The 57,671-nt window shown below is 59.7% G+C and carries 48 protein-coding genes and 4 pseudogenes (1 of these 52 running past the window's edge); 36 read left to right on the forward strand and 16 right to left on the reverse strand.

The genetic code is table 11. From position 1 onward, the window contains the following. Both AC1DZU_RS26225 and AC1DZU_RS26230 read left to right on the forward strand, forming a co-directional pair. Nucleotides 1–5,079: Ulp1 family isopeptidase (locus AC1DZU_RS26225; protein WP_477289596.1), on the forward strand; the 5,079-nt coding region annotated here is incomplete at its 5' end. A gap of 121 nt (nt 5,080–5,200) precedes the next feature. Continuing rightward, nucleotides 5,201–5,564 (forward strand): annotated as a pseudogene (locus AC1DZU_RS26230) (IS66 family transposase); the annotation flags it as partial. Nucleotides 5,565–5,704: 140 nt separating this feature from the next. On the opposite strand, the gene AC1DZU_RS26235 reads toward AC1DZU_RS26230, so the two are convergent. From AC1DZU_RS26235 to AC1DZU_RS26245, 3 genes are read right to left on the reverse strand one after another with little or no spacing between them, the layout of a single operon-like run. Further along, nucleotides 5,705–6,706, reverse strand: coding sequence for a tyrosine-type recombinase/integrase (locus AC1DZU_RS26235; RefSeq protein ID WP_477289597.1), 1,002 nt, complete (start codon nt 6,704–6,706; stop codon nt 5,705–5,707). Then, the gene (locus tag AC1DZU_RS26240) at nt 6,703–7,626 is read right to left on the reverse strand and encodes a tyrosine-type recombinase/integrase (RefSeq protein ID WP_477289598.1); all 924 of its coding nucleotides are present in this window, start codon (nt 7,624–7,626) and stop codon (nt 6,703–6,705) included. Before AC1DZU_RS26240 ends, AC1DZU_RS26235 begins: the two co-directional genes overlap by 4 nt. Further along, a complete protein-coding gene (locus AC1DZU_RS26245) occupies nt 7,623–8,864 on the reverse strand; it encodes a site-specific integrase (RefSeq protein WP_292386896.1) in 1,242 nt (413 codons plus the stop codon). Before AC1DZU_RS26245 ends, AC1DZU_RS26240 begins: the two co-directional genes overlap by 4 nt. A 124-nt stretch (nt 8,865–8,988) precedes the next feature. Here AC1DZU_RS26245 and AC1DZU_RS26250 point away from each other — a divergent pair. Then, nucleotides 8,989–9,093: pseudogene (locus AC1DZU_RS26250) on the forward strand (transposase domain-containing protein); the annotation flags it as partial. A gap of 110 nt (nt 9,094–9,203) precedes the next feature. Here AC1DZU_RS26250 and virG read toward each other — a convergent pair. Beyond that, entirely contained in the window at nt 9,204–9,908 is a 705-nt protein-coding gene (gene virG, locus AC1DZU_RS26255; RefSeq protein WP_477289599.1) for a two-component system response regulator VirG, read from the reverse strand. Between the two features lie 1,305 nt (nt 9,909–11,213). On the opposite strand from virG, the gene AC1DZU_RS26260 reads away from it, so the two are divergent. Genes AC1DZU_RS26260 through virB11 form a run of 11 tightly spaced genes read left to right on the forward strand, consistent with a single transcriptional unit; the run spans nt 11,214 to nt 20,638 of the window. Then, the gene (locus AC1DZU_RS26260; RefSeq protein WP_477289600.1) at nt 11,214–11,996 is read left to right on the forward strand and encodes a type IV secretion system lytic transglycosylase VirB1; all 783 of its coding nucleotides are present in this window, start codon (nt 11,214–11,216) and stop codon (nt 11,994–11,996) included. A gap of 14 nt (nt 11,997–12,010) precedes the next feature. Then, nucleotides 12,011–12,376 (forward strand): pilin major subunit VirB2, encoded by a 366-nt coding sequence (gene virB2 / locus AC1DZU_RS26265; RefSeq protein WP_032925931.1) that lies wholly within the window; start codon nt 12,011–12,013, stop codon nt 12,374–12,376. Continuing rightward, complete coding sequence (locus tag AC1DZU_RS26270) at nt 12,376–12,702, forward strand: type IV secretion system protein VirB3 (protein WP_006329140.1); 327 nt, start codon at nt 12,376–12,378, stop codon at nt 12,700–12,702. The genes virB2 and AC1DZU_RS26270 overlap by 1 nt, the downstream gene beginning before the upstream one ends. After that, a complete protein-coding gene (gene virB4, locus AC1DZU_RS26275; RefSeq protein WP_027033430.1) occupies nt 12,702–15,071 on the forward strand; it encodes a type IV secretion/conjugal transfer ATPase VirB4 in 2,370 nt (789 codons plus the stop codon). The genes AC1DZU_RS26270 and virB4 overlap by 1 nt, the downstream gene beginning before the upstream one ends. Nucleotides 15,072–15,084: 13 nt before the next feature. Next, complete coding sequence (locus AC1DZU_RS26280) at nt 15,085–15,759, forward strand: TrbJ/VirB5 family protein (RefSeq protein ID WP_136621951.1); 675 nt, start codon at nt 15,085–15,087, stop codon at nt 15,757–15,759. Between the two features lie 57 nt (nt 15,760–15,816). Next, nucleotides 15,817–16,704 (forward strand): type IV secretion system protein, encoded by an 888-nt coding sequence (locus AC1DZU_RS26285; protein ID WP_027033432.1) that lies wholly within the window; start codon nt 15,817–15,819, stop codon nt 16,702–16,704. A 27-nt stretch (nt 16,705–16,731) separates the two neighbouring features. After that, on the forward strand, nt 16,732–16,890 hold the full coding sequence (locus AC1DZU_RS26290; protein WP_080680416.1) for a type IV secretion system lipoprotein VirB7: 159 nt from the start codon (nt 16,732–16,734) through the stop codon (nt 16,888–16,890). Then, nucleotides 16,887–17,600, forward strand: coding sequence for a type IV secretion system protein VirB8 (locus tag AC1DZU_RS26295; RefSeq protein WP_477289601.1), 714 nt, complete (start codon nt 16,887–16,889; stop codon nt 17,598–17,600). Before AC1DZU_RS26290 ends, AC1DZU_RS26295 begins: the two co-directional genes overlap by 4 nt. Next, a complete protein-coding gene (locus AC1DZU_RS26300) occupies nt 17,597–18,478 on the forward strand; it encodes a TrbG/VirB9 family P-type conjugative transfer protein (RefSeq protein ID WP_477289602.1) in 882 nt (293 codons plus the stop codon). Before AC1DZU_RS26295 ends, AC1DZU_RS26300 begins: the two co-directional genes overlap by 4 nt. After that, nucleotides 18,475–19,614 carry a type IV secretion system protein VirB10 gene (virB10, locus tag AC1DZU_RS26305; protein WP_136621949.1) on the forward strand — a complete coding sequence of 380 codons (1,140 nt, stop codon included), beginning with the start codon at nt 18,475–18,477 and terminating at the stop codon, nt 19,612–19,614. Before AC1DZU_RS26300 ends, virB10 begins: the two co-directional genes overlap by 4 nt. Beyond that, nucleotides 19,598–20,638 (forward strand): P-type DNA transfer ATPase VirB11, encoded by a 1,041-nt coding sequence (gene virB11, locus AC1DZU_RS26310; RefSeq protein WP_069091240.1) that lies wholly within the window; start codon nt 19,598–19,600, stop codon nt 20,636–20,638. The genes virB10 and virB11 overlap by 17 nt, the downstream gene beginning before the upstream one ends. Nucleotides 20,639–20,760: 122 nt before the next feature. Here virB11 and AC1DZU_RS26315 read toward each other — a convergent pair whose 3' ends face one another. The 7 genes and pseudogenes from AC1DZU_RS26315 to AC1DZU_RS26345 all read right to left on the reverse strand — a co-directional run bounded on the left by AC1DZU_RS26315 (nt 20,761) and on the right by AC1DZU_RS26345 (nt 28,601). After that, entirely contained in the window at nt 20,761–23,280 is a 2,520-nt protein-coding gene (locus AC1DZU_RS26315; RefSeq protein ID WP_477289603.1) for an ATP-binding protein, read from the reverse strand. A gap of 984 nt (nt 23,281–24,264) precedes the next feature. Continuing rightward, a pseudogene (locus AC1DZU_RS26320) lies at nt 24,265–24,876 on the reverse strand (ISKra4 family transposase); the annotation flags it as partial. Nucleotides 24,877–24,890: 14 nt separating this feature from the next. Next, nucleotides 24,891–25,018, reverse strand: a pseudogene (locus AC1DZU_RS26325) (IS630 family transposase); the annotation flags it as partial. 112 nt (nt 25,019–25,130) lie between these two features. Then, on the reverse strand, nt 25,131–26,018 hold the full coding sequence (locus AC1DZU_RS26330; RefSeq protein WP_069093303.1) for a dihydrodipicolinate synthase family protein: 888 nt from the start codon (nt 26,016–26,018) through the stop codon (nt 25,131–25,133). 18 nt (nt 26,019–26,036) lie between these two features. Continuing rightward, entirely contained in the window at nt 26,037–26,675 is a 639-nt protein-coding gene (locus tag AC1DZU_RS26335; RefSeq protein WP_010914002.1) for a LysE family translocator, read from the reverse strand. 84 nt (nt 26,676–26,759) lie between these two features. Beyond that, complete coding sequence (locus AC1DZU_RS26340; RefSeq protein ID WP_477289604.1) at nt 26,760–27,449, reverse strand: B3/B4 domain-containing protein; 690 nt, start codon at nt 27,447–27,449, stop codon at nt 26,760–26,762. 399 nt (nt 27,450–27,848) lie between these two features. After that, nucleotides 27,849–28,601, reverse strand: coding sequence for a carbonic anhydrase (locus tag AC1DZU_RS26345; protein ID WP_069091243.1), 753 nt, complete (start codon nt 28,599–28,601; stop codon nt 27,849–27,851). A 681-nt stretch (nt 28,602–29,282) separates the two neighbouring features. Between AC1DZU_RS26345 and AC1DZU_RS26350 the strand changes: the two genes are divergently transcribed. Together AC1DZU_RS26350 and glmS are read left to right on the forward strand one after the other, a co-directional pair. Continuing rightward, nucleotides 29,283–29,927, forward strand: coding sequence for an acyl-homoserine-lactone synthase (locus AC1DZU_RS26350; RefSeq protein WP_069091244.1), 645 nt, complete (start codon nt 29,283–29,285; stop codon nt 29,925–29,927). 452 nt (nt 29,928–30,379) lie between these two features. Then, a complete protein-coding gene (gene glmS / locus AC1DZU_RS26355) occupies nt 30,380–32,203 on the forward strand; it encodes a glutamine--fructose-6-phosphate transaminase (isomerizing) (protein WP_477289605.1) in 1,824 nt (607 codons plus the stop codon). Nucleotides 32,204–32,468: 265 nt separating this feature from the next. Here glmS and AC1DZU_RS26360 read toward each other — a convergent pair whose 3' ends face one another. Next, nucleotides 32,469–32,861, reverse strand: a complete 393-nt coding sequence (locus tag AC1DZU_RS26360) for a hypothetical protein (protein WP_477289606.1) — start codon at nt 32,859–32,861, stop codon at nt 32,469–32,471. A gap of 331 nt (nt 32,862–33,192) precedes the next feature. Further along, complete coding sequence (locus AC1DZU_RS26365) at nt 33,193–34,356, reverse strand: porin (protein WP_477289607.1); 1,164 nt, start codon at nt 34,354–34,356, stop codon at nt 33,193–33,195. A 1,364-nt stretch (nt 34,357–35,720) separates the two neighbouring features. Here AC1DZU_RS26365 and hemN (AC1DZU_RS26370) point away from each other — a divergent pair. After that, complete coding sequence (gene hemN / locus AC1DZU_RS26370) at nt 35,721–37,046, forward strand: oxygen-independent coproporphyrinogen III oxidase (protein ID WP_477289608.1); 1,326 nt, start codon at nt 35,721–35,723, stop codon at nt 37,044–37,046. A 1-nt stretch (nt 37,047) separates the two neighbouring features. On the opposite strand, the gene AC1DZU_RS26375 is transcribed toward hemN (AC1DZU_RS26370), so the two are convergent. Next, complete coding sequence (locus tag AC1DZU_RS26375) at nt 37,048–37,668, reverse strand: ZinT/AdcA family metal-binding protein (RefSeq protein ID WP_477289609.1); 621 nt, start codon at nt 37,666–37,668, stop codon at nt 37,048–37,050. On the opposite strand from AC1DZU_RS26375, the gene AC1DZU_RS26380 reads away from it, so the two are divergent. The 14 genes from AC1DZU_RS26380 to AC1DZU_RS26445 all read left to right on the forward strand — a co-directional run bounded on the left by AC1DZU_RS26380 (nt 37,640) and on the right by AC1DZU_RS26445 (nt 50,975). Then, complete coding sequence (locus tag AC1DZU_RS26380) at nt 37,640–38,038, forward strand: hypothetical protein (RefSeq protein ID WP_477289740.1); 399 nt, start codon at nt 37,640–37,642, stop codon at nt 38,036–38,038. The genes AC1DZU_RS26375 and AC1DZU_RS26380 overlap by 29 nt on opposite strands. Further along, complete coding sequence (locus AC1DZU_RS26385) at nt 38,029–38,418, forward strand: hypothetical protein (protein WP_477289610.1); 390 nt, start codon at nt 38,029–38,031, stop codon at nt 38,416–38,418. The genes AC1DZU_RS26380 and AC1DZU_RS26385 overlap by 10 nt, the downstream gene beginning before the upstream one ends. A gap of 655 nt (nt 38,419–39,073) precedes the next feature. Continuing rightward, nucleotides 39,074–41,104 carry a conjugal transfer protein TraG gene (locus AC1DZU_RS26390; protein ID WP_477289611.1) on the forward strand — a complete coding sequence of 677 codons (2,031 nt, stop codon included), beginning with the start codon at nt 39,074–39,076 and terminating at the stop codon, nt 41,102–41,104. Nucleotides 41,105–41,222: 118 nt separating this feature from the next. Next, entirely contained in the window at nt 41,223–41,636 is a 414-nt protein-coding gene (locus AC1DZU_RS26395) for a CopG family transcriptional regulator (RefSeq protein WP_027033450.1), read from the forward strand. Further along, nucleotides 41,633–42,601, forward strand: a complete 969-nt coding sequence (gene trbB, locus AC1DZU_RS26400; RefSeq protein ID WP_477289612.1) for a P-type conjugative transfer ATPase TrbB — start codon at nt 41,633–41,635, stop codon at nt 42,599–42,601. The genes AC1DZU_RS26395 and trbB overlap by 4 nt, the downstream gene beginning before the upstream one ends. Before the next feature lie 11 nt (nt 42,602–42,612). Next, nucleotides 42,613–42,921, forward strand: a complete 309-nt coding sequence (locus AC1DZU_RS26405; RefSeq protein ID WP_010914020.1) for a TrbC/VirB2 family type IV secretion system protein — start codon at nt 42,613–42,615, stop codon at nt 42,919–42,921. Next, nucleotides 42,921–43,193, forward strand: coding sequence for a VirB3 family type IV secretion system protein (locus AC1DZU_RS26410; protein ID WP_006329217.1), 273 nt, complete (start codon nt 42,921–42,923; stop codon nt 43,191–43,193). Before AC1DZU_RS26405 ends, AC1DZU_RS26410 begins: the two co-directional genes overlap by 1 nt. Further along, nucleotides 43,187–45,637 (forward strand): conjugal transfer protein TrbE, encoded by a 2,451-nt coding sequence (gene trbE / locus AC1DZU_RS26415; RefSeq protein ID WP_477289613.1) that lies wholly within the window; start codon nt 43,187–43,189, stop codon nt 45,635–45,637. The genes AC1DZU_RS26410 and trbE overlap by 7 nt, the downstream gene beginning before the upstream one ends. Further along, nucleotides 45,634–46,359, forward strand: coding sequence for a P-type conjugative transfer protein TrbJ (gene trbJ, locus AC1DZU_RS26420; RefSeq protein WP_477289614.1), 726 nt, complete (start codon nt 45,634–45,636; stop codon nt 46,357–46,359). Before trbE ends, trbJ begins: the two co-directional genes overlap by 4 nt. A 31-nt stretch (nt 46,360–46,390) precedes the next feature. Beyond that, nucleotides 46,391–47,713: a P-type conjugative transfer protein TrbL gene (gene trbL, locus AC1DZU_RS26425; RefSeq protein WP_477289615.1), complete on the forward strand. Its 1,323-nt coding sequence runs from the start codon at nt 46,391–46,393 to the stop codon at nt 47,711–47,713. Further along, nucleotides 47,714–48,439, forward strand: coding sequence for a conjugal transfer protein TrbF (gene trbF / locus AC1DZU_RS26430; RefSeq protein WP_010914023.1), 726 nt, complete (start codon nt 47,714–47,716; stop codon nt 48,437–48,439). Continuing rightward, nucleotides 48,436–49,464 carry a P-type conjugative transfer protein TrbG gene (gene trbG / locus AC1DZU_RS26435; RefSeq protein ID WP_477289616.1) on the forward strand — a complete coding sequence of 343 codons (1,029 nt, stop codon included), beginning with the start codon at nt 48,436–48,438 and terminating at the stop codon, nt 49,462–49,464. Before trbF ends, trbG begins: the two co-directional genes overlap by 4 nt. Nucleotides 49,465–49,475: 11 nt before the next feature. Continuing rightward, nucleotides 49,476–50,690: a TraB/TrbI/VirB10 family type IV secretion system protein gene (locus AC1DZU_RS26440; protein WP_477289617.1), complete on the forward strand. Its 1,215-nt coding sequence runs from the start codon at nt 49,476–49,478 to the stop codon at nt 50,688–50,690. Between the two features lie 12 nt (nt 50,691–50,702). Beyond that, complete coding sequence (locus AC1DZU_RS26445) at nt 50,703–50,975, forward strand: DUF2274 domain-containing protein (protein WP_027033457.1); 273 nt, start codon at nt 50,703–50,705, stop codon at nt 50,973–50,975. Nucleotides 50,976–51,511: 536 nt separating this feature from the next. Here AC1DZU_RS26445 and hemN (AC1DZU_RS26450) read toward each other — a convergent pair. Further along, complete coding sequence (gene hemN / locus AC1DZU_RS26450) at nt 51,512–52,861, reverse strand: oxygen-independent coproporphyrinogen III oxidase (protein WP_477289618.1); 1,350 nt, start codon at nt 52,859–52,861, stop codon at nt 51,512–51,514. Nucleotides 52,862–53,018: 157 nt separating this feature from the next. On the opposite strand from hemN (AC1DZU_RS26450), the gene AC1DZU_RS26455 reads away from it, so the two are divergent. Then, entirely contained in the window at nt 53,019–53,774 is a 756-nt protein-coding gene (locus AC1DZU_RS26455; RefSeq protein WP_477289619.1) for a Crp/Fnr family transcriptional regulator, read from the forward strand. Between the two features lie 3 nt (nt 53,775–53,777). Here the strand turns inward: AC1DZU_RS26455 and AC1DZU_RS26460 are convergent, their stop codons facing one another. Next, complete coding sequence (locus AC1DZU_RS26460; RefSeq protein ID WP_477289737.1) at nt 53,778–54,317, reverse strand: hemerythrin domain-containing protein; 540 nt, start codon at nt 54,315–54,317, stop codon at nt 53,778–53,780. 129 nt (nt 54,318–54,446) lie between these two features. Here AC1DZU_RS26460 and ccoN point away from each other — a divergent pair, with 129 nt between their 5' ends. The 4 genes in view from ccoN to ccoP are tightly spaced (at most 11 nt apart) and all read left to right on the forward strand, a layout consistent with a single transcriptional unit that may run on beyond the window. After that, on the forward strand, nt 54,447–56,057 hold the full coding sequence (gene ccoN, locus AC1DZU_RS26465; protein WP_477289620.1) for a cytochrome-c oxidase, cbb3-type subunit I: 1,611 nt from the start codon (nt 54,447–54,449) through the stop codon (nt 56,055–56,057). Nucleotides 56,058–56,068: 11 nt separating this feature from the next. Next, complete coding sequence (gene ccoO, locus AC1DZU_RS26470; protein WP_477289621.1) at nt 56,069–56,800, forward strand: cytochrome-c oxidase, cbb3-type subunit II; 732 nt, start codon at nt 56,069–56,071, stop codon at nt 56,798–56,800. 10 nt (nt 56,801–56,810) lie between these two features. Then, nucleotides 56,811–56,960 carry a CcoQ/FixQ family Cbb3-type cytochrome c oxidase assembly chaperone gene (locus AC1DZU_RS26475; RefSeq protein ID WP_027033462.1) on the forward strand — a complete coding sequence of 50 codons (150 nt, stop codon included), beginning with the start codon at nt 56,811–56,813 and terminating at the stop codon, nt 56,958–56,960. A 2-nt stretch (nt 56,961–56,962) separates the two neighbouring features. Then, nucleotides 56,963–57,671, forward strand: the 5' portion of a protein-coding gene (gene ccoP, locus AC1DZU_RS26480) for a cytochrome-c oxidase, cbb3-type subunit III (RefSeq protein WP_477289622.1). Its footprint extends 155 nt past the window's final position; only the first 709 of its 864 coding nucleotides appear in the window; it begins with the start codon at nt 56,963–56,965; its stop codon lies beyond the right edge, outside the window.

The following is a 57,671-nucleotide window of genomic DNA, read 5'->3' on the forward strand; positions in this document are numbered from 1 at the left end:
GGGCCGGAGGACCCCAACAGAAGCGTGTCGGACGCTTTCGCAAGCTCTGGGCACGCCGGAGTTCAGGCCGCCGCCCCGCCAGTCTTGGCTGCCAGCCAACAGCAGATCCGGCCCTCGCCGGATGCGCTTGACCAAGGCAACCACCTGCCACCCCAGGGGGGCATCATCAACAACGAACATTCCACAGCGCTGTTCCCGCCGGCGAAGAGGCAGAGGGCCGTGGATAGGCCGCAAGCCGTCGCCATTCAGCAGCAGCCGAGCGAAATCGGCAATTCAGGCGGCCGCATGCCGATGCAGCCCCCCATGCAGCAATTGGGTGAATTGCCATTGCAAGGGGTACCGGTTCAAGGGACAGGGTCCGAACACATCGGAAGGCTGCATGCGGGAGCCGCGCCCTCAGCAAGGTCCGAGGCGCCCCCGGCTGCGATCGAGGACTCCATAAACGTTTCGTTCGCCGTCCCCCAAGGGTTCTCCCATGGGACCCAACGCGTCCCAGACGCGATGCTCTCTTCCTTGGACCGCCCTGGCCCCTTGCCGGATGCTGGCCAAGCGCGGCAAGCGGGCTTTGAGCAGCACGTGGCCGAGCCGCGCCGAGCCGACCCCGTTGCGAGTGGCGCCCGTGCTTCCCGCTATCACCATCTGTCCGGCGAACACCGGGACCTTATTGATAGAGCGATCGCCCACTCCCAGGAAAAATATAGCGAGACCACGGCCCGAAAATACACGTTTGCACTTCGCCGGTTGGCGAATGATCTCAGCGCTCGTGGCCAAGCGACCGATCTAAGAGATCACAAATCCCTGGTCGATCACGTCGGTGCTTTCTTTCCGAAAGACGTTGATATGAAGAGCGCGTTGAAGGCCCTGCGTGCGTATCATGAGCCGAGCTATTCAGCGACTGCTGGCGGCCCTGCTGCCAGCTATCCCCATCTGTCCGCCGAACACCGGGACGTTATTGATAAGGCGATCGACCGCGCTGCGGCTCAGCAAAACCAGAGCGCGGACACGCTGCGAATATACTCGAATGCGCTTCGCCGATTGGCGAATGATCTCGGCGCTCGTGGCCAAGCGACTGATCTAAAAAATCACCAATCCCTGGTCGATCACCTCGATACTTTCTTTCCGAATGACCAGAGCATTAAAACGGCGTTGAACGTCCTACGTGCGTATCATGATCCGGGCTATGCAGCGACCGGCTGGTGGCCAGCGGCGGTGCCTTCAAAGCCAGATGCGCGTATCTTGGAAAAATTAAGCAGTGACAGCGAGTTGGCCGTAAGCACCCGTGTCGTCTATGGTCGACTTCTTCGCAGATTTTCTGAGGAGCTTGAGAGTCGGGGCCAGACGATCTCTGGGCTGGATCACAATTCGCGGACCGAACTCGCCGAGGCGTTGTTTCCAGGCAACAAGAAACTCCGCTTGGCGCTGCAGCGGGTTCACAATGCGGAGGTTCCCGAGGCGTTGCGGCCGCTGTTCGATAATCGAGCTCACAAGCCGCCAACCAATCCAGAGGAGCTTCTGCGACTGGAACAGGGGTTCCGCGAAGTGCTTCAGCAGCGGCAGGATGATCAAGCCACCTCGTCTTCTTTCAGCGCGAAGGTTCCCGAGGCGCTCCGGCCGCTGGTCGATGATCGAGCTCACCAGCCGCCAACCAATGCAGAGGAGCTTCTGCGACTGGAACAGGGGCTCCGCGAAGTGCTTGAGCAGCGGCAGGGTGAGCAAGCCACCTCGTCTTCTTTCAGCGCTGAGGTTCCCCAGGCGCTCCGGCCGTTGTTCGATGATCGAGCTCACCAGCCGCCAACCAATGCAGAGGAGCTTCTGCGACTGGAACAGGGGTTCCGCGAAGTGCTTCAGCAGCGGCAGGGTGATCAAGCCGCCTCATCTTTGTTCAGCAATCCAGGGATGCGTGCTGGGCCGGAGGACCCCAACAGAAGCGTGTCGGACGCTTTCGCAAGCTCTGGGCACGCCGGAGTTCAGGCCGCCGCCCCGCCAGTCTTGGCTGCCAGCCAACAGCAGATCCGGCCCTCGCCGGATGCGCTTGACCAGGGCAACCACCTGCCACCCCAGGGGGGCATCATCAACAACGAACATTCCACAGCGCTGTTCCGGCCAGCGAAGAGGCAGAGGGCCGTGGATAGGCCGCAAGCCGTCGCCATTCAGCAGCAGCCGAGCGAAATCGGCAATTCAGGCGGCCGCGTGCCGATGCAGCCCCCCACGCAGCAGTTGGGTGAATTGCCATTGGAAGGGGTACCGGTTCAAGGGACGGGGTCCGAACACATCGGAAGGCTGCATGCGGAGGCCGCGCCCTCCGCAAGGGCTGAGGCACCCCCCGCTGCCATCGAGAACTCCATAAACGTCTCATTCGCCGTCCCCAAAGGCTTCTCCCATGGGACTCCGGATGCTGGCCAAGCGCGGCAAGCGGGCTTTGAGCAGCGCGTGGCCGAGCCGCGCCGAGCCGAACCTGTCGCGAGTGGCGCCCGTGCCACCGGCTATCGCCATTTGTCCGACGAACACCGCGACCTTATCGATAAGGCGATCGCCCACGCTGCGGCTCAGCAAAAATATAGCGAGAGCACGGTCCTAAAATACAGGTATGCACTTCGCCGATTGGCAAATGATCTCGGCGCTCGTGGCCAAGCGACTGATCTAAAAAATCACCAATCCCTGGTCGATCACCTCGATGCTTTCTTTCCGAAAAACGATGATATGAAGAGGGCGTTGAACGTCCTGCGTGCCTATCATGAGCCGGGCTATTCAGCGACTGTTGGTGCCCCGGCTAACCGCTATCCCCACTTGTCCGACGAACACCGGGACGTGATTGATAAGGCGATCGCCCATGCTGAGGCTCAGCAACGCCATAGCGCGCCGACGCTCCGAATATACTCGTATGCGCTTCGCCGATTGGCGAATGATCTCGGCGCTCGTGGCCAAGCGACTGATCTAAAAAATCACCAATCCCTGGTCGATCACCTCGATACCTTCTTTCCGAAAGACACTGACATAAGGGATATAAGGCCGGCGTTGAACGTCCTGCGTGCGTATCATGAGCCGGGCTATTCAGCGACTGGCCGGTGGCCAGTGACGGTGCCTTCAAAGGCAGATGCGCATGTCTTGGAACAAGTGACCAGTGACAGCAGCTTGGCCCCAAGCACCCGTGTTGTCTATGGTCATAGTCTTCGCAGATTTTCTGAGGCGCTTGAGAGGCGGGGCCGGACGATCTCTGGGCTGGATCATGATTCGCGGATCGAATTCGCCGAGGTGTTGTTTCCAGGCAACGATTATCTCCGCTTGGCGCTTGAACGGGTTCGCGATGCGAAGCCTGCGTCAGACAGGATCGTGGCGGACGCTTTGGCAGCGGCCGGCTCTGGGCACGCCGGAGTTGAGGCCGCCGCCCCGCCAGCGTTAGCTGTCAGCCAACACCGGCGCTGGCCGGATGCGCTTGACCAGGGCAACCTCCTGCCACCCGAGCGGTTCATCATCAACAATGAACATTCGACGGCGCCGTTGCGGCCGGCGGAGAGGCAGGGGACTGATAATCCGCAAAGCATCGCCATTCAGCAGCCGCCGAGCGAAGGCGGCCGCGTGCCGATGCAGCCCCCCATGCAGCAGTTGGGTGAATTGCCATTGGCAGGGGTACCCGTTCAAGGCCCAGGGTCCGAACACATTGGAAGCCTGCATGCGGGGGCCGCGCCCTCAGCAAGGTCCGAGGCGCCCCCGGCTGCGATCGAGGACTCCATAAATGTTTCGTTCGCCGTGCCCAAAGGCTTCTCCCATGGGACTCAACGCGTCCCAGAGGCGATGCTCTCTTCCTTGTACCATTATGGCCTCTTGCCGGACGCGGACAAGCCGGAATGGAACTACGAGATTAAAGGCCACGGCTACACCGCCCGGAGGCCAGAGGAGGGTAATGACGTTTGGCTCCTCCATCGCGGAGCGATAAGGGAAGCTGGAGCGGCAGCAGTACCGGCAAGGGCTCCGGGACCCGCCTTGCCAGCGACCGCCAGGCTCTCAGACACCCATCTCGGGGTTCCGTTGGTCGATCTGACCACCTCCTCCGATGCACACATCGAAGCCCTTCCGTCAGGCTCGTCCAATCTCCCCCGGGGGGCGGTGCTCGGGGCCACCCAACTGCTGGGCGACGAACATATCCAGAGGGATTACGAATTCCTCGAGCAGCAGCTGCAGCAGGCCGATCCAGCGCTCGCCGCCCGGACGCGGCTGGTCGATCCGTCGGTCTCCCATCTGCTGCGCCACATGGAGCAGCAAGACGCGCGAGGCACATTGCAGTCGATTTATGATCGAAACGCCGGCCCATCCGACTTCCTGTTCGTGCCAGTGAACGATGGGGTGGGTATTGACCACGGCACCCATTGGTCGCTGCTCCTCGTAGATCGCCGCGATCCGGAAAGAGCGGTCGCCTATCACTACGACTCCATCCAGCAAAATGAACAGCGATACAACGACGCGCCTGCACGAAAGCTCGCTACAAGACTGGACGCGACCCTGGTAACACCCGACATGGCGCAGCAGAAAAACGCTGTTGACTGCGGCGTCTTCGTGGTGGACGGCACGCGCGAGCTGGTTCGTCGATTGGCGAACGAAGAGCGGCCAGACCAGCAGCTGCCGCTGCACCTCAACTACCTCGTCGCCGATCGGCAGGCGCTGCAAAACCGACTGAGAGAGGGGCGCTTGCCGCACGAGCTTGCCGCAAGCCCCGCCGAAGCTTTGGCAGCAGCCGGGTCGCAGGTGCAACACGCCGCGTTGCAAGAACAGCAAGCCAGACAGGTCGCGCCAGCGCCGTTGGAACGGCACTTGGGCCAGACGCGCGAGGCCGAGGACAAGCTGACGAGTACACTGCACAGGAGCAACCGCGTGAACAGTGGGGCCGTCATCATCAACACTGAACGTTACACAGCGCCGTTGAGACCAGCGAAAAGGCAAAGGACTGACAATTCGCAAAGCCTCGCCATCGGGCGGCAGCCGAGCGACGCAAACACAACGTCCATCGGCCAAGCCTCCGATCAAGCCCGAGCGGACCTCATGGCTTCCTTCAGGAGCAGAGAGCGCTCCGACGCTGGACGTTGAGCTCGACGGCTAAGCAGAACAGCTCTTTTGGCGACGGAGAGGCTGATGCGATCTCCGGACCGGTAGCTCTCACCGTAATTGATCAGACTGGCACTGTTGGAAGGCGATGTAGGCCTGGAACTCGCCGATCGCCAGCGAGGCGCTGAGACGATCGCCCACCTCAATAAGATCGAGGACGATATCCGCGGCCGATCGGCCGATGAACGCCGTGCGACGCGTCGGGAAAATAGCCGCGCTATTGTCGCCATCTTGAACCTTGGCTGCGTGAAAGCTCGGCCTGATCGGTCAGAAGACCAAGGTCGCCGAGGCAATCCGCTACACGCTCTCACGCTGCGAAGGCCTCTCGCGCTTCGTTGACTACGGTCGCACCGAGATCGACAACAACACCGTCGAGCGCTCAATCCGTCCGCAAGTACGCGCTCTTCGCCGGCTTGAACGGCGGTGCCGAACACTGGGCAGTCATTGCGTCGCTGATCGAAAGCTGCTTATGCCGCGCGCGGCATAACGCGGTTTATGCCGACCGCCGAACTATGCCGAGCGCCTTTTCCGATCATGGCGGTGTGAAGCGCTTTGCCCGCCATTTCGACCAAGAACCGGTCGTTGACACTCGGCATAGTTCTCATGCTCAAAGGGCGTTCAGGAACTCAAGAAGCCGGTCGTTTGGTCGAAATCGTTCGGCCTTTGCGCGTTCGTATGGCTTCAGCTTGGCGAGTGCGGATTCCTTCAGCTCAAGATGTGCGTGAAGATAGGTCAGCGTCGTTTCCATCGCCTCATGGCCCAGCCATAGGGCGATGACCGAACAATCGACGCCCGCCTGCAGCAGCTCCATGGCAGCGCTGTGCCTCAAAACATGGGGCGACACCCGCTTCGAGCGGAGGGGGACGCAGTGTTCGCGAGCCTTGGCGACATATCTGTTCAGCAGCGCCTGCACGCCGTCGGCGCTCAGCTTGCCGCCGTGCGTGTTCGGAAAGAGAGCCGTTGCGCCCCGCTTCCTGGGCTCGTTGAGCCAGCCCCGAAGGGCTTGCTGTGCAACCTTGGTGAGCGGCGTACTTCGCTCCTTGCGGCCCTTGCCAACGCATCGCACGTGGGCACCGTGCCCCAGCATCACCGAGTCCCGGTCGAGATCGATGATCTCCGAGACTCTTAACCCCGTTTGCGCAGCCAGCAACAGCAGAGTGTGATCACGCCGTCCCAGCCATGTGCTGCGATCCGGACAGGCCAGGATCGCTTCAATCTCGGGCCTGGTGAGAAACTGAAGCTGTCGCTTGTCGCATCGCTTGCTTGGGATCGCGAGCACGCGTTGAATCTGGGCGCTATGGGCCGGCTCCTCGAACGACGCATATCTGAAGAAAGACCGAATGGCTGTGAGGCGGAGGTTCCGGGTCCTCACTGAGGCGGATCGCAGTGTCTCGAGGTCCTCCAGGAATGCGCCGATGAAAGGCGCGTCCAAATCCCGCAGTGTCAACTGCGACGGAGACCTGCCAAGGCGTGTCTGCGCGAATGCAAACAGGAGCCGGAAGGTGTCGCGATAGGAGGCGATGGTGTTGGAGCTTACGCCTCGATGTCGCATGAGCCGATCGGTGAACCACCGCTCGATCAGCACGGCCAGATCGTTCGAGGCACTCATAAGCGAACCTCCCACCGCTCATCCAACAGTCGCGCGGCATGGGTCATTAGCTCCGGCGCGGCGGATAGATACCAGTAGGTGTCGCGAACATTGGCGTGGCCAAGAAAGGTCGAGAGGACCGGCAGTTCCCGCTCGACATCTTCGCCCGCACGATACCAGTTGATCAGGGCCTGGACGGCGAAACGGTGACGAAGATCGTGAATCCGCGGACCATTGCGCTGCGCCCGCTGCCGCAGACCGATCTGTCGCGACAGCTGCCAGAACACCCGGTGCACGTATTGGTGCAGCAATCTGCCGCCCTGCTCGGCGACAAAGAAATAGGGGCTACGAGGCGCGACGAGATGCGCGTCGCGTCGCGCGGCGTAGTCCGACAGCACGGCGACCGTCGTGGCATGGAGCGGGACCAGCCGCGACTTGCCGAACTTCGTCTCCCGAATGGTGAGGATACCTTGGTCGAGATCGACGTCGTCTCGGCGCAGGTCGAGCGCTTCGGAATGGCGTAGCCCGGCGACCGCTATCAATCCGAACAGGCAATGATATGTCCAGCGACGGAGGGCGTTGGCCGGCGGCAGCGACAGTGCCGCCGCCAGAAGCGCCGTGATCTCAGCATCGGTATAGATGTAGGGCTTTGCCCGCCGCGCCGGCGGCACGGCGTCTTGAGGTGGCACTTCCGTCATGGGGTCGAAATGAGCGAGGTGTTGAGCGAAGCAGCGCACGTCGGTCAGGCGGATGGACCAACTTGGTTGTCGGCCGATCAACGTCACCCACTTCATTGCCAGCGCCGTGGTGATGGTCTCGGCACCGCGAGCCTCCATGAACGTGACGAAATCCGACAACCGTCGAGCGGGGCCATGATACTTGTATCCCAATCCCTGGCGCATACCCACATAGCGCTCAAGCGCTGTTCGAAGACGGCTCATTGGACACCTCCCGGCCAGGGCAGGCTCAGTTCACGCAGCTTCTCGATGTCGAGCTTGGCATAGATCCTCGTGCTGTCGATGCTCCGGTGACGAAGCAACTGGCCGATCTCGGCAAAGCTGGCCCCCGACCGCAGCAGGTCGGTCGCAAGGCTGTGGCGGAAGAGGTGCGCGCCGTGGTGCGCATAGCCGTGAATACCCGCCCGCTCGAGAGCCTCCTTCGCGATCATCGTGATGGCGCAGCCTGAGGCAAAGCCGATGTGCGGAGCAAGCATTCGCAGAAACAACCGGCGACACGGTGAAGCCGGTCGCCCATGCCGGATGTAGGCGACGATAGCTGCACCGACGTCGTGGCGTAGCGGCATCATCGCTTGCCGCCGTCCCTTGCCATGGACGAGGACACTGCCCGACTGCCAATCGATATCGTCAAGACTGAGCGCGGCAACCTCGCTGGCGCGCAAGCCCAGCTTGGCCAGCGCCATCAAAACCGCATAGTCGCGAAGTCCCATTGCCGTGGTCCGATCGCAGGCATCGAGAACCACCTGAACCTTCTGTGGTGGCAAGAAGGTTGGTAGGCCAGCAAGCCGCCAGCGACGGATCGACGGCACACAATCGGCCAAGGCCACCGAAATGAAGCCCTTCAGATGCAAATAGCGCAGGAAGGCGCGCACCACCCCGCACATCGCCTTGCCGCTGTCGGCGGAGCCATCGAGAGCATGTCGCTCGACATAACCGATGACGATCTCCGGGGTGAGCGCTGCAAACCCATCTGCGCCAGCCGGACAGACCTCCTGCAGAAATCGGCGTGAGAGCAGCTTGTGGCTTTCCACCGTCGAGGCGGCGAGCCCTCTCTCATTCGTGAGGTAAGCCGCGAACACATCAACAATCTGCTCGTACTCCGTGCGCTCAATCGGAAGGGCGGTTGGTATCAAACCTTCTTGCCGTAACGCCGCAAGCAAGCGCCGGAGCGCCGATCGGTCGCCCGAATCGATGCTCCAGTGTTTGGAACGGTGCTCAAGAAACCGCTCAACATGAACTTCGCTTAAATCCTGGAGATCGTGCCCGTTGCCGACATGCCAGTCTCTCAGCTCACGAAATAGGCTTAGCGATCGCCAGGTACATTGCCGACCGAAGCCTTCGTCCGACAATCTGCCCGCATAAACGCGTGCAAACTCGCCATATGGCCCGTGGATCAGCTTCCGATACAGTGTGCTGCGTTGCAGATAGTCACTTGCGTTCATGTGTCCTCTCCTTCGCGTCAATTGCGACGGAGAGAGCCTAAGCTATGCCGATCCAGCTACCGCTACGTTGAGGAAAGTGTTGGTAAAAACTTGCTCGCTCGGCATAGTTCGGCGGTCGGCATAAAGCTGCAGGCTCAATGGTGTCAAGTCACTCGGTTATCTCGCCGACGTCCTCACCACCAGGATCGTCAACAGCCATCCCAGCCAGATCGACGAGATGCTGCCTTGGGTCCGACATCCAGGCGCCGAGCTAAAGGCCGCCAGAAAACACCGCCACGCTTCATCAGCCTCGTCAGCCAATCTCCAGAATAGCTCCTGTCACGCGGCCAAGGTGCCTCCTTAGCTAACGTCTACGTCAGCGTTGAAAAAATACCCTGCACCACGGCATGTCTTGACTAGCCTTGGATTGGCCGCATCAGCCTCCAGCTTTCGGCGCAAGCGCAAGATTAGGACATCGATACTTCGATCGTAGACCTCTTCTCCACGCACACGGCTCGCGAGCAAAAGCCGTTCTCTGGATAGGACATTGCGGGGGTTCTCCAGGAACGCGATCAGTAGGTTGAACTCACATGCGGTAAGCTTGACTTCGCCACGCTCCGCACAGATCAGTCGCCGCTGCTTGACGCTGAGCTTCCAGGCTCCGAACCGAAATGAGCGATGATCTTTCGTTCGCGGACTGGAAATGCGCTGGCGTAGCCCTACTCGAATGCGGGCCAAGAACTCGCGCAGACCGAAAGGCTTGGGGATGAAATCGGTTGCGCCGAGCTCCAGCGCAACGACTTTTTCCGCCTCATCAAGCCGGTCGCCGCTGATCACTATGATGGGTAAATCCGATTTTGTCGCCAGGTTGCGGACGATGGCAAGCCCATCCTCCCGGCCTAGGTTGAGGTCAACAACCACGAGATCGACTGGCTCATGCGATAGAACGTAGTTAAACTGCTCGCTATCGTTGACTGCGGTCACCTTCAAGGCATGCATCATGAGATACTGGGAGATGAGGCGTCGCATTGCGGCATCATCGTCAATGACAAGAACATGTTTCAACGGCTCACCTTCAATCTTGAATCCCCTTGTCTAAAGCTGTTGCCGAGCAACCCTTGGGGCACCACGCAGAACAGCTGCCCCTTGCTACCACTCGCCGGTGCGTGCGGCCAATGTGAGGCCGTTGCTCGGCCTGGTATTTTCATCCACAGCGAATTGACCGCATCCAGGCAGCCGGTGGCCACCACACATCTGCAAGCGCCGGTATGACCCTGCCGTGTGGTCCTTCGCTTATTCGCGAGCTCCGCCGTTGGTGCAGGCCTGCCAACACCACTTGATTACGACGGCACGGACGCCCGGTCGCTTGCCATGTCCTTGCATCTTCTTCGCGTTTCTGGCGCTTGCGGACCTGGATCACCTCGAAATCCTCCCGCTCGTGCGTGCGGCTCGGACGCGGTGGAGCAGCGCGGCGTTTGATTGATCGCAAAGGCGGTTGGCCGAAGAACGACCGTGATTCGCTATAGTGGCCTTGTGCCAACGCTATGTCTCCTGCCCAAGGCAGGTCATTGGGCAGTGGCCGGGGGCGCCAATCCTGTTCCCGGCGATCGGCAGGTCCGATTGCGGTTACGGTTACCTTGCGAGCTAACATTTCTCGGTTGATGCAATACCTTCCTTTTGAGCCAGTCACTGTACTTGTCGAGAGCGCTGACGGACTGCGTCAATCCGCCTGCGGTTTCTGCCGATGGGACTGTGCGTGACCCACCAGTTCGCGGCGCGGCCGAACAGCTGAACCAGGTCTCGCACCAGGCCGGCTGCGCCGCCACGTCTTCCCAGTTGACCCTCGTCCCGCGTATTTGCGCCTCCGACGAGCTTCGCGGACGAACTCGCGGTTTCAACCAATGCCTGAGTATGCAGGGCGCATGGCTGTCTCTTGCAACAACGGCAGCATGCCGCAACATTGGGCAGCTCGGCGCCCTAGTCGGTTCTCGCGTTCGATCGACCCAAGCTTCCGCAGCCTGAGATGAACCCGCCAAGCTCCCCATTTTGTCCTTCGGCCAGGCGCTGACACAAGAGTCCATCACCGCCCATGCCAAGTCGCGGTTGACGCTGCAGGAGCAACGGACGGCCGGGACGGGCAATCCCGCGCTGGAATGATCCACCACGATGGTCGAGATGTGCCGGCTGATCGCGCCCGCGCAACCCGCGCATGCGCAAGGTGCCCATGCACCCGGACACGAACAAGCTCTTTGCTTCAGTTGAAACCGAAAAAGCTGAACTTGAACATCACGCAGTAACAAACCTGCCCCATAAGCGCGTGCCGGACAGGGCCAGAACCGGTCCGGACGCTTCGAAAGGTAGGTGATAGGAATGTTTATTGCAGCTTGGCCGCTGGCCATCGCCCTGTTGACATCCATGTCATTCCCAGCCGAGCCCGCGCCACTTTCGCCCCGTGAATTCCACCGCCTGTCGCGCAAATGCGCTCCCTGGGTTGCGCCGTCCACGCTCGCCGCGATTGCCAAAATTGAAAGTGGCTTTGAAACGCTGGTGGCTCATGACAACACCACAGGTGAGCAGCTTCGCTGGACAGACCACCTGAAAGCGATGCGGGGCATCAAGAACCGCCTCGAAGCACAACATTCTGTCGATGTCGGATTGATGCAGATAAACAGCAAGAACTTTTCCTTCCTCAATCTCACGCCGGAAAAGGCTTTCGAGCCCTGCGCCTCGCTATCGGCCGCCGCCCACTTGCTTGAAAGCCGATATGCCGGCGGCACGACTGCTCCGGCGCAGCAACTGGCGCTTCGCCGTGCCATCTCGGCCTACAACACGGGCGACGTCACGCGTGGCTTCACCAACGGTTATGTACGCAAGGTCGAGTCGGCTGCAAAGGACATCGCGAGTCATCTCGAGCGAACGCTGGAGCCGACCGCTCCAGATGCGCCACACCTTGAGGCATCCGGTAGGAAAGCCGTGCCGCCTCTGCTCCAACAGAGCCAACAGGCCAATGGAAAGCAGCCCAACCAAAATTCTTGGGACATCTGGGGCTCGTATGAGTCAAACCGCTCCGGGGCCGATCCCTCCGGCCCGACAGGCAGCCAGGCTGCGGAAGAGCGGGAACCCTCGAACCCGAACAAACTCGTATTCGATTGAACCATGGAGATACAATGATGAAGCCATTCAAAATACTTCGTGCGCTTAAAACGCGTGTTCCTTCGCCTTTTTCCATGCTGCGCACGACGGCTGAATATGTACCGGCCGCTGCTGCAGGCGCCGCGTGGACGGTCTTCTCCATCGGGCCAGCCTCGGCTCAGGTGACCGGAGGGACGGATCCCGCCAAGATGGTCCAGAATATCTGCACCTTCATACTTGGCCCCTTCGGACAATCACTGGCCGTGCTCGGACTCGTGGCCATCGGCATCTCTTGGATGTTCGGTCGTGCTTCACTTGGCTTGGTTGCGGGTGTCGTTGGAGGGATCGTCATCATGTTCGGCGCAAGCTTCCTGGGCAAGGCGCTCATAGGCGGTGGCTGATGAGCGACCGGTTGGAAGTGAGCACCCTCTATGTGGCGGCGACACGTCCCGCACTGTTTCTGGGGGTGCCGCTGACGCTGGCCGGATTGCTGATGATGTTGGCTGGTCTCGTCATCATTGTCCTTCAAAACCCACTTTATGAAATCGTGCTCGTGCCACTCTGGTTCGGGGCACGGCTGGTGGTTGAGCGTGACTATAACGCCGCAAGCGTCGCGCTCCTCTATTTGCAGACGGCCGGCAGAAGCGTGGACGGGCCGGTCTGGGGTGGCGCGAGCGTCAGCGTCAATCCGATCAGAGTGCCGAAACGCGGAAGAGGAATGGTGTAATGTTTGGCGCCAGTGGCCGGACCGAGAGATCTGGCGAGATCTATCTTCCGTATGTCGGTCATCTCAGCGACCAGGTTGTCCTGCTGGAAGACGGATCGATCATGGCCATGGCACACGTGAACGGCCTGCCCTTTGATTTGGAAGACGCAGAGATGCGCAATTCGCGCTGCCGCGCGTTCAACACTCTCTTGCGCAACATCGCGGATGACAATGTCACGCTATACGCTCATCTTGTGCGCAACAACGATGTGCCGGAGCCGGCATCGCGCCAGTTTCAAAGTGCATTTGCTGGCAGTCTGAGCGAGGCCTATGAGCGCCATGTGCTGTCGGGCAAGCTCTTTCGCAACGATCACTTCCTCACTATCGTCGTGTCCCCCCGCACCGCAATCGGTAAGATCGGCTGGCGCATTGCCAAATCCCCCAGACGGAATGACAACGATCTGGCCACACAACTGCGAAGCCTGGAGGACCTCTGGCAGATCATTGCTGGCTCACTCGGCGGTTACGGTCTGCGCCGGTTGGGTATTCGCGAGAAAGGCAACGTGCTCTTCACGGAAATTGGTGAGGCGCTTCGGCTGATAATGACTTGCCGGTTTCTTCCGGTTCCGATGGTTACCGGCTCGCTTGGCGCCTCGATCTACACTGATCGGGTCATCTGCGGGAAGCGGGCGCTTGAGATTCGAAGACCCGGGGATAGCTCCGTGGGATCATTGTTTTCGTTCCGTGAATATCCGGCGACGACGCGGCCAGGCATGCTAAATCCCTTACTGTCCGCCAACTTCCCGCTTGTCCTGAGCCAGAGCTTTTCCTTCCTCACTCGGCCACAAGCTCATGCGAAGCTTAGCCTTAAATCCAGCCAGATGACGAGCGCCGGCGACAAGGCTCTCACCCAGATCAATGAACTTGCCGAGGCAGAGGACGCACTGGCAAGCAACGAGTTCGTCATGGGTTCGCATCATCTGAGCCTGTGCGTCTATGGCGACAGCCTCAATAGCCTTGCAGATCGCGCAGCAAATGCGCGCGCAAGGCTGGCCGACACAGGCGCCGTTATCGTCCAAGAGGGTATCGGCATGGAGGCCGCGTACTGGTCCCAACTCCCGGGGAACAACAGGTGGCGCACGCGCCCCGGGGCGATCACCTCGTACAATTTTGCCGGGCTTGTCTCATTTGAGAACTTCCCCAGCGGTTCCAGCTCCGGCCACTGGGGCAAAGCTGTTGCGCGCTTTCGCACAAACGGTGGAACGTCTTTCGACTACATCCCCCATGAGAATGACGTCGGCATGACGGCGATATTCGGACCCGTCGGCAAAGGCAAGACGACGCTGATGACCTTTATCCTCGCGATGCTTGAGCAAAGCGTGGTCGATCGCAATGGCGCCATCGTCTTTTTCGATAAAGACCGGGGTGGTGAACTGCTGGTGCGAGCCACGGGAGGGACATACCTTGCGTTGCGCAGAGGCGCTCCGAGCGGCTTGGCCCCTCTGCGCGGACTGGACAACACCTCCGCCTCGTTGGATTTTCTGCGCGAATGGCTGATGGCCCTCATCGAGAGTGACGGCCGTGGTCCGATCTCGCCGGAGGAAAGCCGTCGACTGGAACGTGGCATTCTTCGTCAACTTTCGTTCGAACCCGCCATGCGCTCACTTGCGGGCCTGCGCGAATTCCTGCTGCACAGCCCCTCGGAGGGCGCGGGAGCACGGCTGCAGCGGTGGTGTAGGGGGAATGCGCTTGGATGGGCCTTTGACGGCGATGAGGACGAAGTCAGGCTGGATGCCTCCATTACCGGCTTCGACATGACGCAGCTCCTGGAATTTGAGGAGGTCTGTGCGCCGGCCGCCGCATATCTTCTGCACCGCGTGGGCGCTGTTGTCGATGGCCGTCGGTTCGTCATGAGCTGCGACGAATTTCGCTTCTATCTGCTCAACCCGCAGTTCTCGGCTGTTATCGACAAGTTCCTGCTCACCGTCCGCAAGAACAACGGCATGTTGATACTCGCAACGCAGCAGCCTGAACACGTGCTTGAATCGCCCCTCGGGGCCAGTCTCGTTGCACAATGCATGACCAAGATCTTCTACCCATCACCGACGGCCGACCGGGCGGCGTATGTCGATGGCTTGAAGTGCACCACGCAGGAGTTCGAGGCAATCCGCCAGGGAATGGCAATTGGCAGCCGCAAGTTTTTGCTCAAGCGCGAGAGCGGGAGTGTTGTTTGCGAATTCGATCTTGGCCAGATGCGCGAGTATGTAGCCGTACTCTCGGGGCGGGCCAACACCGTGCGCTTTGTCGACCAGCTTCGTGACCAGCACGGAGATGCCCCAAGTGCGTGGCTCGACAAGTTCATGGCTCGTTACAACGAAATTCAAGACTGACGGAGGAATATTCATGAGATTTCCCACGCTTGCAGCAACGACGCTTGCCGCTTCCTTTCTGTTTAGCGGACAGGCCCGGTCGCAATTTGTCGTCATCGACCCGGCGGTAGTAACACAAGCGGGCTTAACAGCGGTTTCCACTGCGCAGATCCTGATAAAGTCAGCCCAGACGCTCGCTTCCACGATGGAAATGGTGGAGATACTAAAGTCGTCATTCGGTGTCACGGGGCTGCTAAGTTCACTGAACCAAGGAAATCACTACCCGTCGGGCAATCAGCTTGAGAGGCAGATGTTTGAGGGTCAGGCGCCAACTTCGATTAAAGCGCGTGCAATTGCGGACAACCCAAACCGGAAAGTCGACGGCACGGATTCAGAAGCGAAACTGTTACAGGGACAAATCGCTGGTACCATCAATGCCGCAGCTCTTGCGGCCGACACTCTGGGCGTAATGGACAAGCGCCTTAAGGCCAACGACAATACGCTTGGTCAGCTTTCCCGCTCGGGAAATATTGTGCAGGCCACCGTCACCAACGGTCTGGTCCTCAAGCAGATTCATGATGCGATTATCCAAAATGTCCAGGCCACGAGTCTGCTGACGATGGCCACTGCACAAGCGAGCCTTCACGCCGCAGAGGAGGCCGCGATGCAGCGTCGCGAACGCCAGGACACCGCCAGAATGTTTGAGTAGCGACGCTTAGTTCATCCGGCTCATCTGCGCTGATCAGGGGCAAATAAGGTTCACGCAATGGTTTTCAGAATTCCTGCGCCATTCACGGCCATACACGCGATCTTTCATGTGGCCTTTACGGCGGGGCTGCACAAAGTGATTGGAAACGTCCAAGAGGCGGTCAGTGCGCCTCTGGTTGCGTGCGTCACGCTCTGGATCATAATCCAAGGCTTTCTGGTCATGCGCGGTCAAGTCGACGCGCGCGGAGGTATCTCGCGCGTAGTCACGGTATCGATTGTCGTCGCCCTCATCTTAGGGCAGGCCAACTATCAGCTGTACATTGAATCGGTCTTCGACGACACGATTCCAAAGCTTGCCCACCAGATCAGCGGAAGCACCTTGCCCTTCATCGGTATCCCCCAGAAGCTCGACGTAATGTTCGCTTCAAGTCAGAGTGCCTTTCAGCGGATTGCTTCCGAAATTGGGCCAATGAATCAGCAGGACATACTTGCCTTCCAGGGAGCGCAATGGATTTTGTACGGTTCGCTCTGGACAGCGTTCGAGATCTATGATGCCGTTGGAATTCTGACGAAGGTGCTCCTGGCGATCGGCCCCCTCGTTCTTGTAGGCTATCTTTTTGATCACACTCGAGACATGGCTACCAGATGGATCGGCCAACTGCTCTCATACGGGCTGCTGCTTGTCCTCCTCAACATCGTTGCAACGATAGTTATCGCGGCCGAATCAGTCGCGCTGGGAGTCATGCTTGCGGTGATCAAATACAAGGGTACGACAGCAGCCAAGATCATCGGGCTTTACGAGCTCGATATGCTTTTCCTAGCTGGTGACGCTTTGATCGTCGCGCTTCCGACGATCGCCAGCAGCATAGCCGGCGGTTCTTGGGCAGGTGCGAACCAATCTCTTAGCAGCCTCAATCGCCGCATTGCCAAAACGGCAGGTGGTTAATCAATCGACAAGCGCGGGTACCTCAACATGAAATACTATCTACTTTTGTCAATACTGGCTTTGGCGGCCTGCAAGACAACCGATAAGCTTGCGACCTGCACGGGTTCGCCATTCCAACTGAACGTGGGACAATGGGAAACCTCCCCTGAAGATCTTCAAGTCGAATGTGCGAAAGAGCCCAAGTGAAATTTCCTGAACATGCCCTTCTGGTGGAGAGAGAAACGCTAGCCGCCCACTATAAGAAGGTGGAAGCGTTTCAAACTTCACGAGCGAAGTCTGCGCGGCGCCTGTCAAAGGCCCTCATAGCCTTTGCGGCAGCGGCGGTCCTAGGAAATGTTGCGCAGGCATTTACCATCGCTGCCATGGTCCCGTTGGCCAAGCTCGTACCTGTGTTCCTCTGGGTACGCCCGGATGGAACAGTTGACAGCGAAGTGTCAGTCTCTCGACTGCCGGCAACCCAAGAGCGAGCCGTCATAAATGCTTCGCTGTGGGAATATGTACGCCTGCGCGAGAGCTACACAGCCGATTCCGCCCAATACGGCTATGACCTCGTATCCAGTTTCAGCGCACCGGCTGTGCGGCAGCAATATCAAGATTTCTTCAATTATCCGAATCCCACCTCGCCGCAAGTCACAATCGGCAAGCTCGGCAAGCTCGAAGTCGGGCATATTTCCTCAAACGACATCAGTCCGGACGTTCAACAGATCCGATACAAACGCACCCTTTCCATCGATGGGCAGATGCCGTTGGTGACCACCTGGACAGCAACCATCCGCTACGAGCGCCTGACAGATCTGCCTGCCCAATCAAGGCTCACCAATCCGGGAGGTCTACTCGTCACTTCCTATCAAACCTCGGAAGATAGCGTGTCGAACCTGGGTGACGTGCAGCCATGACAAAAAGAGTGTTTCTCGCACTGGCCTGTTCACTACTCTTAACGCTGGAGGCTTCCGCGGAAGACACCCCGCTTGCCGGCAAGCATGATGCACGGATGCGCTACTTGGCTTACCGTCCCGACGAAGTGGTGCGCCTGTCGACCGCGGTGGGGGCAACGCTGGTCGTCACATTCGCGGCCAACGAGACCGTCGCAGCCGTGGCCGTTTCCAATAGCAAAGACCTGGCTGCGCTCCCACGCGCCAACTACCTGTTCTTCAAGGCCAGCCGGATCCTGCCGCCGCAGCCGGTCGTCGTTCTGGCCGACAGTGAGTCCGGTACCCGCAGATATGTCTTCAGCATTTCAACGAGAGCGATGCCAAAATTAGATGAGCAGCAACCTGACTTATACTACAGTGTGCAGTTCACCTATCCCGGTGATGAGGCCGCTGCTTTGAGACAGGCAGCAGAAAAGCGCTCGATTCTTGGTCAGGCCCGGGCAAAGGTGCAGCAGGAACAGAGGGTTCAGGATTTATTGAATCGGCCCGGTACAACTGCCAGTTACGGCGAAAGCAATTTTCACTACGTCGCAAAGGGCGATCGATCGCTGGCGCCGCTGCAGGTTTTCGACAATGGCTTTACCACCGTATTTGGCTTCGCAAGCAATTCCCGTATACCCTCCCTCTACATCATCAATCCCGACGGCAAGGAAGCCGCTGCCAACTTCACAGTCAAAGGCGACTATGTTGAAGTATCCGCAGTCGCCCGGGAATGGCGTCTGAGAGATGGCAATACGGTATTGTCGATTTTCAACAGGGCATATGATCCTGTTGGACGAGCGCCGGGCACCGGTACAGTGAGACCCGACGTGTGGCGCGTTTTGAAAGGCTCGGGCCGATGAATGAAACCGGCCCACAGTCGGGACACGATGTAAATGCATCCGCATCGTTGGTCTCGGAGCCGGCCCGCCGGCATGTTTCGGGACCACAGAAATTGGCCGTAGCCGGTCTTGTTCTCATCTCATCTCTGTCGCTCATCTGGCTCGGAAGTCGTCCCAGCACACAAGACGAACCCTCTCAGCCAAACCCGCCAATTTCCCCCAACGCCGAGCCGTTCCGCCCCGTGCCTATTGAGCTTGCTCCCGAACCTCCAGCACCTGCAAAGGCGGCGCAGGCGGCAGATCCTGCGCCATCCACGCCGCAACCCGCGGCAGCTGAACCGCCGCCCGAGGAATCACCAATTTTCGCCTACAGCAGCGGCAGTCAAAAACCCGACGTGGCTCAGCGGAGCGAAGACGACCACAAGGATGCTCCCGCGACCGCGGATGAGATCTCGATCGGTGGCGATCTGTCAGGCCGATTGAAGCCAGATATACAGGAGCCGAGCCGGGCCACACTTTTGCCGCACCCTGATCTCGTGATTACTCAGGGAACGATCATTCCTTGCCTTTTGCAAACGGCGGTCGACACAAATTTACCCGGCTATGTGAAGTGCGTCTTACCTAAAGACGTCCGCGGCGCCACCAACAATGTCGTGCTCTTGGATCGTGGGACGACCGTGATTGGCGAGATCCAGCACGGTCTCGAACAGGGGGATGCGCGTGTCTTCGTGCTGTGGACGCGCATCGAAACACCTGACCATGCCCTCGTTTCGATAGCATCGCCGGGTGCTGACGAGCTCGGCCGCTCCGGAGTGCCTGGCACGGTGGATAATCACTTCCGGGAACGCTTTGGCGGAGCAATGCTGATGAGCGTCCTTCAAGGCGCGTTCCAGGCGGCCGGTCAATACGCGGCGAGCTCTGGCGGAGGAAGCGGCATCAACAGCTTCCAGAGCAATGGCGGACAAGCCGTCGAGACGACACTGAGAGCGACGGTCAACATTCCGCCAACCTTGAAGAAAAACCAGGGAGATGCTGTATCCATCTTTGTGGCTCGCGACCTCGATTTCTCGGATGTATACGGTCTCACGGCAACTGTCGTGGCGCCAGCCCCCCAACATCGCCAACGCCGGAGAGACAACAATGCGATCGGAGGCTGACCCTCAATTGCGTTTGCTTCTCGACCCCGTTCTGAAATGGCTTGAGGAGCCGAGGACCGAAGAGGTCGCTATCAACCGGCCTGGGGAAGCGTTTGTGCGACAAGCCGGCGTCTTCACGAAACATCCGCTACCGCTAGGTTATAACGATCTGGAGGACATCGCGATTCTCGCTGGAGCGCTGCGCAAGCAAGATGTCGGACCGCAAAGCCCCCTCTGTGCGACTGAGCTGCCGAACGGAGAGCGGCTGCAGATCTGTTTGCCGCCCGCTGTTCCCTCAGGAACAGTAAGCCTGACGATACGGCGTCCTTCAAGTCGTGTGACCGAACTGAAGGAAGTTTCTTCTCGCTACGAATACTCACGTTGGAATCAATGGCGGTCACGAAAACAGCGCCAAGAGCGGCAGGACGAAACTATTCTTCAGCAATACGACGATGGTGACTTGGAGAAGTTTTTGCAAGCGTGTGTTTCGGGACGGCTCACGATGCTGCTTTGCGGACCTACTGGAAGCGGCAAAACGACAATGAGCAAGACTTTGATCAACGCTATACCCCCGCAAGAGAGACTGATAAGTATCGAGGACACGCTGGAGCTTGTAATCCCGCACGAGAACCATGTCCGGTTACTCTATCCAAAGGACCGAGCCGGCGTAGGTGCGGTGACAGCCGAGCAACTGCTGCAAGCGAGCTTGCGCATGCGCCCTGATCGAATATTGCTCGGCGAGATGCGCGATGATGCTGCATGGGCCTACCTTAGCGAAGTCGTCTCCGGCCATGCGGGATCAATATCAACGATCCATGGGGCCGATCCGGTCCAGGGCTTCAAAAAGCTCTTTTCGCTCGTCAAGAGCAGCCCGCAAGGAGCCGCTGTGGAAGATCGAACGCTTCTTGACATGCTGTCGGCTGCCGTTGACGTCATTGTGCCGTTCCACACCCAAGGTGACCTGTACGAGGTGGGAGAGGTATGGCTTGCCGCCGATGCCCGGCGACGGGGAGAGACAGTAACCGACCTCCTTAACAAGCACTAAGGCTAGAACAACGTCTCTGCATCGATAAGTCCATTGTGATGCGACGCGTCGTTTTGTTCTGCTTCGATGTCTTTTGCCAGGCCTTCTCACATTATTTGCATAGAATGAGCGCGTCGGCGGCATCACGCCATCATCATTATACGAATCGCATGCTCTATTGTCCTGGACGAGACCGGTCTCGCTAGCCGAAGGACGAAGGCCTGATTGTCAGATGTGACCGGCATGGGGTCGATGTCACCGATGACTATGAAAGGCACCGCCATGATGGTGGGGCATACGGACTCGGCCCGTCCTCGCTCGAGGAAAGGCGTCTTCGCCAAAATCAGCAGGTCAGCTGCCTTCCCGCTCTCGATCCAGCCGCAAAGACTTTCGAAGGTCGCGAAGCCGATCGGCTCATAACCCAGCGCGGCGATATTGTCCTTGTGAATCTCCAACTCTGCTGGATCGGGCTCCACGACTGCAATGATTCCGCCGTTGGCCGGTAATCCGTTGTATGGGCCGAAAGTGACGTCAGCGCTGACTGGCTCCTCCTCGGAGGCTGGCAAGTAAATATCAAAGCGCGTACCTCGGCCAACAACCGAGCTGACGTCTAGGCATCCTGCGAGCGCGCACACCTGCCTGTCCACTGCAGCAAGACCCAGCCCGGTCCCGCCGACGCGAGAGCGTGTGGTAAAAAAAGGCTCAAAGACATGCGGAAGTACCGAACCTGCGATTCCTGGGCCATCGTCGCTGATGGAGAGCACAACGTAATCTCCAGGTCTCAAGGTGCCCTGAGCCAACCGCTTTGTTTCGCAGATGCGGGTCCGTGAAACGCCAACCTCGACACGGCCGTCGTTCAAGACAGCCTCCGATGCGTTCTTGCACAGATTCATAAGGATCTGCTGTATCTCGGTTGGGCTGCCCTCGACAACCGTTTGCCACTCGTTGATCTTGAAATGCAACTGAACATCTGCACGAACTGTAATGCGCAGCAGTGGCGCAAGGTCCATTACAATTTCGGAGATATTGAAAGGCACTGCCACGCGCTTGCGTTTTTGGCTGAGTGCCAAAATCTGGTCAACGATCAGCTTGGCTCGGTGTCCAGCTAAGAGGATTTGGTTGATGGAGTTTTGAATTCTCGAGGGCCGACGCACAAGACCTAGTGCGATCTCTGAAAATCCAATTATTGATCCTAAAATATTATTGAATTCATGTGTAGCGCCGCTTGCGATTGTGCCGACAGTCCTCAGCCTTTCCACATGCTCCCATCGATTCACCAGAAGGTTGCGTTCCGCATTTATACGCTGCATTTCAAGATGGTTGCTTAGACGCGCAATAGCACTGGCAAGAACCCGGAGGTCGTCGGCTGAAGGGAGTGAGCGATCTCCTTCAAAGACGAGGATGCAAACGGCAACCTGCTGACCGGAGGCGCTGCAACCGACAATTTGACAAACACCGGAAGAGCCTCTGGCGGTCCGAACCATTTCCGCCGCCGGGATGACGCGAAACAATGGCCGTCCGGCGCGGACAAGTGAAACGAGTTCATCAATAAGCGCGACGTTCCAGACGCGCATGCACGTGTTCGCCACAAAGTACTCGGTATGCCTGATGAGACTCGGATCCACCAGAGTAAGCGCGCATTGGTCCGCATCGAAAACGCGTTGAATGAGTCTAAGGGCTGCTTCGGTGGAACAGCGCGCCGAGGCATTCTTTGCTATACTATCGTTGAAGCGAGCTTCGATCGCGCTCAATTCCTCTTCAAGCTCCAACCTTTTTTCTAACCGGTTGGTCCGCAGATGCTGCCTGAACGCCCTAATGATCGCTGCCAAGCAAAGGCATATGGACACAGAGCCAAAGAAAAGCCACGTACGCTGCGCCTGTGCGCCGGCCAAACTGTAGCCTTTCAGATGCTCTCGCTCCAGTTCGGCAGCCTTGGAGAACGTGTCGAGGGATGCGATCTGATCGGCAGCTTGCTCCAACCTCCATAAAGAAGACAGGACAGGGCGGAACCTGGCCACGACATCCGCGACAGCTCGGGCCTGGCCCGGAGTATATCTTTCGAGAAGCTCCATCTGTGAGGCGAGGGTAAGCCCCGGTTCGACTGAAAACACGATCAGTTCGGAGAGTTCAAGCTTGCCGCCCTCAAGGCGGTCAATTGAACGAGCAAGATCTGCGAGAGAGCTTTGCATACGCTGATTATGCTTGACCAAGGCTGAGATGGCAGCCTGCGTGTTTTCGATCGAGTTTACGAGCTGCGCGAGCAATCTGGATTGCCCGGAGGCGTCATCGGGCGAAATCTCGAAATCGCGCTGCAAGTCTTCAAGATTCCTTTGCAATGCCTGTCCGGTAGAAGCAACCGAGTGGTCCACTTCCATGTCGGTCCGAGCACGGGCGACGTCGCGCTGGAGCAATGCATCGTTGATCTGAATCGTTCGCAGCTCGCTTATGACCGCGTCGTTGATCTTGGGGGCCTGCCTCTGCGTCCCGACCAAGAGCGCAATCGAGGCGGCTAAGGCGAGGACAAATGCTTTGTCGCCACTGAGCCATGTTTCCCAAGGGAACGGCGTTCGACCCGCAGCGCATGGGTTGCGAAAGTCTGACCTGAATTCTAGCTCCGCATCGGTTCGGTATGCGGCCGGATGCTGCTGGAACAGGAAAGCCATGTGTACCTCTCCCCTCATAAAGACGGCTTAGACACCGTCGCACTTTGCCCCCTTGGCCCCGCTGACCCTCCGTTGAATTTCGCGGCGATTAGACTTCGACCGTTCTGTTCCGAACTCTGGCCACTCGCGAGCTCGACGCGAACGTGGAAACTGAAGGCACGGCGTTACGGCACGTGAGAACGATAACTGGGCTATCGTGAATGCTGATTTGATAGTTGTTGAGAAGGGAAGGCACCAATGCCAGGCTGACACCGCGTGACGGATTCAATCGAGATTTGCCTGTTTTCGCGCGGCGAGTCGAACCACGCCGATGTTGAAGGTACCGTTGAGTCTCGTCATAATGACGGCAGGAACCGAATACTCGTGAGCCTTCGTTGCGTCAGTCCGCTCAAGCCATCACGCACGCGGCAGAGCTAACTTCCGGCAAGAGTTTCATAGCTGGGCCAACAAATTGCGCCCTATGCCTGACCAGAGTAAGCAGGACGTACGTACGATCGGCATGATCCCCGAGAGCGTTCGCACTTCATCTCTTATCCGGCGAAGGATAGCCCATTGAGCAGCTCACCATCGGTTATGAGATCGAGGCGACACACAAGGCGGGCAACCGGTCGCAGTATTCGGAACTGTCTTCCGAGAGATCATGGAGGGACAGACAAGCCGCACGCTGCGGCAGCCTGGGGATGACACCGGTCGGCCAGCCATTATGCCGCTAACCCGGTTGCGATCTCTGTGCATTGTATCTCCTGCGTGCAGCCCCTGCATTAAGCCAGCGTCGACGACCAGAGCCCATGTTCCACCAAACAAGGGTTAGCTTTCAAGAAGCTGATTGAACAAATTGATTGTTTGGATCGCACGCATCCGAACAATGGATGCAGCTAAATGCAGCGGCGGTTTTCGTTAGATGCGAGCGAGCGTCTCTTGGCAAGAACCACCGCGGGGCGCGGGCGAGGTGAGGGGCTGCACGCCAAGCGCGTCGGGACGGTCATCGAGGATCTGCGTGCGGGTTTGCAGCAGAAGATGTGCGCCGATCCTGCTCCACTGCATCTGCCATTTGTTGGCGACCCGCTTGGAACGGCGTTGACGGTGGCCTTGACGAGGGCCGAAGAGATGCGATCTCCGGACCGCTAACGCTCGCCGTAATTAATCAGGCTGGCACTGTTGGAGGCGATGTAGGCCTGGTGAGCTCGCCGATGGCGGTCAGGAACTTGCGCATGTTCGGCTAGCCTGTTTCGAGACCTTCCGCGTCGAATTGCAGGTCGGCGATTTCGTGACGGGCCCGATAGACGTCAACATGCCAGAGCTGCCATTTGATCCTGCGCAGAGTTTCGAGCAGGTCCTGTCCGGTCTGCTCGTCCTGGTTTTCGAGCCCTTGCACGAACTGCCGAAGGACCCTGATGCGCACGGTGATATGGAACCAGTCGGCGTTTCTTCCCCACCGTCGGTGATGAAGGTGATATCCTGATTGGCTTGGACGGGCTGCTTCTTGAGATGGTCGAGAATGCGCCGTTGCGGCTCGCGATCATAGCCATAGACGAAACCGATGTAGCGCGGAGCACCCTCTTCAGGCAGCGAGCGGCCTACGATCAGCTCGAAATTCTACTTCCGATCGTTTGGTCGCGGATGAAAGTTCGATGCGGCTGCAGAACGCGTTTGCGATGGCCGCCCATCTTCCCGGCGCTACCGGAGCACGATAACGTTGCGACCATTTCACCACCGAAGAGACCGCAAAGCCAAAGCGCGACCAACCCGATCCAATTCTGCGCCGCCCAACTTCCATCTCGAACGGTGCGCGGAACGCCCGCGCGCCGGGTGCCTAACTAGCAGTGGCACTGGGCATGCCCTGTGCTCGGCTATTCGAGCTTCTCCAATGCCTGCCTAATGTCATCTCCGGCGTCCTCCGGCAACGGCAAAATAGGGCGCGGTGGCTGGACGTGCGCCAGACCGAGGTAGTCGGCGATGACGAACATAACGCGGAAGCTGCCGTAGTGTTTGAACAAGGTCCAGAGCGGCCCGAAAGCGCGGTTCAACCGAGTGGACTCCACCGCGTCGCCGGACTGCGCTGCACGCGTCAGCGCAAGCGCCGGGACCGGCAGCAGACCTGCCGCAACGCTGTACCAGGTGTCACATCCGGCAAGCAGGGCATCCGCCGCGCCCCAATCGCCGCTGTATCCGATTGTGAACGTGTCAGGCGTCATCGACCGCAAACGTGCCAGTTCCCCCGCGTAATCGTCATTCGCCGCCAGAGGCATTTTCACCGCGACGATGTTGGACACCTCTGACAGCCGGGCGATCAATGCGTCGCTGAATGTGAAGCGCGTGGTGCTTGGATTGTTATATATGCACAAAGGCAATTCCCCCGCCTCGGCCACGGCGACGAAGTGCTGGAAGACTTCGTCCTCGTTCAGGGGAACGTAGGACATCGGTGCCAGGAGCAGGCCGTCAGCGCCAGCGGATTTGGCATCGCGCGCCAGAGCCTGAGCTTCATCGGTACGCAATGCACCCACACCCACGACAAGAGGCGTTTTGCCGCCGATGCATTCCACGGCAGCCTGAACGGCACGCTTGCGTTCTTCCCTGGTGAGGTAAGCATAACCGCCCGTGCTCCCCAGAAGGCCGATGGAGTCCGCTCCGGCGCGTTGAATACGCTCGAGAAAACGAGCCAGACCCTCGGTGTCGACATGCCCTTCCGCATCGGTTGGCGTAAGGGGGAACGCCGACAGGCCGCGAAACAAAGTCATCATCCATTCCTTTCGAAACTACATACGGGAAAGCAGCATACGCAGCCCGGCGAACGCGAAGAACATCGCCAACAGACTTTCGATCCAGCGGCGGCAGCGGCGATATAGAGCCACCATAGGCGGTGTGGAGAAGACAATGGCGTAGCCGCAGAATATCGTGACACTTAGGATGGCGCAGCCACCCAATATCGCCGCGATGCTTTGCCACGATGAATTCGGACCGATCCCCAGCGTGACGAGCGCGATCCATGCCAGCACGGATTTTGGGTTCGCCAAATGCATCAAGAGGCCCTTCCTATAGAGCTCACCCCGCGAAAGAGCGACTTGGTCGGTCGATGCGCGCACCGCCAGCTTCTCGTTCGACGTAAGCGCCGACCGTCCCGCCCTGAAGGCGAGGAATAGCAGGTAAAGCCCCCCGAAAACCTGCAGAACGAGCAGTGCCTGGGCGTACCTGGCCAACAGGGCGGAGATGCCGGTGGAGGCCATAAAACCCCAAAAGATCGAGCCGCTGACGACGCCGGAGGCAAGCATGAGCGCAGCACCTCTGCCGCGCGCCATCGCAACCCCCATAATGCGCATGTTGCTCGGGCCGGGGCTCCCCGCGGCAATGACATATGCAGCAAAGACGATGAGCAACTGATGGAGATCGACATTCATTCTCTCAGCCCTTGATAATCTCGATCGGATCGATCGCGCCGGATGCCCCGGGCGGCCATGGATCCACTCGCTCGACCGGAAACCTCATCCGGCGATGGCAATTTCTTGGCTCGCGATTTTGCAGCCAGGCATCAAGGCATTCAGCCCTCCGACCATGGCATCCGTCGCCTCTGCCAATGCATCGTCCGGCATGGTCTCCAACGCCTCCAGTACGAACCACATCCGGCCTGTTAGGGTCTTCAGGCGGGTTCGAGTGCCCTGTCGCCAGTTCCAGCGTCGGCAGGTGACGCCGATGTCGTCGCGCCAGATGACCTCACCGGGCAAGGGAGGATCGTTGACCGCCTCTCCATTCATCATGGTGTCGAACGTCTCACTCCCGTCAGCGATCGTCAGGTGGGGTCTTCCGACATAGGCGTCAAAATTCTCTCCACCCACCGGGACTGCGTATTTCAGGCTGATGGCGTTGTAGAGATCGACGATCGGGTTGATCGTCGAAAGAGTGCCGTCTTTCAGAACCCGCTTTCTGAGGGCCTGGGCTGAGCACGGCGTACGGTTAGGCTTCGCGCCAAAGACGACGTAGGCGTCGGACCAACTCGCCAGATGAGCTTCTGCCCAAGCCGGGCCATCCGCCAACGCGCAATCGCAGGCTTCACCAAGCAATCGGGTATCGAAACGTCCTTCTCCAGCTGAAGTGGCATCGACGTAGACGCTTACGGCTCTAAATCCCGATGCAATATTCTTAATTCGACCGTCGATGATGGGACCCTCAAACATCCAGGCAACTCCATCAGTTCGAGCGCAAACAATCCATGACCGGCGCGACCAGTCACGATCGCTTCCCTGACTGCAAGCCAATATTGCAGTTCACTGGTCCAAACTAAACTGCCACTTTTGGAGATTTTAATTGGTCCAGTATAAGGAGGGTTCTCGCAGCACGGGAGCGACGCGTCGAATTTATCAATCCCTGATGGAGCAGATCCAGGCCGGAGTGTACGGGTGTCGGTGACGCCACCCAGTTCTCCGAAAGCAAGCGGCCCACAAGTTCCCCATGATCCGGTCATGCTGTCGTGAACCCTAGGGCATTATGGTCGATGCCAGCGCCACCAGGGTGGCGTCGTACTGTTCGAAACCCCCCGATTGTTACCGCGGTTTTGCTTGACGCGCGCGATGACCTTAGCTGAGGCCTAGGATGAAGCGCCGATTGGAGGGACGGATCGACCGCGCGTTAGATGCGTAAAGCGTCGTAAACCGCTTGATGTCTGCGGTGTCGACCTCGACCGGTTCCATTGCAACCATCCACTCCACGTTTTCGGTGCAGGGCGGAGTCGTTAATGATCCCTCATAGGTCCAGTAGCCGAGCGAGGCCGGCAAAAGCCCGTTGGGATCGAACTCGTCAACTGCCATCTCCTCGCCGGGCCGGGCCGGAAAGACCTTGGCGAGACCGGCAAAGCTGTTATTTGTCGCGCCAGGCGTAAGAAGGGCGCTCAGCACACCCAGAGTATCGCTCTTTGTGTCTTTATGGACAAAATGCGCTTCCATCGGGAAGCTCATGCCCGCCACGTGATGCTCGCTCGGCGCGTGGAAATGCAACTGTGCCAGTTGGTAGACGCGATCCCCGCGGGTCAAGGTGCTGCCTTCCGGCATGTTGATTTGAATGGTGTGGCCGTTGTTCACCATCCTGCCGCCGCCCTTGAGCCAACTGATGTCGATGCGCGGTATATCCGCCTTTACCGTGCCGGCGATGTCGATGGGTGACTGCTGCCTGCCCGCCGAACAGGCGAAATTTCTCGTGTCCAGATCGGCCCAATGCTCCGGCCCGACCGAGCCGCCATATCCCCAATGGGCGCTGGCCGCACGCGCGGTCTGGGCGCAGATCGGGCACACGCCCAGCGCGATGAATGCTCTAATCAGGTTACGACGATGCATATTGCCTCGCTCCTTGATGCGAACCTTATGTCCTTGCTTCCAATTGGTGCAGTCAAGGCACAGCCGCAAGGACGGGCGTAGATTGAGCCGCGCCACCAGCGTACACGCCAGCCAGTCCTCGTCGAACTGGTAAACTGGAAGAAGCGTCGCCGCCGGCGATCGTTGGAGGCTACGCTCGCCGGTCCGTGGAAATGGCTGGCGACGTGGCTCAGATTCACCGTGCTGCCGCTGATCAGGCCAACAACCAGCACAGCCGGCGTCGCCGGTCCGGCTGTTACTCGGCGGTGTGTGGCGCGTAACGTTGAAGCGGGAGTGTCGGGCAGGCAGTGCATTGCAAAGGATCGCTCTTTGGCGAGACGAATTCCTCCATTCCAACTGATTCCCGACCTCTCGGCCACCCACTGTGTAGCCTGCCCGCCACGCTCTCCAAGACCATAAAAGGCATGGATAAAATTCGCGAATACGCCTTGGAAAGCAGGTCTCAAAGGCCAAGGGGACCTTCCATCTGGAAAATGCCAAGCAAAGCTCGCGTTCGGACGATCCATGCGGTTGCCAGGCTGGCTGCCTCCAGTCGGGCGAGATCCGGATCCTTCCGCGAGGATAGCTGTAAACGTCTACAGGCTGCATCGCTGTGCGCTTTGCCCTTCGATGGCGGGAACACAACCCGCACGGAGGCGACGAATGATTCAGCTGATCACACCTGGCCTCTACAGCGAATTCGCAGGCGAGCTCAAAGAGATGCACGGGCTCAGATATCGGGTTTTCAAGGAGAGGCTCGATTGGGAAGTTCAGACCGGAGGCGAAATGGAAACAGACACCTTTGACGACTTGAAGCCTGTCTATCTGCTGCTCAAGGGATCCGATTGGCGAATTCGTGGCTGCGTGCGCCTCTTGCCAACCACTGGGCCGACCATGTTGCGCGACACATTCCCGGCGCTGCTGGGTGAGGCTGTGGCGCCCGCGAGTCCTGACATATGGGAAAGCAGCCGTTTCGCGCTCGATTTGCCCCCATCAACGCCCAAGGCGGCAGGCGGCCTTGCCCAAGCAACCTACGAGCTCTTCGCCGGCATGATCGAATTCGGCTTGGCCAACAATCTCACCCGGATCGTGACGGTGACCGATACGCGTATGGAACGGATCCTTCGCCTCGCAACGTGGCCATTGTCGCGCATCGGAAAGCCGCAGCCCGTCGGCAAAACGGAGGCGGTGGCCGGGTTTCTCGAGATCTCTCACGCCAGCCTGTTGCGCATCCGCTGGAGGGGACGTCTGAATGGGCCGGTACTGTGGCAACCGATTCTCGGCATGCCGCACGGCCCATGCGGATAGCCAAGACGTGGTGCGTGGCCCCAGGGATCGGAAGAGGGTTTGCTTCTCGTCGCCGAAAGGAGTCATTGCGTCCGGCCTGGAGAAGCAAACCGAGGAATGATGCATGAAGCAGCGTCCGCACAATTGAACGGCGAGATCAAAGAGTGCGGGGCTACCCATTCGCACTCGGCCCAAGTATTCCCCGTCTCCTGCGGCCGGCTTGCATGCTATTAACGCAGGTGAGGGCGCCGGCCATGATATGCGCAGCCCGTTGAAGGCGGAAGCGTACGCCCCGGTTCACATCACCCGCATTGGACTGGGTTCAGTTCATCCATGGCGTGGATGACGGCTATCCCAACAATCAATTTTACCGAACCTACTGGATTCCATTAGAAGACTCTAACTGAGCGCATGCCGGGCGGCGTCCCTCGTCTGCGTCGGCTAAGGCTGCCGGGAAGAATTCGGAGAAGAACATGTGCGGAATTGTTGGCATCGTTGGGCAACAGCCGGTGTCGGAACGCCTGGTCGACGCATTGAAGCGTCTGGAATATCGCGGCTATGATTCGGCCGGCATTGCGACGATCACCGAGGGCACCTTGCACCGCCGGCGCGCAGAGGGCAAGCTCGTCAATCTCGAGAGGAGACTCAAGGAAGAGCCGCTGGGTGGTACCATCGGCATCGCCCACACCCGCTGGGCAACCCATGGGCCACCGACGGAACGCAATGCACACCCGCACTTCACGGATGGTGTGGCCGTCGTCCATAACGGCATCATCGAGAATTTCGCCGAACTGAAGGACGAATTGGCGGCGACGGGAGCCGAGTTCCAGACCGACACCGACACTGAGGTCCTTGCGCATCTCTTGGCAAGGCACCGCCGGGAGGGCATGAGGCGTGGTGAGGCGGTGCATGCCATGCTGAAAAGCGTCAGGGGTGCCTACGCGCTTGCCATCCTCTTTGAGGATGATCCGTCGACCATCATTGCGGCGCGCAATGGACCACCGCTGGCGATCGGTCACGGCGACGGCGAGATGTTCCTGGGCTCCGACGCGATCGCGCTTGCTCCATTCACGAATGAAATCACCTATCTCATGGACGGTGACTGGGCCGTTGTCGGCAGGACGGGCGCTGATATCTTTGATTACGACGGCCACCCCGTCGCGCGTCCGCGCCAAACCTCCGTGGCCGTGGCCGCTCTGGCCAACAAGGGCAACCATCGCCACTTCATGGAGAAGGAAATCCTCGAGCAGCCCGAGGTCATCGCCGATGCGCTCGGTCATTATATCAATTTCATCGAAAATGGTGCCGATGCGGTTTTTGGCATCGACTTCGCCAAGATCCCGAGCTTGGCGATCTCTGCCTGCGGCACCGCATATCTCGCCGGGCTGATCGGAAAATACTGGTTCGAGCGCTATGCGCGCCTGCCGGTCGAAACAGATGTTGCATCCGAATTCCGCTATCGCGAGATTCCGTTGTCGCCGCAGTCTGCGGCTCTGTTCATTTCACAGTCGGGCGAAACCGCCGATACGCTGGCATCGCTGAGGTACTGCAAGCAGCTTGGGCTGAAAATTGGCGCTGTCGTCAATGCGCGCGAATCGACCATCGCTCGGGAGGCCGATGTGGTCTTCCCGATCCTTGCCGGCCCAGAGATCGGCGTCGCCTCCACCAAGGCCTTCACCTGCCAGCTAGCCGCTCTTGCCGCACTCGCCATCCACGCAGCCAAGGCCCGCGGAACCGTGACCGAAGATGAGGTGCAGGCGCTCGTCGAGAGCCTCACCGAAATGCCGGGCCTCATGAGGCAGGTACTGGACAGCATCCAGCCGGAGATTGAGCTTCTGTCGCGCGAACTGTCAAAGTGTCATCATGTCCTTTATCTCGGCCGTGGCACAAATTTCCCACTGGCGATGGAGGGTGCGCTGAAGCTCAAGGAGATTTCCTACATCCACGCCGAAGGCTATGCGGCGGGTGAATTGAAGCACGGTCCTATCGCATTGATAGACGAGAACATGCCAGTGATCGTCATCGCGCCACATGATCGCTTTTTCGACAAGACCCTCTCCAACATGCAGGAAGTGGCCGCCCGCGGAGGGCGCATTATCCTCATCACCGATGGAAAAGGGGCAGCCGCATCGAAACTCGATACGATGCACACGATCGTGCTGCCGGCCACCGACGAGATTATCGCGCCGATGATCTTCTCGCTGCCGATACAGCTTCTTGCGTACCACACGGCGCTCTTCATGGGCACAGATCTCGACCAGCCACGCAACCTGGCAAAATCAGTCACCGTCGAATGATGTGACGCCTTCATTAGTCGCAACGCTCGCCCATTCGGAAAAACTCCAAGCACTTCAACCGGGGCTCAAGCGCGCCGCTACCGCCTTGCCGTTATTTGCTGGGGCATGCCGTTTAGCGACGATTGGTTATCCCTTTGGCCTCCCCTCACGCTGCTTGGCTGTGCCTACGGGCAAACCCGGCCGAGAAAAGCATCGAATACGCAGCAATAGCGCTAACCACAAAGCGATCCTCCTGCCGCATGCGGATAAAACCCTTCGCTGTCCACTATTTCGTCCTCGCTCGATGATTGCGGCTCGCCGCGGTCTTCGTCGGTGAGACGGTTGCCCTTTGACTTTGCCAGGCGGCCAGCTGCGATGTGCCCGCTGTAGGAATCCCGTGTAACCTCGTTCTGGATCTAACGCTCACCGATAGGCCCGGCCAGTCGCAAGAGGACCGGGCGATGATCGACACTTCCAGGAACCGCTCGATGGTTCGGTCGAGCGCGAGGATCGTGAAATCGTGGTCGCACGGCACGAGATTGGGCGAGATAAAGACATGGTCGATCAGCGACTTGAAGGGCGCCTTGACGCAGGTGATTTGCTTGTCCGAAGCATCCTGCGCGGCGAGCGCGGTCAGGCCGGCGGCGGTCAGCGCGGTCTCCGGAAGCCAAGGTTGCATTGAGTCGCCGCCGATTCAGTCGTTATCGAAGCTGGGATACTGGGCGAGTTCGGCGATTGCTTCGGCGATCACGCGCCCACCCATCTGCCGGCGGCCTCCACCGTGTCGCCGGACTGCGCCGCACGCGTCAGCGCAAGCGCCGGGACCGCCAGCAAACCTGCCGCAACGCTTTACCAGCTGTCACATCCCGGCAAGCGGGGCATCGGCCGCGCCCTAATCGCAGCTGTATCCGATTGCAAACGTGTCAGGGCTTATCTGCCGCAGGCGTGGCAGGTCCCCCCATAATCGTCATTCGCCGCCTGAGGCCACCGAGATGAAGCTCTTCCTCCCGTTAGAATGAACGTTCGAAACGGAGGATGCCGCCGACACTGCTCTTTTTGTTGGCATTAGCCCAGCTAATGGAAGGGTCGACCTTGCCGACGGCGAAGTCGCCGTAGCGGTCATAGTCGAGTTCGGCTGTAATTGTGAAATCTGCAAGAAACGCATAGGCAACGTTTGCAGCGACTCCATAGTTCCTGAGCTGATCACCCGAGAGCTGAAGATTCAACGAAGTTGTCTCATTGAGCTTGTAAGTGGCGCCGGCCCAGAAAGCCCAGTTACCGCCCCAACTTTTGTAGAACCCGCGACCATGAGCGTCGATTGCGTTAGTGACGTCATCGTTGAGCTTGCCGCTGGAGCCGTAGCCGAACATTCCGAATAGCGAGAGTTGGTCGGTAACATCGACGTCGATGCGGACCTTGCCGGCGACCGATTCGTAGTTGCTATCATAAGCGACAACGCCGGTGATCGCGCCCCAGTGTTGTGTGTATTTCACTCCGCCGACTAGGTGCGGAACGTAACTGTCGATGGTGCCGACCAGGCCCGAGCCTTCTTCGAGTGAAACCACAGCCGAAAAGCCGTTACCGGCGTCAAAGTAGTACTGAACCACATTAGTATCGAAGGCGCCGTACGGGATAAGCATCTGATTGAGCACGTCGCCCGCGTAGCCAATAAACATGTCGAAGGCGGACCAGTCCTTGCCAACTCGGAGGCCACCAAGCTGAACCCAGGCGAAAGTCAACGTGATGCCTTGGCTGAAGGCATAGTATCGAGGACTGTCCGAACCGGAATAGGCGGTGTGCTTGCCGTAGTTCATGCGGGTCTCGATGTAGGTCTGCAATGTACCGAGTTCGGTCTCTTGCCCGGTCCAAGTTTTGAATGTGAAACGCGTGTGGTTTTGCCATATGCCCTGGGCCGCGCCAGTCTTCACATCCGTGGTTCTAGCTTTGTCATACGATACGACATCGCCGAGGCCGATGTCGTAACGGATATAGCCGCCGATGCGCAGGCAGGTCTCGGTGCCGGGGATGTAGTAGTAACCATTGCCGTAAACGTCGCAGATCTTGACGTATTCAACGGGCTCAGGCTCGGCCAGGACGATGGCGTCGGCGGCTCGGGCACAGGAAACGGCGATCAGGGCCGCAGCTGAGCCGAGCAGGAGGCTCCTGATGTTCATTCTTGATCTCCGTTCAAATATTGAAGAACGGGACGTCAACGAACGAGCCAGCCCTTCCTGTCCCCACAATCGAAAACGATGCACATCGCTGCGCCTATCGCAGTGTGACACACGGATCATAATAATTATTCAACAACAGGGGCGATGAAGCTGAATTATACTTTAACACGATAAGTTGTTGTTCTCATATCACCTGCTTGAAATGCCCGGGGAGGAATCAAACACTTCCGAGTCGATCGCCATGATTATCTCTGATAGCTGCGGGCGTACCGTCACAACGGCTTCGAAAATCACCCCGCAAATGACGTGCCAACCTCACGACCAAGCTACGATTGACACTCAAGTTTGCCGTCGGACCTTGGTTTGCGTTTCCTTTTTTGCTCTGAGGGTCAAGCTGAGCACGAAAAGCAAATGTTTCGGACATGGTTCGTCTGTTCGCTTCGCGACAGTATCGTTCAATGGCGATAGCTTTTGTTTGTTTTGAGCCTCGACATTGTTGACATCATGCGAGTGCACCGCTCGGTACGTCAGCCGAGATGCCCCACTGATGCCGACATGCCTAGGCGTAAGCGTCCTCGTTAGGGCGAAGGGCCACACGTCGGTGGTGGCGAGGTGCACCAGCTTTCCAGCTAATCCGGACAAAGTGGTTCCGAAAGGCGGGAAGGTCGAGACGAGCCGTTGTAAGCCCCTCTCTGAATCGGAAGCCGTGCACGGGCCATTTTTGTTTTTACGGAAGCACATGCGAATTCGCTCGATTGTCAGTTGCGAGCGATGCTTGAGTTGCGCTTCACTCCGGCGCTTTGCCGGGCCACAGGAGCGCGATTTGTCGGTGATCATGCGCCTGGCGTAGCGCTACTTTCTAAATTGGTTCATCAAGCTTGCAGCCTTGGCAGGGGCGGACCTGGACGGTCTCCTCGAGCACAATTCCCGCTGTGACAGACGGTGCGCCACGGCCAAAGCCTCGTGCCGGCAATTAATACGACGAACTCATCGAGATGCCAGGTATCGCTACGTGACGCCGTCTTACGCACCAGCCGGCGAGCAAAAGTCTGGTCCCAACGCCGAATCGACTGGTCGGATGCGGCATGCTGCGTTCCTTCGGACGCTGAAGGGAGGGGATAGGATAGGATAGGATAGGATAGGATAGGATAGTAACACCAAACGGTGTGCGGGAAAGTCTCGACGGGAAACCCATGGCGCTTGTCGCTGACCAGCGCGTGCTCATACCATCGCTGTCCAGCCAAGGCTGAATGGGGCTATCGCTGCGAAATAATCGGGCCCAAAGCGGACCGGACTGATATAGCGCAAAGACACAGGAGAGCGCAGTGGTAAGGATGGAAGGCAACAACATGGGACGGTAACTGTTGCAGACCACAAAACATCGCGAAGCCCCCCTGCCTTGGTACACCATCTATCCGACTGTCGCGGAGTTCTCTGGGGCGGTCGGGGCCGACGCTTATGAGGAATGGCTCAGGAACCTACCGGCTAACGATCCGGCGTCACTCTACTTGCACGTTCCGTTCTGCCGATCAAAGTGCTGGTATTGCGGCTTCCCCACCACCATCACCCGCCATGATGCGCCGATCGTTAACTATCTGGCGGCGCTGCGTGACGAGATACGTTTGGTCTCGGAGCACGCGCCGCAGGCGCTGCCCGTGAGTGATGTGCATTTCGGCGGCGGAACGCCAACTCTCATGGGGCCAGTTGAGTTCCTCGCCCTGACGGAATTCCTGCGCCGCCACTTTGCGCTTGCGGAAACAGCTACGATCGCCGTCGAGATCGATCCACGCACGTTCACGGCCGATATGGCCGAAGCCTTGCAAGCAGCCGGCGTGAACCGCGCGAGCCTCGGCGTGCAGAGCTTCGATCCCATTGTTCAAAAAGCGATCAACCGGGTCCAGAGTGAGGCGCAGACGGCGGCTGCCGTCGAAATGCTGCGTCGGCATGGAGTGACAAGCATCAACTTCGACCTCATCTTTGGTCTCCCGCATCAAACGGTGCAGTCTTGCGTCGAGACCACGAGGGCGGCGGTCGCCATGCGCCCCAACCGGCTTGCGGTGTTCGGCTACTCGCACATTCCGTCCTTTATTAAGAATCAGCGCCTCATCGAGGAGGCATCGCTTCCGGGCAGCGCTGCCCGCGCCGAACAGGATGCGGCCATTGCCGTGACGCTGATTGCCGCCGGCTACCGAGAGATCGGGCTCGACCATTTCGCCTTGCCGGACGACGATCTCGCGCTGGCACAGAAAACCGGTCGCCTGCGGCGCAACTCGCTAGGCTACTCGGCCGACACCTGCAAAACCCTGATCGGTTTCGGCGCGTCGGCTATCGGGCGTGTCGGAGAGGGCTACGTCCAGAACGAGGTTACACGGGATTCCTACTGCCGGCACATCGCAGCTGGCCGTCTGGCGACGTCAAAGGGCTACCGTCTCACCGACGAAGACCGCGCGCGAGCCGCAATCATCGAGCGATTAATGTGCGATCTCGAGGCCGATGTGCCGGCAATCTGTGCCGCCCACGGATCTGATCCGATCCATTTTCTCGATTCAGCTGAACGCTTGGCGATGCTTGCCAAGGACGGGATTGTGGACATCGAAAAGGGTTTTGTCCGCGTACGGCGGCAGCATCGCTTTGCGATGCGCGTTGTCGCTGCCGCATTCGACGCTTTTCTCGACCGGGTTGCCCGCTGAGTCAGCCAAACAAGTGTGAGGGGGCCAAGGCGACACCGAAGCGAAATTTGACGCCCATGCGGTTTCCTTTCGTCGAGGTCAGGATTTCACAGCCGTCGCCGGCGTAGCAGGCCTCAAGCGGCTTCCCGCCCTCGAAGAAAGCCACGGTGTCGCATCGATCGTGATCCGCTCGAATTGGTGCGATAGCCGATCTCGTAGTAGGCGCGTACTCATCTGCGCTCTGGTCGCCGCTCTCCGCCTTATAAGCCATGACTGGATCGAGCGTTCCATCGTCAGGAAGGGATAGACCAACTGCCAATCCCGGACCCAAATTCGACAGGGCGCGCTGCTTGATCTGGTCGTCCTCAAATGTAGATCGGCTGGACCGCGGGATCGTGGCTATATGCGTGATCTTTCTCAGCTGCTTGATCGTGGATCTTGCCGCTCCCGCCGACGGCCACGATGTGGAAGGGCTTGCCCTCCACGGCGATCTCGCCGTTCCTGGTGAACGATCCCGCCGACACGATATAGGGCTTGAGGGTCGGTCACGACGATGTTGTCCCCTGCCGCGGCGATGCACGGCCGTGCCCGTCCATCGAATAGAGGTCGTGAGCTTGAGCGAGTTGGCGATCTTGCCAGCCACGAAGCTTGGCGTTCTGGTGACGCTCAACAAGGCGACCGCAGCAATGGAACGTGCTGCCGGAGAAGCCGAATCCGTTGAGGCGGGCGGCAAGCTGCGGCCGCGCGTGCAAATCTGTATGGTCAGGGAACTATTGAAGGGCAGAAAGCCCACGCTTCCACCTGTCTATGACATTGTCTCTGCCGCTGCCGCCCGGCAGGTGGCCGCCGCGGTTGCCAACGCGACAGGAAATACGGGACCCGCCGTCCTTCAAATATTCCATCGCCGGCAGCGGACAGAAAGCCACGAACGATCAGTCGCCGACACCTGTGAACAAGCCGTGTGCGACATTGCAATCATCCATTTATTGGCTCAACTGCCCACATGGCCGTGAATGAACTGGATTTGTTGGTTTTCCAGATGGCAGTGGAAAGCGTCCGCTCACTCTGCTTGAGCTTCAATGACAAAGCGGCGGAAATAGCCGCGAGGAGCCGCGGAAACCTGCTTTTCGACGTGCGGATCGATGATGACGCCGAGATCCAACGGCTCGCAGCCATCCGATATCGAGGCGGCCAGATTGGTGTGCTGGCGTTGGACAGACAAGGCCTTATTAGCCGCTACTGCGTCGTCAACGGTACCTTCTCCCGCTTCATTGCACCGTTGGAGAATTGGACCAGCATGCCGATGTCAATGCAGGCCAAAATCGATGTCACTCACGATGCCGGCCTCTTCCTAGGCGCGTTGCGAAATGCCGGTCATATGCTTGGCAACTAGCGCTGGCGGAACGCATCTGTGGATCTTTGCATCCGCCTGGGCGTTTGAGCCGGCGGCTCATCGAGGTTCTGCAGCGCGCGGATGTGCCACGGCCGGAGTGATAGCCGCCTCTGCCCAACAGATCGCCGGCGAGGGCTTGTCGGACAATGAATGTCGTCAATTCACCGTCCGAGAAATGGTGTCTGGCTCACAAGAAGCACAGCGAATTGAGACTGAAACGCAGTCCAGCTGGGAAACCCAGCGCGAAGGCCGGAAGGTAACGATAGAGGCAACGGGAAGGCGCCTTCCACTTATAAGGCAGCGCCCAATATGTCGGTACTCGCCTGAGGAATTCCCATGGCGGGCAGGGCTACCTCGCGATCCGATCTCGATAGGCTTGTTGTACCTCGGACCGGACTCGATGTTCAGAATTTCCTCAGCGGCTTGCCCGCACGCCACCGCCAGCTCGCCGACCACGTGCTCACGATAGGCACGACCGATATGAGTCCCCTCCGACTTAGCAGTCCTCGGGAATGCGCGAATATTGATACACCTCGAAGGAGAGCAACGGCGCGCCAAACAGCCTCTCATCGCACCAAGTCGTACATAGGGCGCATTCCTGTTCCGGCCGTCCCGGGCGATGCTCGATCCATCTTCAGAACAGCGGAGCAAGCCAGTGACGCCCACGAAGCTTCTGATTGGGCAGATCGCCATTGTGTTCGCCATCGTTCTCCTCGGCGTGTGGGCTGCCACGCAATGGTGCGCTCATATGCTAGCCTTTCAGGAACAACTCGGCGCGCCATGGTTTGTCGCGGCTGGCTGGCCGATCTACGAGCCGTGGAAACTGTTGGAATGGTGGTTCCAATTCGATGCCTATGCGCCCGAGGTATTCGACAAGGCGGGCATGCTTGCGGGCACCAGTGGATTCATGGGCTGTGCCGCTGCGATCGCTGGTTCCCTCTGGCGCGCGCGCCAGCGCGGCTTGGTCACCACCTATGGCTCCTCTCGATGGGCGGCGACGCGGGAGATCGAGAAAGCAGGGCTGTTTCAGCCGGCAGGCGTCTTCCTCGGCAAACTGAAGGACCGGTATCTGCGTCATGACGGGCCTGAGCACGTCATGGCCTTTGCGCCGACACGTTCCGGCAAGGGCGTCGGACTGGTTGTCCCAACCCTTCTCTCCTGGTCCGGCTCGGCCGTCATTCACGACATCAAAGGCGAGAACTGGCAGCTGAGCTCCGGCTGGCGGTCGAGGTTCTCGCATTGCCTTTTGTTCAATCCGACTGATCCGCGATCGGCCCGCTACAACCCGCTGCTGGAGGTACGCAAAGGTTCGGACGAGATTCGCGATGTCCAAAACATCGCCGACATTCTAGTCGATCCGGAAGGCGCGCTGGAGCGGCGGAATCATTGGGAGAAGACCAGTCATTCACTCCTCGTCGGCGCTATCTTGCACGTGCTCTACGCCGAAGAGGAAAAGACTCTTGCCCGCGTCGCCACCTTTCTGTCGGACCCGCAACGCTCGTTTGCCGCGACTTTGCGGCGAATGATGACGACCAACCATCTCGGCTCGGCCAATAAGCCTCAGGTCCATCCCGTCGTGGCCTCGGCGGCACGAGAGGTGTTGAACAAATCGGAGAACGAACGTTCAGGCGTCCTCTCGACCGCCATGTCTTTTCTCGGCCTCTACCGTGATCCGACCGTGGCGGCGGTAACATCGGACTGCGATTGGCGCATTGCCGATCTGATGGATGCGGAGTGGCCGATGTCGCTCTATCTGGTCGTGCCGCCATCGGACATCTCGCGCACCAAGCCCTTGGTGCGACTGATCCTGAACCAGATCGGCAGGCGGCTGACGGAGCGCCTCGAGGGTGACCCAAAGAAGAGCCGCAAGCATCAACTGCTGATGATGCTGGATGAGTTTCCGGCGCTCGGTCGCCTCGACTTCTTTGAGACCGCGCTCGCGTTTATGGCCGGTTACGGAATTCGTGCCTACTTGATCGCGCAATCGTTGAACCAGATCTCCAAAGCGTATGGCGACAACAACGCCATTCTGGACAACTGCCATTTGCGAATTGCCTTTTCCTCCAATGATGAGCGCACGGCCAAGCGAATCTCGGACGCGCTTGGCACGGCCACGGAACTCAGATCCATGCGCAACTATGCGGGCCACCGGCTGGCACCTTGGCTCTCGCATGTCATGGTGAGCCGCCAGGAAACCGCCCGCCCGCTGCTGACACCGGGCGAGGTGATGCAATTGCCGCCCGCGGACGAACTGGTGCTGGTTTCGGGATTGCCCCCCATCCGGGCCAAAAAGCTGCGATACTATGAGGATCACAATTTCACCGAGCGGGTGCTGCCTTCGCCGGTGTTGCGCGACGGACCCTACGCGGACTGCCCGATGTGGCGGCCGGACGATTGGACTGGGCAAGTACGCGGCGTCGACCGTCGTCTTGCGTCCGACGATGAAAGCGCTGGCGCCGCGCTTGCGGACGAGGGAGGTGTTCAGCAGCAGCGCCATCCTGGCCTACCCGAAGAACATACCGCCGTCACCCAGGAACCGGACCAGGACGATCTGTCCAGACCCGCAGACGATGATAGCGAGGCGATGGCGGACAAGCGCGTCATGGACCGGATCTCCACCGTCGCAGGTGCCTATGGCATCAACGAGGGAAGGGGCGATGATAAGGATATCGTCCCCGGCTTCTGAACGCTTTCCACAGCTCGGGCGTATCTCAGCGTAGATAACGGCCGTAAGCAATTTTGGGCATCTCGATAATGCTTGTTCCGCCGCCGGCCCGCCAGCGCCGGCCAGTTGGAACAAGCGCATGAAGCCCCACCGCATTCGTCACCAGTTTCTGCTCGAACCGGAATTGAGCGAGAAGCTGGACAACCTCAGCCGCGATCCCTCGACCACAAAATCCGCGGTCGTCGCGAAGGCCGTAGAAGCTTTCATCGAGCGGCGTGGCGAGAATGAACTCGATCGGCGCTATGGCATGAGGCTGGACCGTCTTTCCCGCGACCTCAGTCACGTCAGGCGCGATGTCGACATGACATTGGAAAGCTTGGCGCTCTTCATCCGCTTTTCGATCACGCTTCATGCCCACACGCCTGTTCCGGACAAGGCGACGCAGGCGATTGCCCAGGAGCGTTTCGACAAATTCGTCGAGCAGGTCGGTCGCCAGATCGCATCGGGGAAACGCTCGCTTGGCAAAGACAATGGCGGAGGAGGGGAAGGATGAGCGCTCATCCAGAGGCCGACCACCGACGCCGTGCCATGCTGCGCACCGCCATGGGTCCGACGATCACTGAGGCGCTGGCCGATCCATTGGTCATCGAGGTGATGGTCAATCCCGATGGTGCGCTGCGGCTCGACCGGCTGGGAGAAGGCCGAATCGATACGGCCGTGCATATGCATCCTTCCGAGGCGGAACGCATCATCCGCCTGGTCGCTTCCCACGTGCGTGCCGAGGCGCATGCGGACAATCCGATTGTCAGCGCCGAATTGCCATCGGGCGAACGCTTCGAGGGACTGCTGCCGCCTGTCGTGCTGGCGCCTTGCTTTGCCATCCGCAAACCAGCCGCAAAGCTCTACACGCTGGCCAACTATGTTGCGGATCGCATCATGTTGCCGCTGCAGGCCGATGCGTTGATAAAGGCAGTCCGAGAACGGCGCAACATACTTGTCGCCGGAGGCACGTCGTCGGGTAAGACGACGCTTGCCAATGCGCTGCTGGCCGAAGTCGCCGAATGCGACGAGCGAGTGATCCTCATCGAGGACACCCGCGAACTGCAATGCGCAGCAAAGGACTGCGTTGCCCTGAGAACCAGGCGGGGCTCGGTCACACTCGCCGATCTCGTGCGCTCGACGCTCCGGCTCCGCCCCGACCGCATCATCGTCGGTGAAGTCAGGGGCGCGGAAGCGCTGGACATGCTCAAGGCATGGAACACCGGGCACCCCGGCGGCATCGCCACGGTTCATGCCAATTCGGCGCGCTCTGCCCTCTATCGCATCGAGCAGCTTGCACAGGAAGCTGTCGTCACCGTGCCGCGCCGCCTCATCGCCAATGCCATCGATCTCATCGTCTTCATCGCGGGGCGCGGCTCGTCGCGCCGCATCGATGCAATCGCTGAGGTCACAGGTCTCGACGGCAGCGGCGACTACGCCGTCACCCCACTCACGCCTCCGCAACTCCAGCAACTCTGAAAGGCCCCCTTATGCGCAAGAAGCTCCGCTTTCTATCGTTTGCCGCGCTCGCGTTTCTTCTCACAGTTCCGGCGCACGCTGCCGGCTCCGGCATGCCTTGGGAACAGCCGCTGCAGCAGATCCTGGAATCGGTGCAGGGACCGGTCGCCAAAATCGTCGCGGTGATCATCATCATCACCACCGGCCTGACCCTTGCCTTCGGCGATACTGCAGGCGGTTTCCGCCGGCTGATTCAGATCGTCTTCGGCCTGTCGATCGCCTTCGCCGCATCGAGCTTCTTCCTCTCGTTCTTCTCTTTCGGCGGCGGGGCGCTCGTCTGATGGCCGCCGGAGTGCAACATATCGAGGGCTTCGAGGTTCCCGTTCACCGGGCATTGACTGAACCGATCCTGCTGGGCGGCGCGCCGCGGGCGGTGGCGATCCTCAACGGCACTGTGGCTGCGGCCATCGGACTAGGCTTGCAGCAATGGATTGCCGGGCTAGTGCTCTGGCTTGGCGGCCACACGCTCGCGGTCTTTGCCGCAAGGCGCGATCCCGACTTTGCCAGCGTGCTTGTCCGTCACCTTCGCCTGAGGGGATGGCTCGCATGCTGAACCTTTCGGAATATCGCGGCAAGGCCGACCGGCTTGCCGACCATCTGCCCTGGGCGGCACTGGTGGCGCCCGGCATCGTGCTCAACAAGGACGGCAGCGTTCAGCGGACTCTTCGGTTTCGCGGGCCCGATCTGGAAAGCTCGACCGAAGCCGAACTCATCGGCATCTGCGCCCGGGCCAACAATGCGCTTAGACGCCTTGGCTCCGGCTGGACATTGTTTTTCGAGGCCGAGCGCATCGAAGCGCTGGGCTATCCTTCCTCGCGTTTCCCGGACGCGGCGTCATGGCTGGTTGATGAAGAACGGCGCGCTGCCTTCGAAGGCAAGGTCGCGCATTTCGAGAGCCGCTATCACCTCACCTTGCTGTCCATGCCGCCACCGGACGCCCAGGCGCGGGCGGAAAGCGCGCTCGTCGACTCGCATCATTCAGAAGGCGAACGAGACTGGCGCCAGGAGATGGCGCGGTTCCGTGACGAGACCGACCGTGTGCTGGATCTTCTGTCGGGCTTCATGCCCGAAGTGCGTCTGCTCGATGACGCCGAGACGCTGACATACCTGCACGACACGATCTCGACCCGCCGCCATCCGGTCGCCGTGCCGGAAACGCCGATGTATCTGGACGGCATCCTGGTCGATGTGCCGCTTACCGGCGGCTTGGAGCCGATGCTGGGTGAGCAACATCTTCGCACACTTACCATCCTCGGCTTTCCGAACCTCACCCGGCCCGGAATCCTCGATGCCCTCAATCATCAGGATTTCGCCTATCGCTGGATGACGCGCTTCATTCCGCTCGACAAGACCGAGGCCACCAAGACGCTGACCCGCTTGCGCCGGCAGTGGTTTGCCAAGCGCAAATCGATCGTCGCAATCCTGCGCGAGGTTGTAAGCAACGAACCCGTTCCGCTCGTCGACAGCGACGCCGACAATAAGGCGCTCGACGCCGATGAAGCACTCCAGGCGTTGGGCGGCGATCATGTCGGCTTCGGGTATCTCACTGCAACGGTGACGGTATGGGACGAGGATCGCCAAGCCGCCGCTGAGAAACTTCGCGCGGTCGAGCGCATCATCAATGGGCTCGGGTTCACCACCATCCGCGAAAGCGTCAATGCGGTCGAAGCCTGGCTCGGCTCGCTGCCGGGTCATGTCTATGCCAACGTTCGTCAGCCGCTCGTTCACACGCTGAACCTTGCCCATCTCATGCCGCTTTCCTCGGTGTGGGCCGGTCCTGCGGCGAACGAGCATCTGGCTGAAGTCACTGGACGTGAGGCCCCGCCGCTCCTCATCGCCGAAACCAGCGGGTCGACTCCGTTCCGGCTTTCTTCTCATGTCGAAGATGTCGGCCACATGCTGATCGTTGGACCGACCGGCGCCGGAAAATCGGTGCTGCTTGCCCTGATCGCCCTGCAGTTTCGTCGCTATGCCGGCGCGCAGGTCTATGTCTTCGACAAAGGCAATTCGGCGCGCGCGGCAACGCTCGCCATGGGTGGAGAGCATCATGTCTTGGGTTCGGACGGTGCGCTTGCCTTCCAGCCACTGCGCAATATCGGTGATCAGGGTAGGCGCAGCTGGGCAGCTGAATGGATCGCCGGCCTGATTGCCCATGAGCACGTCACCCTCACGCCGGAGGTGAAGGAGGCGATCTGGTCGGCGCTCAACAGCCTCGCCACCGCGCCGGCGCAGGAGCGCACGCTGACCGGTCTGTCGGTCCTGCTTCAGTCCAATGCACTGAAGTCCGCCTTAATGCCCTACACGCTCGACGGTCCCTTCGGCCGATTGCTCGATGCCGATGACGATCGGCTGGCCTTGTCGGATGTGCAGTGCTTCGAGACCGAGGAGCTGATGCATAGCCAAAGCGCTGTGCTGCCTGTGCTCACCTATCTCTTCCATCGCCTTGAGGAGCGGTTCGACGGGCGACCGACGCTGCTCATGCTCGATGAGGCCTGGGTCTATCTCGACAATCCGCTTTTTGCTGCCCGCATCCGCGAATGGCTGAAGGTGCTGCGAAAGAAGAACGTATCGGTGATCTTCGCCACGCAGTCGCTTGCCGACATCGCCGGCTCTGCAATAGCGCCGGCGATCATCGAGAGCTGCCCACAGCGCATTTTTCTCCCCAATGATCGTGCCGTGGAACCGCAGGCACGGACTGCCTATGAGCGCTTCGGTCTCAACAACCGGCAGATTGAACTGATCGCCCGGGCCACGCCGAAGCGGCACTACTATTTGCAGTCGCGCTGCGGCAACCGTCTCTTCGAGCTCGGGCTCGGCCCCATCGCGCTTGCACTTTGCGGCGCCTCGGGTCCAGCCGCGCAAAGCCTGATCGACAGGGTCCTGTCCGAGCACGGGCAGGACAGCTTTGTCTTTCGCTTCCTCGGCGCCCGCGGCCTCGATTGGGGGGCCGAGCTTCTCCAGCAATTCCCTCAACCAACCAAGGAGCAATCGTCATGATGCGGCGCCGCTTTCTCTCGGGCCTGATCACCCTTTCGTTGATCGCCAAGCCGATGGCCGACTACGTGCAGCCGGCCTACGCGCTCATCGTGTTCGATCCGTCGAACTACGCACAGAACGTGCTCACGGCGGCGCGCTCGCTGGAGCAGATCAACAACCAGATCCAGTCGCTCCAGAACCAGGCGACCGTGCTGCAGAACATGGCACGCAATCTTCAGAGTCTGGATTTTTCTTCCGTGGGTCAGCTTACCGGCTCGCTCCAACGGATCGACGGTCTGATGGACCAGGCAAGTGGCCTGAGCTTTGATCTCAACAAGCTTCAGGACCAGTGGCGTAATCAATATCCGGAAAGCTACGACGCCACGATCAAGGTCAGCGATGTAGCGAGCGCCGCACGTGACCGCTGGCAAAGCGCAATGCAGGCATTCCGTCAGACCATGGGTGTTCAGTCGCAGATCGTCGAGAATGTTCGCGGTGATGGCGACCTGCTTGCCGATCTCGTCAACCGCAGCCAAGGCGCGGCCGGTGCGCTTCAGGCAAGTCAGGCCACTAACCAGCTCCTTGCGCTTTCGACCAAGCAGCAGATGCAGATCCAGACGCTGCTCGCAACGCAGTTCCGCGCTGAGGCCGAGGATGCGGCGCGCAAGGCGCAGTCCGAGGAGGCCGCGCGCGAGACGACAAAGCGCTTCCTCGGCACAGGCACGGCCTATCCCAGCAACTGATCACCAATCTCTTGACGACGAGGAGGGCGGCATGAACGACCTTGGGGTCATTGATCGCTTCATGGAGACCTTCATCCGCTACATCGATAGCGGGTTCGGCCTGCTCTCGGGCGATGTCGCCTTCCTTACCACGACCCTGATCGGCATCGACGTCACACTTGCCGGCCTCGCCTGGGCATTCGGCGGCGAACCCAACATATTCGGCCGGCTCATCCGCAAAGTGCTCTATGTCGGCGTCTTTGCCTTCATCCTGAACAATTTCAAGAACCTCGCCGACATCATCTATCGGTCCTTCGCTGGCCTCGGCATCAATGCGTCCTCAGGCAATCTCTCCGCCGACAATCTCCTGCATCCGGGCCGCATTGCCGCAACCGGTTTCGAGGGCGCCTGGCCGCTTCTCGATCAGGCAAGCCAGCTTCTCGGCTTCCCAGAAATCTTCGGCAACGCGCTCACCATCTTCGTGCTGCTCGTGGCCTGGTTCCTGGTCATCATCGCCTTCTTCATCCTCTCCATCCAACTCTTCATCACCATCCTCGAATTCAAACTCACCACTCTGGCCGGATTCATTCTTGTGCCCTTCGCGCTTTGGAACCGGTCAGCGTTTCTCGCCGAGCGCGTGCTCGGCAATGTCATCTCGTCGGGCATCAAGGTGATGGTGTTGGCCGTCATCATCGGCATCGGCTCCACGCTCTTTGGCGAGTTCGCTTCCGCGCTGCAAGGCAAGGAGCCGGATCTGGCCGCCGCCATGTCACAGGTCCTGGGCGCCTTGGCGCTCCTTGGTCTCGGCATTTTCGGACCTGGGATAGCCTCCGGTCTTGTCTCGGGCGCGCCGCAGCTTGGCGCGGGCGCCGCACTTGGAACCACGGCAGCCGCAGCCGGTGCATCGCTCGTTGCCGCAGGCGCAGCATTTGCCGGCGCGCGCACGGCAACCGGCAGCGGTCTCACCGCACTCCGTGCCGGCACGACCATGGGGTCAGCGGCTTCTACGGCCTGGCAGATCGGGCGCGCAACATCGCCCCAGTCCGGCCTGTCCGGTGTAGCTGCTGGAATGCATGGTGTGACCAGCGTCGCCGGCGGCGCCGCAATGCGGGCGGCACGATCTGCCGCAGGAGGCTTGGGGCGCAGCGTTGATGCCGGGCGCGAAGCTGCCTGGACCGCGACCGGTGGTGCGCCGACCGCATCCATGACCGGAAGCCCTACTGGTCCGGTCGCTGATGCCGCGCCCGGCTGGGCCAGGCGCCTGCGTTCCGAACAGACAGCCCGTGCCCACCGTCACACCGCCATGCAGGCCGTCCGTGAAGGCGACAGGCCGGGAGGCAGCGCCAATCCCTCTCTCAACGACAAGGACGACTAAATGCTATTCAAGCGACCCATTCAACGTTACGGCAAGACGCCCGAGCCGGTCACGCCGTATCAGAAGGCCGCGCAGCTCTGGGACGAGCGCATAGGCTCATCTCGAGTGCAGGCCCGCAACTGGCGGTTCATGGCTCTTGGCTGTCTGACCTTGGCGGCCGGACTTTCCGGCGGACTCGTGTGGCAGTCGATGCAGAGCCGCGTCGTGCCTTACGTCGTCGAGGTCGACGGCTTCGGCGAGGCACGCGCCGTTGCGCCGGCAATCCGGGACTACGAGCCCTCCGATGCCCAGATCGCGTGGCATCTCGGCCGCTTCATTCAGAATGTCCGTTCCGTTTCCACCGATCCGGTGCTGGTGCGGCAGAACTGGCTTTCGGCCTATGACTTCGCCACCGACCGCGCGGCGCTCTTTCTCAACGAGTACGCCAAGGCGAACGATCCTTTCGGCCAGATCGGCACACGCAGCGTGTCGGTGCAAGTGACCAGCGTGGTCAGGGCTTCCGACAGCTCGTTCCAGGTCAAATGGGCCGAGCAGGTTTTTGAGCGCGGCAGCCTTGCCAGCACGACGCGCTGGACCGCGATCCTCACCATCGTGATCCGCCCGCCAAGCAATACTGACCAACTGCGCAACAACCCGCTCGGCGTCTTCATCAATGCGATCGACTGGTCGCGCGAGCTCGACAGTGCTGCGCCGACGTCCGTTTCCCCAAAAGGAGTCCACCAATGAAGAATAGAATGTCGTCGGTCCGTGCCGTGCTGATCCTGTCGGCCTCTACAGCAGTCCTCTCCGCCTGCGCGTCGAAGCCGGTACCGCCGCCTGAGATTTCCTATGATGCTGCCGATTTCAAACCAGCCGCAATCGAGAAGCCGCCGGAGAAGCCGGTCAAGATAGTCGAGGTGCCAAAGCCGCTGCCGCTACCCGGTCAGTTACAGCCCAATCCGGGCAGGGTGGCCGAAGACAAGCGCTCTCCTGAAGAACGGGTCTCCGATGCCAATAAAGCAGCGACGCAGCAACCTACCAGGTATGGGTACATGAATGCGGTTCAGGTTTATCCATTCGCCGATGGCGCGCTCTATCAGCTCTACGCCGCACCGGAGCGCGTCACCGATATCGCACTCCAGCCGGGCGAGAAGCTAACAGCCGTGTCGGCCGGCGACACGGTGCGTTGGGTGATCGGCGATACCGTCAGCGGCACCGGTGACAATCAGCGCACCCATGTGCTGGTAAAACCCTTCGCGCCGGGGCTTACCACCAATCTGGTGATCACCACGGAACGACGCACCTACCATTTGCAGCTTCAAAGCACCGAGAAAACCTCGATGGCGGCGATCTCTTGGACCTATAGCGAGGACCAGATCATCGCGCTACGCCAGCGCAACGCTCAAGCCGAGGGTGCCATGCCGGTAGCTTCGAATGTGGCGCTCGAGAATATCCGCTTTCGGTATTCAATCACCGGCGACACACCACCCTGGAGGCCGACGCGCGCTTTCGACGATGGCAGCAAGGTCTATATCGAATTCCCCCGTCGCATTGATCAGGGTGAAGCGCCTCCTCTCTTCATCGTCGGCGCCGATGGCAATGACCAGCTCGTCAACTTCCGTATGCGCGGCAACTATTACATCGTCGATCGCCTCTTTGCTGCCGCCGAACTGCGCCTCGGCGCCAAACAGCAGCAAGTGGTGCGCATCACCAGGACTGACGGCCGGCAACCGCCGCGGCGGATTCCGCTCTTTGCGCGGCCCAGCAGGTGAGGGGAGCGCTCATGACCGATACTTCCCGATCCGATGCGCCGCCGAAACTCGATCCCGAGCAGCTGCAATTGCGAGCCTCGCCCCGCCGCGCTGTCCGATTCAGGCGCGGTGTGATCGTCGCCATCGCTGCAGTCGGATCCGGTGCCATTCTGGGCGTCACGATGATGGCGCTTCAAGGACCGGCATGGCGTATCAAGCACCAGGCAGAGGACCGCTATAACACCGAGCGCAAGCCACCCGCCGAGGGACTAGAAGTGCTTCCCAAGGACTATACCGGGATCATGCCGAAGGCCCCTGTGCTCGGACCGCCACTGCCCGGCGACCTCGGTCGCCCCATCCTTGAACGCCAACGTCAGCTCGGCATCGCGCCAGGGCAGGATATCTCCGCCGAGGAGCAGCGCCTTGCCCAGCAAGCAATTGAGGCGCGCGAGTCGCAAGTCTTGTTCCGGATCGACAATCGACCCAGACAGACAGATGTCGCCGGCGGCGGGCCGAGTGCGCAGCAGCCGTCTGAGGCGCTTCCGCAATCCGGAGCGACGCGCGCGTCAGCTTCCGTTGCCCCAGCCGAGGGTGACCAGAACAACCAACAGCGCAAGCTCGATTTTATCAGTCAGCGAAACACAAGCGGGATCTACAATCCGCATGCGCTGCAGACCCCGGCCTCGCCCTACCAACTGATGGCCGGCAGCGTGATCGCGGCCAGTCTCGTCACCGGCATAAATTCCGACTTGCCTGGCCTTGTCGTCGCGCAGGTCACCGAGAATGTGCTCGACACAGTCACCGGCAGCATTGTGCTCATTCCGCAAGGCTCACGCCTCATCGGCACTTATGACAGCGTCGTGGCTTTTGGGCAGAGGCGCGCATTGCTGGTCTGGCAGCGAATAATCCTGCCCGACGGTTCCTCGATCGAAATCGACAATCTGCCAGCGACGGATACTGCCGGCTATGCTGGGCTTGAAGACAAGGTCGATTTTCACACCTGGCAGCTGATCAAGGGAGTTGCTCTAGCGACGCTACTGGGCGTTGGTACCGAGTTGAGCTTTGGGGAAAACGAAAGCGACCTAGTTAAGGCAATCCGGGAATCCACTCAGCAAAACATCAGTCAAGCCGGCCAGCGCATCACCGAAAAGAACCTGAATATTCAACCCACCATTATCGTCCGCCCCGGTTGGCCCCTACGCGTGATTGTACACAAGGATCTTGTGCTGCGCCCATATCCGACTTGAACAGGAGTAATCATGGCAGATCTGAAACTTGGAAAGCTTCCAGACCGGACACCTTCGAAGATGACCATCACCGTTAGCGCGGACCTGAACCAAGCACTCAAGGACTATGCGGCGCTTTACCGCCAGACCTATGGCGAGTCTGAAACGGTAGCGGAACTCATACCTTTCATGCTGGCAGGGTTTTTGGAAGGTGACAGAGCGTTTGCCAAGGCCAGAAAGGAAAGCTTGCCTGCCGCCGGCATGTCAGAGAAATCGCGACGCGTGTCAGGTTCAGATTCCGAGTAATCGAAGCATAAAGTTGGTCAATTGGCGCAGCCGCCCGGGTGCCTAATTTCCCGGCGGTCGCGGCCTACCAATCCGTCATGTAAGGCCTATGCGCGAACTTCGAGCAGCTCGAGGTCACGTAAGTGCCTGGGCGGCCCGGAAACCGCGAACAGGCGCAGGGCGTGCTAGCCGCACTGATGCATGGTTTCAGACACGTGGGAACGCCGTGCGGTTGTTACTCAGAATGAGCTCATCTCAAAAGGGCATTCAAGAGCCGCAGCGCTGAGTAGCGGAAGCCGCAATGGGTGCGTCGCTGACATTCAGTGAAAGACTGGGCCGAACAATCCAACCTGCTTGGGCGGATACGAAGTGGAGCCCTGCCTGCAGGGTTAAGGCGGGTCCCAGCCCTCTGCCATGCGACCCCCTTTGGGAAATACCCGCGTCGTCACAGCATCGTAAAGTGGCGCCATATGCACTATCGAATTGTTAGCTGCTGGTTTCGGCGGTTTTGAGGAGGTTCGCGATTGACTGAAGACGCTGACGTTCGTCTGTGGCACTCAGACTGCCACTGAGTGCCTGGCCGTTCCACTTTCGAAATATTTGTCGAACTTCGCTGCAATGCTCCTTACAAAGGGACGACATTCCGCCGATACGACGTAACTGTCACCTTGGAGTTCAAGCGGTCGAGCAGGGTCGCCAATGGCGATGGAGCTTGCTTGGAAAAGAAGCTTTTGTCCGGCTTCCCCGAAGCGTTCCACCAGATCGACTGCTGAAAAACCGAAATCGCACATCAAGCGCTCGATGATCCAGCCGCGAACACGGTCATCTTCGGAAAACGCGATGCCGCGGACCGCGGCCAGATGTCCCCCCTCGACCATGCGTCCATATTCGGCTGTCGACGGCATGTTCTGCGAATAGCCCTGTCGAAACCGGCTGATCGATGACGGCCCGAGCCCGATCAGTGTTTCGCAGCGATCCTCGGTGTAGCCCTGGAAATTGCGGCGGATTGTTCCCGCGCGAGCCGAGACTGCAAGCGCATCATCCGGCTTGGCGAAATGGTCTATTCCAATTGCCTCGTATCCGGCGCCCATCATCAGACGGGCGGCAATTTGCCACTGAGCGAACCGTTCGGCCGGACCCGGCAACCATGCCTCGTCGATCATAGTCTGATGCTTCTTGAACCAGGGCACATGCGCGTAGCCGAACAGCGCCATCCGGTCCGGCTCCAGAGTCAGCGCCTGCGCCACGGTGGAACAGACGCTCTCCCTGGTCTGATGCGGCAGGCCGTAAAGCAAATCGAGGTTCACGGACCCCACGACGCGAGAGCGAATGCCGTCGACAACCGCCTTGGTCTGCAAAAAGCTCTGCTCGCGGTTGATCGCCTTCTGCACCTTCGGATCGAAATCCTGAACGCCGAGGCTCGCCCGCGCCATGCCGATCTCGGCAAGTGTATCAAGGCGGGCTTCGTCCATGTCGTTGGGTTCGATTTCGACGCTGATCTTCGCATCGGCAAGAAAATCGAAGCTATCCCGCAGGACAGTTCCCAAGGCTATCATATCCTCGGGCTTCAGCATGGTCGGCGAGCCGCCGCCGAAATGCACGGCGCGGACATGGGCCTTGCCCCCGACAAGACCGGCGACAGTCGCGATCTCCGCGTGGAGCGAGCGGAGATACGAAGCCACCGGCTCGTAGCGGCGGGTCTGCTTTGTATGGCACGCACAGAACCAGCACAGCCGGTCGCAATAAGGGATGTGCAGGTAGAGCGAGACCTCGTCACCGCTTTCGAGCGCCTTCAACCAGCTTCGATAGACATCAGCGTCGACGCCATGATGGAAATGCGGCGCGGTCGGGTAACTGGTATAACGCGGGACGTTCTCGCCAAGCCTGGCAGCTAATTCCGGTCTCATTTGGTGGTCCGCCGTTTTTGCCTGGCCGGAAGTCTGGACGCGTCGAAGAGCCAATGCCCTGATTTCGGTCAGCCTCCAGCACGGACAAACTGCCGCAAGGATTTCTCTGCCATCGCTTGCTATCCTGTCGAAACTTGGGATCGGTAGCGCGAGCGTAATGACAGTACGGCAAGACATTCACAGTTCCGGCATTCCCGTTCTTTGCCTGTCTTGCGCAGCACGACATCGCGGCGTCTGCGGTGCGCTCGATCCAAACCATTTGGTTGGGCTCGCCAAAACTTCGTCGCGGCACAAGATCGAGCCGGGGGTCGAACTGATCACCGACGCCGAGGCCGTCGACAGCTATTCAAACTTGCTTTCAGGCGTTGTGAAGCTGACGAAGTGCCTTTCGGACGGCCGCCAGCAGATTGTCGGTCTTCGGTTCGCACCGGATTTTCTGGGACGGCCCTTCAAGGTGAAAAGCACGATCAATGTGGAAGCGGCAACCTCCGTCTCGCTGTGCTCGTTTCCGAAGGCGGCCGTTGAACGGATAATGAAGGAATCACCGGGACTCGAGCATCGCCTGCTCAAGCAGACGCTGGACGAACTCGACGAGGCACTTGAATGGATGGTGACTCTCGGGCGCAAGACCGCACCGGAGAAGGTGGCGAGCTTTCTCCTCATGATCGCCCAGAATATGGATTCCAGTATCGACCCGGCGGCTGGGTCGGCATGCTTCGATCTGCCGCTGACACGTGCCGACATCTCTGATTTCCTTGGACTGACGAACGAGACCGTGAGCCGCCAGCTTACGCGATTGCGGGCTGACGGCGTGATCCGGATCGAGAACAAACGCCATGTAACGGTCGACAGCATGAGCCGGCTGGAGCAGCGCTGCGGCGGCCGAGGCGCGCGGCAACCGGCCTTTGAATGAGACCTAAGCGTCGGGGCCTTCGTCGCTTATTACGATCCGCGGCAGGACATGCTCGCGTTCGAAAGCGATGTGTCGCCGCAAGCCTTCGAAGAAGCCGCGTAGCATGAATCCGACAGCTTCCGCGCTCTCTATCGGATCACCATGACCGATCGCTAGGAGCGTTTCGGCCACCTCGCCAGCGAAGCATTGATCCTCAAGGTGCTCGATGCGCAACCGGCTGGTAGAGGCAAGTTTGGCCTCGGCCGGGGTCAAGTGCGCCTCATACGCAGGGAAAATCACCCTCTCCTCAAACCCATGAATGTCACGGAGCAGCGGAACGATCTTCTTGGCCGTTCCAAGACATTTGAGGCGGTCGACGTTCGGCAGTGCATCGGCAATGCTTTCCAGCGAGAAGCAGAGCTCCAGCTTTTCCCGATGGGCAAGCTTCATGACCTCGCCCGGAATCGCCTCTGCGCCGGCCTGGCGCGAGAAAGCCGCACTTGTCCATGAGCGGGTTGGCCCGTGCTGCGTTTCCTTGTTCAAATCGCCACCTTCTGATTGCACCGAACTCGATGCTGCCCGAAGCAAAATCGTGCGGCTCTGACATGGATCAGGGCGAGCAGGCGGCAACTACGGAATTAATGCACCGCGGATTTGGCGTCCGCGCATTGGAATCCTGGTCGGGGACATGTCATGAAATTCGGCACGGAGATCGTCGTTCTAAGCCTGTTTGCTTTTGCGGCCCTGGTGGCTGCCGGCTTCGGCGTAGAAGGACCTTTTCGCCAGCATATGGGGGTTTTGTTCGTCGCCGTGGCTGGCTTTACCGCGATCCTGCTGCGCAACACAGATTTCAAGCCGGCGGCTCCGGTCGACACCTCCGCCTACATGGATGGCCCGATCCGCTACGGAGCCATTGCAACGGTATTCTGGGGCGTCGTCGGCATGCTCGTCGGTGTGATCATTGCCCTGCAGCTGGCATACCCTCACCTCAACATCCAACCCTGGTTCAATTTCGGCCGGCTGCGGCCGCTGCACACATCCGGCGTCGTCTTTGCTTTCGGCGGCAACGCTTTGCTTTGCACGTCTTTCTATGTCGTGCAGCGCACGTGCCGCGCCCGGCTGTTTGGCGGCAAACTGGCCTGGTTTGTGTTCTGGGGTTACCAGCTGTTCATCGTCATGGCCGCGACCGGCTACCTGCTCGGCATCACCGAAGCCCGCGAATACGCCGAACCCGAATGGTATGTGGATCTCTGGCTGACCATCGTCTGGGTCGCCTATCTCATCCTGTTCCTCGGCACGATCCTGAAGCGCAAGGAACCGCATATCTACGTCGCCAACTGGTTCTACCTGTCCTTCATCGTGACAATCGCGATGCTGCATGTGGTCAACAATCTGTCGATGCCGGCGTCGTTCCTGGGCTCGAAGAGCTACTCCGCCTTCTCCGGCGTCCAGGACGCCTTGACGCAATGGTGGTATGGCCACAACGCCGTCGGTTTCTTCCTCACCGCCGGGTTCCTCGGCATGATGTATTACTTCGTGCCCAAGCAGGCGAACCGGCCGGTCTATTCCTACCGCCTGTCGATCGTCCACTTCTGGGCGATCATCTTTCTCTACATCTGGGCCGGCCCGCACCACCTGCATTACACCGCCTTACCCGACTGGGCGCAGACGCTCGGCATGGCGTTCTCGATCATGCTGTGGATGCCGTCATGGGGCGGTATGATCAATGGCCTGATGACGCTGTCTGGCGCCTGGGACAAGCTGCGCACCGATCCGATCATCCGCATGATGGTGATGGCAGTCGCCTTCTACGGCATGTCGACCTTCGAAGGCCCGATTATGTCGATCAAGACGGTCAATTCGCTGTCGCACTACACGGACTGGACCATCGGCCATGTCCATTCCGGCGCGCTCGGCTGGGTTGGCATGATCTCGTTCGGCGCAATCTACTACATGGTGCCGAAACTGTGGAACCGTGAACGTCTCTATTCGCTGCGGCTCGTCACCTGGCACTTCTGGCTGGCGACGCTCGGAATCGTCGTCTACGCCGCGGTGATGTGGGTTTCCGGCATCATGCAGGGCTTGATGTGGCGCGAATACGACGAGCAGGGTTTCCTCGTCTACTCCTTCGCCGAAACCGTCGCCGCCATGCATCCCTTCTACGTCATGCGCGCCATCGGCGGTGCGATGTACCTCACCGGCGCCCTGCTCATGGCCTGGAACGTGACCATGACCATTCTTGGCCACCAGCGCGAAGAGCAACCAATGCCAGGTTCCGAGCCCGCCCTCCGGCCTGCCGAATAGGGAGCCAGACAATGGGCTTGATGGACAAACACGCGATCATCGAGAAGAACGCCACGCTTCTTCTCGTTGGCTCTCTTCTTGTCGTGACCGTCGGCGGCATCGTCGAGATTGCGCCGCTCTTCTATCTCGACAACACGATCGAGAAAGTCGAAGGCATGCGGCCCTACTCGCCACTGGAACTCGCCGGACGCAACATCTATGTGCGCGAGGGCTGCTACCTCTGCCACAGCCAGATGATCAGGCCTTTCCGGGACGAGGTCGAGCGCTATGGTCATTACAGCCTGGCGGCCGAGTCGATGTACGATCATCCATTCCAATGGGGATCAAAGCGAACCGGGCCGGATCTGGCCCGGGTCGGCGACCGCTACTCGAACACGTGGCATGTGCAGCATCTGTCCGATCCGCGATCGGTGGTGCCGGAATCGATCATGCCGGGCTATGCCTTTCTCAAGGACACGCCGATCGAGGTGAAGGACTTCTCGACGCATCTGGTTGCGAACAGGCGCGTTGGCGTCCCCTACTCCGACGACATGATCGCGAACGCCAACGCCGATTTGATGGCGCAGGCCGATCCCAACGCCGACACATCCGGCCTCTTGGCCCGCTATCCGAAAGCGAAGGTCGGTGATCTGGACGGCAATCCGCAGCAGGTGACCGAGATGGATGCCCTCGTCGCCTATCTGCAAATGCTGGGAACACTGGTCGATTTCAAGACCTATGACGATGCAGCCGGCTACCGCTGAGGGGGACGCAATGAGCTATAATTTGATGCGGGAATTCGCGGACAGCTGGGGTCTGCTTGCCATGGCGCTCTTCTTCGTCGGCTGCATTGCCTTTGCCTTGCGTCCCGGCGGCAAAACACAGGCCGATCAAGCCGCCCAGATTCCACTCAAGGACGACTGATCATGAGCAGCGAGCATATCGATGAAGTCTCGGGCATCTCAACGACCGGTCATGAATGGGACGGGATAAGGGAACTCAACAACCCATTGCCCCGATGGTGGGTGATAACCTTCTACATCACCGTCGCTTGGGCGGTGGCTTATACAATTGCGTATCCGGCTTGGCCGATGCTGTCTTCCGCGACCAAGGGTGTGCTTGGCTATTCCAGCCGCAACGCTGTCAAGATTGAGCTGGCGGCTGCCGAAGCCGCCAAGGGCAAATATGTCGCGGCCATCCAGCAGAAGACCGTATCCGAGATTGCAGCCGACGACGGGCTGCGTGAATTCGCGGTAGCGGCCGGCGGAGCTACCTTCAAGGTCAATTGCGTGCAATGCCACGGCTCGGGCGCCCAAGGGTCGAAGGGCTTTCCAAACCTGAACGACGATGACTGGCTGTGGGGCGGCACGACCGAGCAGATCCAGCAAACGATCGCGCACGGCATCCGTTTCGCATCCGACCCGGATACTCGGCAGTCGGAAATGCCCCCCTTCGGTGACATCATCACGCCCGAACAGATCGCACAGGTCGGCGCCTATGTCGCCAGCCTCTCGGGCAAGGTCCAGGATGCAAGCCTGGTCGAGCCCGGCGCCAAGGTATTCGCGGAAAACTGCGTCGCCTGTCATGGCGATAATGCGAAAGGCAACAAAGAGCTTGGCGCGCCCAATCTGACCG

It is taken from the genome of Mesorhizobium sp. P2_A12, assembly GCF_056405075.1.

Bases quoted from the DNA above. Each gene is read 5' to 3' on its own strand.
- trbL (WP_477289615.1), top strand. From the start codon at position 46,391: ATGAACGACCTTGGGGTCATTGATCGCTTCATGGAGACCTTCATCCGC.
- AC1DZU_RS26385 (WP_477289610.1), top strand. From the start codon at position 38,029: ATGGCCGTGAATGAACTGGATTTGTTGGTTTTCCAGATGGCAGTGGAA.
- AC1DZU_RS26395 (WP_027033450.1), top strand. From the start codon at position 41,223: ATGAAGCCCCACCGCATTCGTCACCAGTTTCTGCTCGAACCGGAATTG.
- AC1DZU_RS26340 (WP_477289604.1), bottom strand. From the start codon at position 27,449: ATGTTTGAGGGTCCCATCATCGACGGTCGAATTAAGAATATTGCATCG.
- AC1DZU_RS26475 (WP_027033462.1), top strand. From the start codon at position 56,811: ATGAGCTATAATTTGATGCGGGAATTCGCGGACAGCTGGGGTCTGCTT.
- trbJ (WP_477289614.1), top strand. From the start codon at position 45,634: ATGATGCGGCGCCGCTTTCTCTCGGGCCTGATCACCCTTTCGTTGATC.
- AC1DZU_RS26290 (WP_080680416.1), top strand. From the start codon at position 16,732: ATGAAATACTATCTACTTTTGTCAATACTGGCTTTGGCGGCCTGCAAG.
- AC1DZU_RS26365 (WP_477289607.1), bottom strand. From the start codon at position 34,356: ATGAACATCAGGAGCCTCCTGCTCGGCTCAGCTGCGGCCCTGATCGCC.
- AC1DZU_RS26280 (WP_136621951.1), top strand. From the start codon at position 15,085: ATGAGATTTCCCACGCTTGCAGCAACGACGCTTGCCGCTTCCTTTCTG.
- AC1DZU_RS26245 (WP_292386896.1), bottom strand. From the start codon at position 8,864: ATGAACGCAAGTGACTATCTGCAACGCAGCACACTGTATCGGAAGCTG.
- AC1DZU_RS26360 (WP_477289606.1), bottom strand. From the start codon at position 32,861: ATGCAACCTTGGCTTCCGGAGACCGCGCTGACCGCCGCCGGCCTGACC.
- AC1DZU_RS26260 (WP_477289600.1), top strand. From the start codon at position 11,214: ATGTTTATTGCAGCTTGGCCGCTGGCCATCGCCCTGTTGACATCCATG.
- AC1DZU_RS26350 (WP_069091244.1), top strand. From the start codon at position 29,283: ATGATTCAGCTGATCACACCTGGCCTCTACAGCGAATTCGCAGGCGAG.
- virB10 (WP_136621949.1), top strand. From the start codon at position 18,475: ATGAATGAAACCGGCCCACAGTCGGGACACGATGTAAATGCATCCGCA.
- AC1DZU_RS26410 (WP_006329217.1), top strand. From the start codon at position 42,921: ATGGCCGCCGGAGTGCAACATATCGAGGGCTTCGAGGTTCCCGTTCAC.
- hemN (WP_477289618.1), bottom strand. From the start codon at position 52,861: ATGAGACCGGAATTAGCTGCCAGGCTTGGCGAGAACGTCCCGCGTTAT.
- trbG (WP_477289616.1), top strand. From the start codon at position 48,436: ATGAAGAATAGAATGTCGTCGGTCCGTGCCGTGCTGATCCTGTCGGCC.
- AC1DZU_RS26445 (WP_027033457.1), top strand. From the start codon at position 50,703: ATGGCAGATCTGAAACTTGGAAAGCTTCCAGACCGGACACCTTCGAAG.
- trbB (WP_477289612.1), top strand. From the start codon at position 41,633: ATGAGCGCTCATCCAGAGGCCGACCACCGACGCCGTGCCATGCTGCGC.
- AC1DZU_RS26405 (WP_010914020.1), top strand. From the start codon at position 42,613: ATGCGCAAGAAGCTCCGCTTTCTATCGTTTGCCGCGCTCGCGTTTCTT.
- AC1DZU_RS26300 (WP_477289602.1), top strand. From the start codon at position 17,597: ATGACAAAAAGAGTGTTTCTCGCACTGGCCTGTTCACTACTCTTAACG.
- trbF (WP_010914023.1), top strand. From the start codon at position 47,714: ATGCTATTCAAGCGACCCATTCAACGTTACGGCAAGACGCCCGAGCCG.
- AC1DZU_RS26315 (WP_477289603.1), bottom strand. From the start codon at position 23,280: ATGGCTTTCCTGTTCCAGCAGCATCCGGCCGCATACCGAACCGATGCG.
- AC1DZU_RS26330 (WP_069093303.1), bottom strand. From the start codon at position 26,018: ATGACTTTGTTTCGCGGCCTGTCGGCGTTCCCCCTTACGCCAACCGAT.
- trbE (WP_477289613.1), top strand. From the start codon at position 43,187: ATGCTGAACCTTTCGGAATATCGCGGCAAGGCCGACCGGCTTGCCGAC.
- AC1DZU_RS26335 (WP_010914002.1), bottom strand. From the start codon at position 26,675: ATGAATGTCGATCTCCATCAGTTGCTCATCGTCTTTGCTGCATATGTC.
- AC1DZU_RS26270 (WP_006329140.1), top strand. From the start codon at position 12,376: ATGAGCGACCGGTTGGAAGTGAGCACCCTCTATGTGGCGGCGACACGT.
- AC1DZU_RS26440 (WP_477289617.1), top strand. From the start codon at position 49,476: ATGACCGATACTTCCCGATCCGATGCGCCGCCGAAACTCGATCCCGAG.
- glmS (WP_477289605.1), top strand. From the start codon at position 30,380: ATGTGCGGAATTGTTGGCATCGTTGGGCAACAGCCGGTGTCGGAACGC.
- AC1DZU_RS26455 (WP_477289619.1), top strand. From the start codon at position 53,019: ATGACAGTACGGCAAGACATTCACAGTTCCGGCATTCCCGTTCTTTGC.
- AC1DZU_RS26345 (WP_069091243.1), bottom strand. From the start codon at position 28,601: ATGCATCGTCGTAACCTGATTAGAGCATTCATCGCGCTGGGCGTGTGC.
- ccoN (WP_477289620.1), top strand. From the start codon at position 54,447: ATGAAATTCGGCACGGAGATCGTCGTTCTAAGCCTGTTTGCTTTTGCG.
- virB4 (WP_027033430.1), top strand. From the start codon at position 12,702: ATGTTTGGCGCCAGTGGCCGGACCGAGAGATCTGGCGAGATCTATCTT.
- AC1DZU_RS26285 (WP_027033432.1), top strand. From the start codon at position 15,817: ATGGTTTTCAGAATTCCTGCGCCATTCACGGCCATACACGCGATCTTT.
- virB2 (WP_032925931.1), top strand. From the start codon at position 12,011: ATGATGAAGCCATTCAAAATACTTCGTGCGCTTAAAACGCGTGTTCCT.
- virB11 (WP_069091240.1), top strand. From the start codon at position 19,598: ATGCGATCGGAGGCTGACCCTCAATTGCGTTTGCTTCTCGACCCCGTT.
- ccoO (WP_477289621.1), top strand. From the start codon at position 56,069: ATGGGCTTGATGGACAAACACGCGATCATCGAGAAGAACGCCACGCTT.
- AC1DZU_RS26240 (WP_477289598.1), bottom strand. From the start codon at position 7,626: ATGAGCCGTCTTCGAACAGCGCTTGAGCGCTATGTGGGTATGCGCCAG.
- AC1DZU_RS26235 (WP_477289597.1), bottom strand. From the start codon at position 6,706: ATGAGTGCCTCGAACGATCTGGCCGTGCTGATCGAGCGGTGGTTCACC.